We start from the raw sequence: 55,948 nt of genomic DNA on the forward strand, positions 1-55,948 counted from the left end.
AGCCCGCTCCGGCCCCCATGCCCGCGCCGGTCCCGGCTCCGGTGCCGGCCGATCCCCGCTCCACCTCGCCGGAGGCGGCCCTGGCCTCCGTGGCGGAGCCGCCCAGGGTGACCACGGGCCAGCTGGACCCCGAGCGCTTGCTGGCCGAAGGCTGCACTCTCTACGACATGGGCCAGCTCCAGGACGCCCTGAAGAAGTGGGAGCAGGTTCTGGCGCTGGACCCGAACCACGGCCTCGCCCGGGGCTACGCCAATGGGGCCCGCCGCGAGCTGGGCCTGGGGCCCCTCCACGCCGAGCCCGCCCCGGCCGCCGTGTCCGTGGCGGCCCACCACGCCGACGAGGACATCGATAAGCTGCTGCGGGAGGCCGTCCAGCTCTACGACATGGGGCTGACCGAAGAGGCCATCACCAAGTGGGAGCGGATCCTCGCCCTGGAGCCCGAGCGGCACGAAATCGAGGGCTACCTGCGGGAAGCCCGCAAGGAAGTGGGCCAGGCCACCGCGGCCGCCGCCACGCCCGCCCCAGCCCCCCCCGCCGCGGAACCCGAGAGCCTGGACCTGAAGCTCAGGCAGGCCGAGCACCTGCTCACCCTCCAGCGCCATGAGGAGGCCGCCTTCACATTCCAGCAGGCCCTGCGCCTGGATCCCGGCAATGCCCGGGCCCTGAACGGCCTGGAGCGCTGCCGGAAGCCCGCCGGCCGGCCCGCCGCTCCGGAACCGCGCCCCGCGGCTCCGGTCATGACTCTGGACGCCCAGGGCCGCATCGCCATGGCCGACGAGGAGCAGACAGTCTTCAGCGAGCCCCAGGGCGTCGAGCCCCCGGCCGCCCTGCAGCTGGCCACGCCCGCACCACGCGTGGGCCCCAGCCTGCCCGAACGCCTGCGCGGCGCCACCGAGCTGCTGCCCTGGCTGAGGGAACCCAAAATCATGGTCGCCATCGGCGGCGGGCTGGTGGCCCTGATCGTGGTGCTGGCTCTCATCCACAGCTACCGCAAGGACCAGGCCCTGAAGGAGGAGGTCCGCCGCGCGCGGGCCGCCGCCGTGGCCCCCGTGGCCCAACAGGCCCAGGCCCCAGACCTGACCGAGTCCCCCGCCGCCCTGCGGCAGGAGGCCGAGACCGCCCTGGGCACGGACCCCCTGCGCGCCTACCTCAGGGCCGAGGCCCTGGTGAAGGCCAACCCCGGCGACGCCGCTGGCCCCCAGCTGCTGGAGAAGGCCCGGGCCGGCCTCTCGGGCGGCGTCAGCGGGGCCAGCCTGCCCGAGTTCCAGAAGCACCTGCAGAACGGCGACCTCGAGGCTGCCCGCAAAGTGATGGATGCCTTGCTGCGGGCCCAGCCGGACAGCGCGGACCTGCGCGGCCGGGCCGGGCGTCTGCACCTCACCCTCTGCTTCGCCCATGCCAGCCAGGCCAAGTGGGACGAGGCCGAGGAGGACCTGCTGCGGGGCCGGGCCCTCTTTCCCGGCGACAAGAGCTGGCAGGTGCGCCTGAAGCTGCTGGAGAAGGTGAAGGCCCTGCCCAAGGAGCAACGGCCCGCCTGGATCGCCCTGTTGGGCTGAGGATCAGTTAACCCACACTTCCGGCGGCACAGGATGGCTCAGGAAGTGGGTCATGCCTTCGTTCCGGCCGTAGGCGCCGGTGCTGCCGAAGACCAGCAGGTCCCCCGCGGCCAGCTCCGGTAGCCGCACATCCCCCAGGCGATCCAGGCTGGTGCAGAGGGGCCCGGCCAGCGTATACGGCAGCGTGCCCTCACCCTTGCCCACGGCCTTCACAGGGAAGGGCTCGCCCGTGAGCAGGGGGCGGAGCAGGTGGTTGATGCCACCTTCGAGGATGGCGAAGCGCGTGCCGCGGCTCTCCTTGATCCGCACCACCCGGGCCAGGTAGGTGCCGCAGGGCCCCGCCAAGAAGCGGCCGGGCTCCAGGATCAGCTCCCCCGTGAACCAGGGGTGCCGCGCCAGCAGCTCGGCGTGGCCCCGGCCCAGGGCCGCGAGGTCCAGCGGGGTCTGGTCCGGCGCGTAGGGGATGCCGATACCGCCACCCAGGTCGATCTGCTCGAAGGCGAGGCTGTGCGTTTCCGACAGACGCTGCGCCAGGGTCAGCACCGCGCCGTGGATGGCCAGCAGCTTCGCCGCGTCGCGCTGGTTGCTGGCGGCGAACACGTGCAGGCCGCGGATGCGGACATGGCGCAGGTTCGCGGCCTTCTGGAGCAGGGCGGGCACGTCCTCCTCGTCCACGCCGAAGGCCGAGGGCCCGCTGCCGCCGATGATGCGGTTGCCCTCGTCGATGGCGAAGGCCGGGTGCACCCGCAGGTTCACGGCCGTCTCCCGGTCCACCAGGGCGTCAAGGCGCGCCAGGTCCTCGAAGCCCTCTGCCTGCACCCGCACGCCCTGGGCCAGGGCCTTGCGCAGCTCCGCCTCCCGCTTGCCCGGCCCCGCGAAGAAGGTGCGGCCGGGTGGCAGCCGCAAGGCTTCGACCCGCTCCAGCTCCCCGATGGACGCGCAGTCGAAGCTGGCTCCCAGGGACGCGAAGCATCCAAGCAGGTCCGGGTGCGGGTTCGCCTTCACCGCGTAGGCCACGCGCACCCGTGGGGGCAGCACCTGACGAAGGGAGGTGAACTGCGCCGCGGCGGCTGCGCCGGAATAGGCGAAGCAAGGCGTGCCATGGGCCTCCGCCAGGTGGTGGCAGGTGGCGTCGCCGAGAGGAAAGAGGCCCGTCATCATGCTTTCCAATACGGCGCCAACCGCCGCACACCTTCTTTCAACTGCTCCGGCGTCGCGGCGAAGCTGAGACGGGCGTGGCCGCGGCCGCCTTCGCCGAAGGCGAGGCCGGGGATGAGCACCACCTTGGCTTCGTCGCGCAGCTTCAGGCAGAAGGCCAGGGGATCGGCGTGGGCCGCGGGGGGCAGGGGCATGAAGTGGTAAAAGGTGCCGTCGGGCGGGATCACGACGTGGCCCAACTCCTCGCGCAGGGCTTCGGCCAGGGCCTGCCAGCGCTGTTGCACAGCGCCGCGAGCCTCGGCCAGCACGGTATCGGAATTCTCGATCAAGGCCAGCGCGGCCCACTGGGCCGGAGTGGCGGTACCGGTGACGGCGTAGCCGTGCACGGTGCGGGCGGGCAGCAGCCATGCGGGGTCGCCCACGGCCCAGCCCACGCGGAGGCCCGGCGCGCCCCAGCCCTTGCTCACGGAGCTGGTCACCACCCCGCGGTCGGTGACATCCCGCAGGCTGGGGGCACGGATGCCGAAGTGCAGGTCGCGGTAGACCTCGTCCGAAATCAGCAGCACGCCCCGGGCCGCGCAGGCGTCGGCCACGCGCTTCAGGGCCGTGAGGTCGCCGCCGCCGCCCGTGGGATTGGAGGGCAGGTTGAGAATCACGGCGGAGGCGTCGGGCGTGGCGTCCAGCACGCGGATCAGCTCGTCGGCGTCCAGGCGGAAGCGGTCTTCGGAGAGCCGGTAGGTCACGGGCTCGGCACCGGACATGCGGGCCAGGGCGGGGTAGGCCACAAAGCCCGGGTCGGGCATCAGCACCTTCGTCCCAGGCTCCACCCAGGCCTGGAACAGGGAGAACAGCGCCCCCTGCGAGCCGGTGGTGATGAGCACCTCGTCCACCTGGGCGCCGTGGAAGACGGCCACGGCCTTGCGCAATTCCAGCAGGCCCACGTGGGGCACGTAGGCGCAGGGTCCCGGCGCGCGGAGCAGGGCCAGCCGCGCCACCTCCGGCAGGTCCCAGGTGGGCTCGCCCAGGCCCAGGGGGATGGCCCCAGGCGGCGTACCGTCCGTGATGGCGCGGATGGGCGAGGGCTTCAGCAGGGACAGGCGGGAGGCAGGCTTCATGGCATCTCTCGGTGGGGCCTGGGCGGGGCTACCTCAGCGCCTGCTCCAGGGCGGTGGCCGCGTCGGTCTTGTCATCGCGGTACTTCACGATACAAGGCGCGGCGAGCTGCAGGCCGTGAGCCCTGGCAAAGTCGCCCGAGGCGGGCCGGGAGCCCGGCACCACCACGGCGCCCTCGGGCACCTCCTGGCGCAGCTCCCGGCCGTTCACCAGGTCGTAGATGATGCTGCTCCCCGTGATCACCACGCCCGAAGCAAGCACGGCGCGCTTGCGCACCACGATGCCCTCGAAGAGGCCCACGAGACCGCCCACGAAGGCGTCATCCTCCACGATCACGGGCCGGGCCCCGGCGGGCTCCAGCACGCCGCCGATCTGGGCCGCGGCGGACAGGTGCACGCGCTTGCCGATCTGGGCGCAGCTGCCCACCAGGGCGTGGCTGTCCACCATGGTGCCCTCATCCACGAAGGCCCCCACGTTCACGTAGGCCGGGGGCATGAGCACCACGCTGCGGGCGATGTGGGCCCCGCGCCGCACAGCGGAGCCGCCCGGGACGAGGCGCACGGCATCCTCCAGCCCAAAGTGGCGGGGCGGATAGGCGGTCTTATCGAACATGGGGAAGCCCGGTCCTGGCATCTCCATCAGGTTGGTGCGGCGGAACCCGCAGAGGATGGCCTGCTTCACCCAGGCGTTGGCTTGCCAGGTGCCGTCCTCCTGACGCTCGGCGGCGCGGATGAGCCCCTTCTCGAGGGCTGCCACCAGCAGCTGGTGCATGGCGGGGGCCTTGGAATCGGTCAGCAGGCACTCGGGCGACTGGCTGAAGAAACTTCGAATGGAATCCACATCGACGACCATCACTTGACTCCAGGAATCGTGCCGTCGGGGGCAAGGCAGAGCGCCTCGGCCACGAGCGTGCGGGTGGCCGCCGAGGCGGGCATGAGGGGCAGGCGCACGACGTCCTCGCCGATGCCCAGCAGTTTGAGCGCCGCCTTCAATGGAATGGGATTGCTCTCCACGAACAGCGCGTCCATCAGGGGCAGCAGCTGCTGGTGCAGGCGCAGAGCCTCCAGGGTGTTGCCCCGCCGGGCCGCGGCGATCATGGCGGCGGTCTCGCGTGGCAGGACGTTGCCCAGCACCGACACCAGACCCGAGGCCCCTACGGCCATGGCCGCCAGGGCCAGGTTGTCGTCGCCGGAGAGCAGGGTCTTGCCCGGGGGTAAGGTGCGGGCCACCTCGGCGATCTGGGCGAGGCTGCCACTGCTCTCCTTCACGGCCACCACCTGGGGGTTCTGCCATAGGCGAGCCAGCACGGCGGGTGTCACGTTCAGGCCCGTGCGGCCCGGCACGTTGTAGGCGATGAGGGGGAAGCCCGGCGCAGCCTCGGCGATGGCGGCGTAGTGGGCCACCAGCCCGTCGGGGTTCGGCTTGTTGTAGTAGGGCGTCACCACCAGGGCCCCCGCGGCGCCCAGGGCCTGGGCTCGCTTCGTCATGGCCGCGGCCGAGCGGGTGGCATTGTGGCCCGTGCCCACGATGACGCGGCGGCCGCTGCTCTCCTCCAGACAGGCGGCGATGATGGCATCCCGCTCCGCGTCCAGCAGGGTCGAGGCCTCGCCCGTGGTCCCCAGGGGCACCAGGGTGTCCACGCCGCCGGCCACCACGTGGCGCACCAGCTTGCGGAATGCGGGAAGGTCCACCTCGCCCGCGGGCGTGAAGGGCGTGGCCAGGGCGACGGCGAGACCGGACAGATCGAGGGTCATGGCTTGCCTCCAAACACAAACAGGGGATCGAGCAGGTCGGCGGCCAGGTCATCCATGGTGAACAATCCCTTGCGCCCGTGCAGCCACCGGGCCGCCGCCAGGGCGCCCTGGGCGAAGGGGGCGCGGGACCGCGCTGTGTGGGTGAGCTCGAGCACCTCGGCCGGGGCGTCCAGGCCCACGGTGTGGGTGCCGAACTCTGCCCCTGCCCGCACCACCCCGATGTTCAGCTGGTGGAGGGCCGGCGTGCTCAGGGTCCACTCGGTCTTGCGCGGACAGCCCGCCATGAGGGCCGCGGCCAGGGTCTTGGCGGTGCCCGAGGGGGCGTCAGCCTTCAGCCGATGGTGGTGCTCCACCAGGTAGGGATCCCGGGCCGGATCCCGTTCGGCGAAGCGGCCCATGACCGTGGCGAGGCGGGCCATGAAGGCCACCGTGAGAGAGAAGTTCGAGGAGGTCAGCACGCCGATGCGGCCGGCCACGCGGGCCTCCAGGTCCGGCAGATTCCAGCCGGTGGCCCCGATCACCAGGTCCGTACCGGTGTCCAGGGCCCAGTCCAGGTGCGAGGCCACGGCCTCGGCAACGCTGGCGTCGATGGCCACGTCCACGGGGCCCGTGGGGGAGTCACCCTGGTCCACCTGCCAAGCGAGACCGTCAGGCGCCTCGTTGGCAATGGCCGAGCCCAGGCGGCCCCGCCCGAAGAGGCCGATACGGAGGGCGCTCATGGCGCCCCCACCAGCACGCGATGCAGGCGGCGCAATGCCTCGGCGGTGCTCTCCTCTTTGACGACGAGGCTGAGGTTGATCTCGTTGGCGCCCATGCTTATCATCTCGACGTTGATGTCGCCCAGGGCCGTGAGCAGCTTCGCGCCTAGGCCCGGCGTGGACTTCAGCCGCTCGCCCACGGCCGCGATGATGGCGCGGCGCTCGTGAATCTCCACGGTGGCGAAGGCAGCGAGATCCTCGAGCAGGGCCTTGAGGGGCTCGTCCGCCTCGACGGTGAGGGAGACGCTGACTTCGGCGGTGGCCACCAGGTCGACGCTCACGCCACGGCGGCCGAACACCTCGAAGAGCCGCGCCAGAAAGCCGCTCTGCGCCAGCATCCGTGTGCTGCTCACGGTGAGCACCGTCACGGGGCCCCGGCTGGCCAGGGCCGTGATGGGCCGCCCCGAGCGGACCTCGGCCGAGATGGTGGTGAAGCGGCCCTCGGGCTTCTGTGTGTGCCGCACGGTGACTGGGATGCGGGCTTCCACGGCGGGCTGGATGGTGGCGGGGTGGAGCACTTTGGCGCCGAAGGCCGCCAGCTCCGCGGCCTCGGCGAAGCTGAGGTCGGGGATGGGCAGGGCCTCGGGGACGATGCGGGGGTCGCAGGTGAGCACGCCCTCCACGTCGGTCCAGATCTGCACTTCCTCCGCGGCCAGGGCCGCGCCGAAGAGGGCCGCGGAATAGTCACTGCCGCCGCGTCCAAGCGTGGTGGTGAGGCCATCGGCCGTGGCGCCGATGTAGCCCTGGGTGACCACGGCCCGGCCTGCGCCCAGCAGGGGCTTCATGTGCTCCGCCGCCAGGGCGCGGATGGCGGCCTGCTGGGGCACGGCCTCGCCGAACACCTCGTCCGTGCGCAGCACTGTGCGGGCATCCACCCAGGCGCCGCCCACAAAGGCCGCGAAGATCCGCGTGGAGAGCCGCTCGCCCAGCGAGGCGATGGCATCCATGCTGCGGGGGCTCAGCTCGCGGAGCAGGGCCACGCCGCGCAGCAGCAGCTCCAGCTCCCCGAAGAGATCCGTCAGCGCGACATCGAGGGTCTCGGGCGCGGCGCCCGCGAAGAGCTCCGTAGCGGTCTGGCGGTGGGCGGCCATGAGGGCCCGCTGGCGCTCCATGGCCCCGGCCAGGTCGCCGGCCTCCGCGGCCTTGGCGGCAGCGAAGAGGCCATTCGTGGTCTTGCCCATGGCGGAAAGCACCACCAGCGGCGCCTTGGGCAGCGCCGCAGCCACCAGCCCCGCCACCTGCCGCATGCAGGCGGCATCTGCCACGCTGCTGCCACCGAACTTGAGGACGATCATCGGAGATACCCCTTCGCATGAGCCAGCTCGGCGTTGAGGATGCTGCCGCCGGCCGCCCCGCGCTCAGTGTTGTGGCCCAGCAGCGCGAACTTGATGCCCAGGATGGGACAGACCCGGATGCGACCGACATGGACGCTCATGCCCTCATCCCTTTCCACGTCGCGGCGCACCTGGGGTCGGTCCTCCAGGTCGTGGACGTGGATGGGCACGGCGGGCGCCGAAAAGAGGCCCAGCCTCTGTGGTTCCGGGTTCCAGGCCAGGAAGGCCGCGCGCACGGCTTCGATGGACGGGCTACCCTTCAGCCGCACGCTCACGGCCTCAGTGTGGCCCTCGATGACGGGGACGCGGTGGCAGAGGGCGCTCACGGTCATGGGGGCCAGCTCCACACCCTGGCCCGTGAAGCGGCCCAGCATCTTGGGGGTCTCCTCCTCGACCTTGGGCTCCTCGTTGCGGATGAAGGGGATCACGTTGCCCAGGATGTCCAGGCTGGCCACGCCGGGATAGCCGGCGCCGCTGATGGCCTGCATGGAAGTCATCATCACGGCCTCCACGCCGAAGGCCTCGTGCAGGGGGGCCAGCGCCATGACCAGCACGGTGGCCGTGCAGTTGGCGTTGGTGACGATGCCGCCCTTCCAACCGTGGTGGTGCCGCTGCAGGTCCAGCAGGCCCAGGTGGGCCGCGTTCACCTCGGGCACCAGCAGCGGCACCTCGGGCGACATGCGGAAGGCCGCGGCGTTGGAGAAGACCATGGCGCCGGCCTTGGCGAACTCGGGCTCCAGCTCCTTGGCGGGCCCCGTGTCCAGGGCGCTGAACACCACCGGCGACAGCGCGAACTCCGGCGTGCCGTCCACCATGACCTGGTCGCCCAGGCCTCCGTAGGCCTCGCCATCCAGGCGCCAGGCGCAGGCATCGCGGTAGCGCTTTCCGGAGCTGCGCTCGCTGGCGGCGAGGTGCTCCACGCGGAAGAGCGGGTGGTTGGCCAGGCGGCGCACGAAGCGCTGGCCGACGACACCGGTGGCGCCCAGAACGGTGACGGGGATATTCGTGGTCATGGTTCAGTCTCCCAGGAAATGCAGGGCCAGGCGGCGGTTCAGGTCCACCCCGGCCTTGAGGTCGGCCAGGCTGAGGTGCTCGTCGAGGGTGTGCGCCACGGTGATGCTGCCGGGCCCCGCCAGCACGACGGTACGATCCGGCACCAGGGCGCGCAGCGCAGGTGCGTCCGAGCCGAACGGCATGGGCGCCTGCTCGAAGCCCGGTACGGTCGGATAGAGGTCGGCGGGTTCGTCGAGACGCAGGTCCACGGAGCCCTCGGGTGGGGCCAGGCGCCGGACCTCGGCGAGGAAGGTGCTGCCGGGCACCACGCGGGCCATGAGGTGCGCCTCGGCCTGAGCGGGCACCGAGTTCAGCGCCACGCCCGCCTGGATCAGGCCCAGGTTCCAAAGCTCGGGCCCCAGCTGCGGGTCCACGGGCCGCTCCTGCTCCCGCAGGCGCTGCAGCCAGTCCAGCAGGGGCCAGGTCGCGTTGTGGCCCAGCTGGGGGCTGCCGCTGTGGGCGGCCCTGCCGCGGCAGTGGAGGCACACGTGCTGCACGCCCCGCTGTCCCGTGGCCAGCTTCAGCTCCGTGGGCTCGCCGTTGATGAGCACGCGCAGATCCCCCAATCGATCCGCCAGACCCAGGGCCGCTGCAGCACCGGCGCTGTCCGTCTCTTCCCCCACCACGCCCAGCCAGGCAAGGCCCTCGCGGCCTTCGGCCAGCAGGGTCTTCACGGCTGCAAGCTGGGCCACAATCTGGCCCTTGGCATCGCAGGTGCCGCGACCGAACAGCACGTCCCCTTCCAGGCGCGGAGGCAGGAAGGGCGGCACCGTATCCAGGTGGGTGGAGAAGAGCACCTTCGGCCGACCCCACAAGGCCAGCACATTGGTGCGCCCTTCGGCCACCGGCTGCTCCACCACCTGGGCGCCCAGCTCGCGCAACAGAGTCAGCAGATCGCCTAGGCCGGCATCCTCGGCACCCGAGGTCGTGTTCGATGCGCAGAGGGTCATGAGCCTGGCGATGAGCCAGCTTTGGAGGTCTGCGGGGGCTGCGTTCATGGTCTACCTCGGCGTGCCGACGGTGCCCTCAGGAACGCGATGGGAGGACTCCCGCCGCTGCGCCTCAGGCCCTCCGCGCCGGGTGACCGGCACGACAGCCGCCGGGGTTTCCCCTCGTCGTCCAGGGGGCGCGTCGATGAGCCGCGTTCCCTTCGGCGATCCGCCCCTTTCCCGTCGGGTCATCGGGTTCATCGCCCTCGTCGCCGGTACTGATGGGAACCGCTCCTCCATCGGAAGCTCCACCTTCCCACGGGCGGGGAGGCTAGCGCAACTCCGCCGGCACCAGGGCATCCGCCAGGCGCCGCACGTAGCCGCTCAGGTCGGTCACGGCCGCCACCGCCTCCGGCGTGGTGCGGAGCAGCTGGAAGTAGCCCGCGTAGGCGGCATAGGCCAGCAGGGCGCGCTCCTTCGCCTCCTCCTCCGTCAGCCCCAGGGCCTGGAAGGCCACCACCCCGAAGGCGAGCCGCCGCTCCGAGGCCCGGCGCAGGTAGGGCTGCACCCGCGGATCCTCGCTGGACACCGCCAGCGCCGCGAAGAAACGGCCGTTCTCCACGTCCTCGAAGGCCGCGAAGAGCAACACCCGCAGGCGCCGCCGGGGGTCCTCGATGCCGCCGTAGCGGGCCACCACGTCGGCGCTCTGGTCCTGCTCCCAGGCCTCCAGCGCGGCGTGGATGAGCTCGTCCCGGTTTCGGAAATGCCAGTAGAAACTGCCCTTGGTGACGCCCAGGGCCAGGGCCAGAGGCTCCACGGCCACGGCCTGCACGCCCTCCTGGGCGATGAGGTTCGTGGCGGCCTTCACCCAGGCGTCCCGGGAGAGGGGGGGGGCGGGTCGGACCTTCTTCTTGGCTGGGGGCATGGTGGCCTTGACAGGGGACTTCGTCAGCCTACCATACCATACCGTATGGCAACCATACGCCTGCGTATTGACATGGAGTCTCCATGCGTCCACTCCTCCTCCCCTTCCTGACCGCCCTCCTGATCCTGATGGGCTGCGCCACGCCCGAGACCGTGCAGCGCCGCAGCAGCCTCGCCACCTACCTCGGCGCCAAGGCCCAGCCACCTGCGGAACAGCCCGCTGGGCCAGCCCGGCTTCAGCTGCCCCTGCGGCTGGGCATTGCCTTCGTCCCAGCGGATGCCGGGCAGCGGAGCGGGTCCCTGAATGGAACCGCTCCCGCCAACCTCATGAACGCGGCCCAGGAGCAGGAGTTGCACAGGCAGGTCTCCGACCTGTTCGGCCAGAAGCCCTGGACGCTCAGCTTCAAGGTCATCCCGGCCCTCTACCTGGCCAGGGGCGGCGGCTTCGAGGACCTGGACCAGGTGGCCCGCAGCTTCGGCGTGGACGTGGTGGCCCTGGTCAGCGTGGACCAGGTGCAGTTCAGCAGCCCGCGCTGGTACGCCTGGACCTACTGGACCCTGGTGGGCGCCTACATGGTGAAGGGCGACAAGAATGACACCACCACCCTGGTGGATGCGGCGGTCTACCACGTGCCCTCGCGCACCTTCCTGTTCCGCGCCGGTGGCGTGGGTAGCGCCAAGGGCAGTTCGACCTGGTCCAACCGGGAGGATGCCTTCCGCCAGCAGTCCCGGGAGAGCCTCGCCCTCGCCATGGCCGACCTGTCGAAGTCCCTGGATCAGGGGGTGGCGGCCTTCAAGCAGGACCTGCTCAAGGGCGCCAGGAAGGATGTCCAGCTCGTGGACAAGGATGGGAACCCCCTGGGCAGCGCCAGCTACGATCCCACCAAGCGCTGATGCCATTCGAGCGTGGGCTCGACCTTGCCACCTGTCAGTCTGTTGAGTTGCACTGCATCTGCGATGAGACTTGTGCCTAAGTCCTCACCCCCACGCGCCACCGTGCTCGGCCAACTGTGGCCCGCAAGACGGGAGGCATCATGAAGGCCGTCCTCTGTTCCTTGCTGATCTTCTCGGGTGGGCTTGGTTGTGCCCGTGTTTACCGCCCCCTGATCCTAGAGCGACCGCCCGTGGTCATCCACGCGGACGGGCTCTCTGGCGAAGCGGCGCTCCAGCCCTGGGGGGACAACTCCAGGTACGAGTTTTGGGCAAGAGAATCGAATCTTCGGATCTTCACCGTCACCCTGGAGAATCACACTACTTCGGAGCTAGACGTCCTCCGGCTGGAACTTCCAGAGGGCAGCCATCTGCTATCACCCGAAGAAGCCATCAGAACCATCAAGCAACAACCACTCAAATATTTTTTGCTCCCGTTGACTCCGTTCCTTCCAAGCGTTGCAACCTCGGGTGGTGGTGCCATTGGACCCGTGGTCCTCGGCGTCGCCGCCCTCGTCTTCGGTGCACCCAATGCGGCGGTCGCCTTTAGAAGCAACCAGCGCCTCGAGACCTTCTTCCGGGACAATGCCTGGCAGAAGGGGATCCTCAAACCAGGTCAACAGCAGCGGGGGGTGCTCATCATCCAAAGCCGGGAGACCACCCAGCCCCTGACACTCTGGATCTCCTACCGGGGTGCCGTGGGCGACCGGCGGCTCGAACTGACCGGTCCCGGCCATCCACCACAGAGCAAGCCACAGGTGGTCCGCCAGGGCTAGACTGGTGCTCGGAGCGCCCCATGTCCCTCATCATCGCTGGCAAGACCTTCGACAACCGCCTGGTCCTGGGCACGGGCAAATACAAGGACTTTGCCACCATGCAGGCCTGCTACCGGGCCGCGCGGGTGGAAATGGTGACGCTGGCCGTGCGCCGCTTCGACCTGGGCGCCAAGGGCGAGGAGAACATCCTGAACTGGATCCCCAAGGACATTGCCCTGCTGCCCAACACCGCCGGCTGCTACACCCGCGAGGACGCCCTGCGCGTGGCGCGCCTGGCCCGGGAGGCGCTCGGCACGAATTGGGTGAAGCTGGAGGTCATCGGCGATGCGAAGTCCCTCTACCCCGACAACGAGGAGACTCTGGAAGCCGCCAAGGTCCTCGTCAAGGAGGGCTTCGTCGTCCTGCCCTACGTGAACGCCGATCCCATCCTGGCCAAGAAGCTGTGCGACATCGGCTGCGCCGCCGTCATGCCCCTGGGCAGCGCCATCGGCTCGGGCCTCGGTATCCAGAATCCCATGACGCTGCTGCTCATCAAGGAAGTGGTCGGGGCCTACAAGCTGCCCATGATCGTGGACGCCGGCGTGGGCACGGCCTCCGACGCGGCCCTGGCCATGGAGCTGGGCGCCGACGGCGTGCTGCTCAACACCGCCGTGGCCGAAGCCGGCGAGCCCACCAAGATGGCCCAGGCCATGGACCACGCGGTGATCGCCGGGCGCCTTGCCTTCGAGAGCGGACGCATGGCGAAGCGGCTCTACGCCAGCGCCAGCAGCCCCATGGCGGGCATCGTCGGCAGGTAGCCCCTTTCCCGGTTCACCATCAGCCAGCCTGGAGTCCGCCATGCCCAAGGTCTTCGTGGCACAGCATCACGCCGAGGCGCACCTCGTGATGGGGCTGCTCCAGGCCAACGGAATTGCCGCGGAAGTGCGTGGCGAGGCCCTGTTCACCACCGTGGAAGCGCCGACCATCATCCCCGGCGTGGCGCCTGAAGTGTGGGTGGCGAAATCCGCCCACCTCCCGCTGGCCCTTGATCTGGTCAGGCGCTTTTCAAGGGGAGAGGCCCTGCCGGGTTCAGCGGGGCCCACTTGGCAGTGCCCGAAGTGTTCCGAAATCCTCGAGGCGCAGTTCGCCGAGTGCTGGAGCTGCAGCACGGCCAAGCCAGGCCCAGTGGTCTAGCCGGTCGTGCCAAACGACGAAGCGCCCGGCAACCGCCGGGCGCTTCCGCTTCGTGGCTTGGTTTGTCAGCGGGCCTGGACCGCTTCGGGAAGGCCCACTTCGGCCAACGCGGAGGCCAGGTGCGCCACGGTGCGGTCCACATTGTGGAGCTTCTCCAGGCCGAAGAGTCCGATGCGGAAGGTCATGAAATCCGTGGGCTCGTCGCACTGCAGGGGCACACCTGCGGCCACCTGCAGGCCCGCGGCCAGGAATTTCTTCCCCGTCTGGATGTCCGGGTCCGTGGTGTAGCTCACCACCACGCCGGGAGCCTTGAAGCCTTCGGCGGCCACGCTGGGCAGACCGCAGCTTTCCAGCAGCAGCCGGGCTTTGGCGCCCAGTTCCGCCTGCTCGGCCCGCAGCTTCTCGAAACCGTAGGCCTCCATTTCCTGCATGACCGCGCAGTCCTTGGCCAAGGCATCCGTGGGCATGGTCGCGTGATACGCATGGCCGCCCTTCAGATAGGCGTCCATGATCGCGGACCACTTCTTCAGGTCGCAGGCGAAGCTGGTGCTGGTGGTGCCTTCCATTACGCCCTTGGCCCTTTCGGAGAGCATGACCATGGCCGCGCAGGGGCTGCCGCTCCAGCCCTTTTGGGGGGCGCTCACGAGCACATCGACGCCGATGGCCTCCATGTCCACCCACATGCAGCCCGAAGCGATGCAGTCCAGCACGAAGAGGCCGCCCACGGCGTGGGTGGCCTGGGCCACCGCCTTCATGTAGTCGTCTGGGAGGATGATGCCGGAGGCGGTCTCCACATGGGGGGCAATCACCAGCTGTGGCTTTTCGGTGGCGATGGCGGCCACCACCTCGGCGATGGGTGTCGGGATCCAGGGCGACTGGCGATCCGTGCCGGTACGGCGGGCCTTGAGCACGGTGTGGGAGGCGGGGATCCCGCCCATGTCGAAGATCTGGGACCAGCGGAAGCTGAAGAAGCCGTCGCGGATCACCAGGGCCTTCCTGCCCGTGGCGAACTGGCGGGCCACGGCCTCCATGCCGTAGGTGCCGCCGCCTGGAACGATCACGGCCGCCTGGGCGTGGTAGACGGTCGTGAGGATGCGGTTCATGTCCCGCATCACGTTCTGGAAGCGCTTGGACATGTGGTTCAGGGCGCGGTCGGTGTAGACCACAGAGAATTCAAGCAAGCCATCGGGGTCGATGTTGGGAAGCAGGGCGGTCATGGCAAGTCCTCCTCGGGATCTACTTGAGCCAGTTGATGTCGGTGCCGGCGGGAAGATGCGGTGTGAAGATCGACAGGTACTGGAGGTTCTCCTCCAAGGCCCGGGTGTCGTGGATGATGCCCCGGGGGCAGACGTGCACGTCGCCAAGCTTCACCGGCGTCCACTCGCCGTTCACCATGATCTCGCCCTTGCCGCCCACCACGACCACATACTCGTCACAGACGGTGTGGAAGTGGGTGCCCACCGTGGTGCCCTTCACCGCTGTGCGGATCATCATCTGGGTGCGCGGGCACTCGTAGACCACCTCGCTGTCCACGCCCTTCCCGGGCAGGATGCGCTGGGCGTAGTACTCGTTCAAGTGGACAAGGAGCGCCACGTTGGGCGTGGAGTCAATGAGGCCCTTCGGGGTTTCCAGTTCACAGGTCGTCATGTCGTGTCTCCTTTAAGGAATGGGATGAATGGCGGGTCTCCGCTCAGCTGACGGCGGGCGCTGTCGGGAGGATCCATGGGATGACGAAGGCCTGCAGGAGCACCACCACGATCACGATCCCCAGCAGGATCATGGAATACTTCAGCGTCTTCCGGAAAATGTCGGTCTCATGCCCCACAAGGCCCACGGCGGCGCAGGCCACGGCGATGGACTGGGGGGAGATCAGCTTGCCCATGACGCCGCCAAACAGGTTGGCCGAGGTGGTGAGGACGGGATTCAGGCCCAGCTGGATGGCGGTGACCTGCTGGAGCTTGCCGAACAGGGCGGCGGAGGAGGTGACCGAGCCGGTGAGGAAGACGCCCAGCAGGCCGATGACCGGGGAGAAGATGGGGAAGGCCATGCCTGTGAGGGCCGCGAAGGTCAGGCCCAGGGTGAAGGACATGCCGGAATAGTTGGCCAGGAAGCCCAGTCCGATCACCGCGGACAGCGTGACAAGGGCGAAGCGGAGCTGCAGGAACGTCTTCAGGAGGACCTTGGCGCCGGTCGCGGGGCGGATGCCCAGCACGACCATGGAGATCAGGGAGGACAGGAACATGGCCGTGCCTGGGGCCGTGAGCCACTGCCACTTGTAGCTGGCGGCATAGGCGACGGGCTTGGCGACGATGGGCGCGGCCTTGAAGACGACGCCATCCAGCCCGGGCCACTTGGGGACGGCCAGGAACCAGTGGTGGGTCTTCTCCGCGTAGGTCTTGAAGGCGGGGGTGCCCCAGATACCCATGACCACCATGAGGATGAGGAAAGGCGACCAGGCCTTGAAGATCTGGCCCGCGGTGTAATTCGTGCCGGTGACCGGGCTCGCGGCCTTGTCCTCCTCAAAGGTCCAGGTGGTCTTTGGCTGCCAGAAGCGGATGAAGACCACCAGGCAGAGCAGCGACACCACGGAGGCCGTGATGGCGGGCAGCTCGGGCCCGAAATAGGTGGAGATCACCAGCGAAGTTGCGCCGTAGCTGATGCCGGCCACCAAGGCCGCGGGCCACACTTCCCTGGCCCGCTTGAAGCCCACCATCACCACGAGCATGAAGAAGGGGATGATCAGGGCCATGAGGGCCATGTCGATTCCGATGGCGCGGGCCATGGTGGTGGCGGGAATCCCCGTCACCGTGGCCATCATCATGGTGGGCACGCCCACGGGGCCGAAGGGCACAGGCGGGGTGTTGGCCACGAGGCATATGACGGCTGCGGGCAGGGGCGGAAAGCCCAGGCCGATGAGCATGGCCGCGGCCACCGCCACAGGCGCGCCCTGTCCGGCCACGCCTTCCATGAAGGCGGAGAAGGAGAAGGCGATGAGCAGGGCCTGGATGCGGCGATCCGGGGAGAGTGAGGAGATGGAGCTCTTGATGACCTCGAACTGGCCCGATTCCACCGTGAGGTTGAAGAGGAACACCGCCGTGAGGATGATCCAGCCAATGGGGAACAGGCCGGTCACCATGCCCAGGGCCGAGGCGGACAGCGCGGCGCTGATCGGCATCCGGTAGACCAGCACGCTGATGATGATGGTGAGGAGCAGGGTGATGAGCCCCGCCACGTGGCCCTTCATGCGCTTCACGGCCAGGGCCCAGAAGAGGAAGAAGATGGGGATGGCCACCACCAGGGCTGTCAAGAGCAGGCTGCCGTTCAGCGCGGCGTAGTTCTGATTCCAGGGCATGGGGTTGATCCTTTCCACAAAGCGGGTTGGCAGACAGACATCACAAGCTGGCGCTCACTTCCTGGCGGGTGACGGCGCGACAGGTCCAGAGGCAACCCTGCCGAGCCGAACCTTCTTGGGCGGCCTTGGTTGAGGCGCTCCGTCGTTCAACGGCAGGGCTGGGACGATCCGGGGTTTGGCTCATGGGGATGGAAGCCACTATGCTCCCGGTGCCTCGTTTGACGATGTGATTATCGTCAACATTTCTATTGAATCTAAAAGAAGTTAAACAACCTGGTTCACTGTTCAGACCGCCTTTGATAGGGCCTTCTTTTTCATATCAACGCGTGCACCGCGGGCGCGGTCCACGGCGCGTTTTGGTTCACCTACCCCGGGGCATGCCTCTGGCCACTTCCGCCATGAACTCCATCGGCTCGGCCTTGGGCCGTTCGCTACCCCAGGGCCCTCATGCCCAAAGAAAAGCGGGCCGGCTGGCCCGCTTTTCTTTGGGTGGAGCGGCGCTACTTCGCGGAGACGGCCGGCGCCGCGCCCTTGGCGTCGATGGCCTGGTTGAGCAGGTCCACGCCGTCCTTGGCGGCTTTGATGGCGCCAGTCAGGGTCTCGCGGGCCAGCTCGGGGTTGTGGAAGCCGTCGCTGTTCTCGGCGGTCCAGAACTCCCACAGCACGTGGGCCTCCTCGTGCTTCTCGCGGGCCTTGGCGAGCACATCCTCACCCACCCCGGCGCGCCTGGCGACGACATAGGTGTCGATCAGCCGGCCGATCCAGTACTCGGATTTCCGCATCTTGCCCTTCACGTAGTTGCGGATGGTCTCGATCTCGTACTTCTTCGCATCCACCCCATCCTTCGGGTGGCAGCCCAGGCAGGAGGCCTTCACCTCCGCCAGGGGGCGGATGACGCCGTGCGTGGAGAAGATCTTTCCGTCCTTGCCCTTCTGCTTGGGCATGTGGCACTGGTGGCACTGCACGCCGGCCCTGTCATGGGCACTGCCCGCGAAGGCCTCGGCCTCCGGATGCTGCATCTTGATGAGGCGCGCGCCGGTGACGGCGTGCTTGAAGTCGTAGAAGTCCAGCTTCTTGTAGTGCGCGAGGAGTTGCTTGGCGTTCTTGAGGGGGAAGTGGTTGGTGCGCGGATCGTCGTAGCCCACCTTCTTGCCGTCGGACCACTGACTGCCCGTGTTGCAGTTGTATTCCACGTGGCACTGGGCGCACATCATTCGGGAGTCGGTCTTCTGCATGACGCCGATCTTCCGGAAGCCTTCGCGGAAGTCCACCACCTTCAGGTCGGTCTTGCCGTCCTTGGCGAAGATGTTCTTGTCGCCCTCGCGGCCGATGGCCTGGATGAGGGCATCCCGAACGATTCGGGGGTTGGTACCGTGCGGGTCGTGGCACTGGATGCAGCCCACGGGGTAATGCGTGTCCTTGGCCACTTCAACCGGACTGGAAGTCCGGTCCCAGCGGGCCTTGGCGTCCTTCTCCCCCAGGAACTTCCACTTAAGGATGTGGTCCGACGTCTTGCACTGCATGCAGGTGGGGTTCGCAGCCATGGCCGTCTCCGGCAGCTTGAACTGGGGACCCTTGTCCTCCAGCACGTCCCAGGTCTTGCCGACCTCGGTCACGCCCTTCCAGCCGTGCCTGAACTGGAAGCGGCCGCCCTGGAACCGATCCACGGCGAACTGGTCGATGACCATGAACGCGTGGCCCCGGGGCTCGTTGTGCTCGAAGGTGAAGCCGTGACCCGCCAGGAGCTTGTCCTGCATGGGCGAGCGGCCGGCGGGGATGCCCTTCTCCTTGCGGGCGCCGCCTTCGAAGTTCACCTTGAAGAAGCTCTGGTACTGGTCCTTGTGGCAGCTGCCACAGATGGCGGGATCCATCTTCGTGACAGGCTTCACCTCGCCAGAGCTGTCCACGTGCTTGGCCAGGCCGTCATGGCAGACCGTGCAGGCCAGCCGGGCGTGCTTCGAGCCCTCCTTCATGGTCTGGATCTGGTCGTGGCACTGGTAGCAGGTCTCCTTGCCGAGGCTTGCAGCCTTGGGCTTGGCGGGCTGGAACCCGAGGGCCAATACCAGGCTGAGGGAACCGGCCGCACTCCAGAGGGCTCGACGCGGGGCGAATGGGTTGGACATCGAAGGCTCCTGTGGGGCGCGGTGGCTGCCGCGAAGGTGGAAGCGGGGCGACATCAAAAGAGGTTCGCCGCGTTTAAGAGTTGAAAGTCCTCTTTCAAGAGATGGGTTAAGGATACGGCGGTCCGAATAAAAAACCAGGGGGTTCGAAGTCACAGCTTGGGGTGGTGGATAATGCCCCATGCCCGACTTCGACCTCAGCCCCTTGGAGTGCCGCGTGCTTGGCTGCCTGCTGGAGAAGCAGTTGAGCACACCTGATGTGTATCCCTTGTCCATGAACAGCTTGCTGAACGCCTGCAACCAGTCCAGCAACCGCGAGCCCGTCCTGGCCTTGGTGGAGGCCGATGTCCAGGAGACCGTGCAGTCCCTCATCGCCAGGGGTCTCGCGGAACACTGGCCCGGCCGCGTGCTGAAGGTGGCCCACACCGCCAAGCCCACCTGGAACCTGTCGGTGCAGGAGGGGGCCCTCCTCGCGGAGCTGCTCCTGCGCGGCCCCCAGACCCCCGGAGAGCTCCGCACCAACACCCGCCGCATGTACAACTTCCTCGACCTCGAGGAGGTGGAGGGCTGCCTGGCGGTCCTGATGGAGGCCGACCCACCCCTGGTGGTCCGCCTGACCCGAGCCCCCGGCGCCCGTGAGGCGCGGGTGGCCCACCTCCTCTCAGGCGAGGTCGTCACGAGCGCCCCCCAGGGCTCCGAGCCCCCTGCCCCTCGCGCGGGACGCCTGGAGCACCTGGAGGCCGAGGTGGCCTCCCTGCGGGAGGAGCTCGCGGAACTGCGCTCGGCCTTCGAGGTCTTTAGGGCTCAGTTCTGATGGGCCAGGCGGCCGTGGTGGATCGGTTCTATGAGGCCTTCGCCCAGCGGGATGCCGCGGCCATGGCCGCCTGCTACCACCCCGACGCCACCTTCGAGGATCCGGCCTTCGGCCCCCTCGACCGTCAGGCCGCCTGCGCCATGTGGGCCATGCTCCTGGGCCGCGCCACCGATCTTGCGGTCTCGCACCAGGTGCTTCGGGAAATCGGCGCCGAGACCACAGCCCGGTGGGAGGCGCGCTATACCTTCATCCGTACGGGCCGCCCTGTGGTCAACCGCATCAAAGCCACCTTCACCCTGGAAGATGGCCTCATCCGCACCCATCGCGATCACTTCAGCTTCTGGGCCTGGGCTCGCCAGGCTTTTGGCCCAGCAGGATTCCTGCTGGGCTGGACGCCCTGGTTCCAGGCCAGGGTGCGGGCCGAGGCCCTGCGCGGTCTGGCCGCCTATAGAGTCAAGGCGGGACGCTAATCCAGGCCGATGGCCCGAAGTCCTGCGGCCAGGGTGTCGTAGTGCTCCGGATCTGCCTGGAACACCACCCGAAGCGGGAATGGGGCTAGGTCCGCCTTGGCGTCACGGAGCACGGCCAGCAGTGTCCCGAGCGAATCGGGCGATGCCTCCTGCAGCAGTTGATCGGCATCCAGGACGAGGAAGGTGCCGCCTTCAGGCAGGTCGGCCAGGGCATCCCGCAGCGCATCCCAGGTGCCGCCGAAGTGGGGCGGGAACTGTGCGGCGGCGGCCCACTCGTCCATGAGTCCCTGCCTGGTGCGCATGCGGGAGCCCCGCAGCCACCACAGGGTCGACTGCCCCGCGGCCGCAGCCACCAGCTCCCCGGCCGTCCCCCGCCAGGGCTGGATCAGGGCAGACCCCAGGAAGGGCAGGGCCATCACTTCACTTCGAGGAAGGTGCGGTAGTGATCGGCCGTATACCAGGCCCGTCCGTCATTCCCGGTCACCAGCCGCTCACTGCCGCGGTTCTTGCCCTCGGCCCGCAGCCGCACGTCCCACTCGCGGTAATCGATGCGCTTCCGCTTGGCGTTGTAGCGGGGCAGTTGTCCCTCGTAGTTCCCGAAGACCCGCCCCCCCACGTAGCCCGGCGGGGCATAGCCGTGCTGGCGAACATAGGCCAGGGTCTCCCGGGCGTGGGCCGGAATCGGATCCTGTACGGCGACCTGGGCCTGGACCGGCGGGGGGACCGGGGCCTGAGGCCCACAGCCCGGGGGCAGGAGGAGGGCGGCCGCGCACACCAGGCCCGCGGCCAGGGATGCGAGGGTGCTTCTCCAGCGGGTCATGACAGCTCCGGGCGTTGTCGGAAAGTGTAGCGCCTCAGGTGGGCTGGTTAGCGGTGGTGATGGTCTCGAGCCCCTTGGCATCCGGACCGGTCTCCGCACGACGCAGCAGATACGCGAAGAGGAATCCGAAGAAACCGAGGCTGCTGAAGATCCACATGCCCAGCCGGTAGCCGTTCGGATTGGCCGCGCTGGCCCCGGCATGATCGTTGGCCCAGCCGATGAGGAAGTTGAAGCCCGCCAGGCCCACGTTCTGGATGAGGGTCATGAGGCCATAGGCCGTGCCCAGCTTCGCCTCGGGCACCAGGTAGGCCACGGAGGGCCACATGACGGCGGGAATGAGGCTGAACGCGATCCCCATCATCGCCATGGGCACGTAGAGGCTGACGTGGGTGTAGGCCATGAGCAGGTAGACGGGGATCAGCAGCAGGCTGCCCAGCATCATGAAGAGGGCCCGCTTGCCGACCCGATCCACCAGGAGGCCGAAGAGCGGTGTGCCGATCATGGCGAAGAGGGTGAGCATGGAGGACAGGAAGCCGCCGAGCTCGCGCGTGGCCCCATGGGCATCCTGGAAGAACTTCACCGCAAAGGTCTGGAAGGGGAAGATGCCGCTGTAGAACGTGATGCACAGGGCCACCACGTACCAGTAGGTGGGGCTGAACTTCAACAGGTCGCCCCAGACCACCTTGTCGGTGCCGCCTTGCGAGCCCAGGGTGTACTTCCGCGCCGCGCTGTTCTCCATGAGCCAGTAGATGCCCGCGGCGATGACGCACATGGCGCCGAAGACCGTGGCGATGAGCAGGGGCGTGCGCCAGGAGCCGAAGGCCCCGCGGGCCCAGGTGGGACTGTTCAGGGCCGCGAAGGAGCCCAGGCGGGCGATGAGGAGGTTGATGCCGAAGGCGAAGCTCAACTCCTTGCCGCGGAACCACTGGGCCACCGCCGCCGTGACCGCCACGATGAGGCTTTCGGCGCCCAGCCCGAATATCAGCCGGCCCGAGGCCATCACCCAGAGCTTGGGACTCATGGCCGTGACGAGCGAACCAAGGAAGCAGAGCACGCCGAAGATGAAGGTGGCCTTCTTGACGCCGATGCGGTCGATGAGGATGCCGCCCAGCAGCACCATCACGATGTTCGGGACGCTGTAGATGCCCTGCAGGAGGCCGATGTTGCCATCCGTGAAGCCGAGCTGCTTCTGCAAGACATCCGCCAGGGGGCTGATGGCGTCGTAGACGTAGTAGTTGCCGAACATGGCCAGGCTGATGACGACCAGCACCAGCCAGCGGAACGCCGGGGGTGGCGCGGGGCGGTCAAGGACGTGGGTGGCTGGCGTCATGGAACTCCCGGACGGGCTAATCCTCCATCCTGCCATCACGGGGGCGGCACCATGCCGGGAAACAACTTTGGGTAAATTCACCCCTGGTTTTATGGGGGATCGCGCATAGAATCTTTTTCATATCTCTTTCAATCCACCCTTTCCCGACCCGGAGCCAACCCGCTCCCCGGGAGGACTGTATGCCATCCAACCTCGCACTGCGCCTCGCTGCGGCCACGATGCTCGTGGTCCCCGCCTTCGCCGCCCGCCCTGCGGACGCCCCCATCGCCAGCGAAGCCGCCCGGCACCTCGACGCCCGCATCTATGAGCTCGGCCTCGACAGGAACCACACGTTCGCCACGAAGAACGTGGTCGAGGAGGCCACCGGCGAAGCCCATGTGCGCATGAACCAGGTCTACAAGGGTGTCCGCGTGTTCGAGGGCGAGACCATCGTCCATCTGCGCGGCGGCCTGGTGACCGAACGCACCGATGCCATCGTGCGAGGTCTCAACCTCAACGTCACTCCCAGCCTGGCGGCCTCGGAGGCCCTGGCCATGGCCCACCAGACCCTGGCCCCGAAGGGCGCCTACGCCCATGTCCCCACCTCCGAGCTGGTGGTCGCCACCGTCACCCGAGAGCTCGACACCCCCCGCGGCACCCGCACCCTGTCCCGGCCCGCCCTCGCCTACCACATCCACACCGAGCTGGAGAACGGTGCCGAAGAAACCCGGCACACCGACTTCCTGGTGGACGCACACAGCGGGGCCATCCTTGAGCAGTGGAGCACCCTGCATACCACCGCGGCCAGTGGGAGCGGGAAAAGCCAGTATTCCGGCACAGTCACCCTGCAGACCAACAGCACCGCAAGCGGCTACGAGATGCGCGACATGACCCGCGGTACCACGGGCAACTACACCACGAACCTGAACCACGCCACCAGCGGTGTGGGCACCATTTATACAGATGCCGACAACACCTGGGGCGATGGGACGAACTATGTGGAGGGCTCCTCCACCACCGCCGCCAACGGTCAGACCGCTGCGGTGGACGCCCACTTTGGTGTCCAGACCACCTGGGACATGTACAAGAACGTCTTTGGCCGCAACGGCATCGATAACGCCGGCACCGCGGCCTACAGCCGCGTCCACTACAGCAACAGCTATGACAATGCCTTTTGGTCCGACACCTGCTTCTGCATGACCTACGGCGATGGCAGCAGCTTCCTCACCCTCACAGCGCTGGATGTGGCCGGCCACGAGATGACCCACGGCGTGACCAGTCGCACGGCCAACCTCACCTACCGCGCCGAGAGTGGCGGCCTCAATGAGTCCATGTCCGACATCTTCGGCACGATGGCCGAGTTCTATCGTGGCAGCACCGGCGCCGCCATCCCCACCACAGGCGGCAACTGGACCATCGGTGAGCAACTCCAGACGCCCAGCTTCCCTAAGCCCCTGCGCTACATGTACAAGCCCAGCCTGGACGGTGCCTCCAAGGATGCCTGGAGCAGCACCCTGAAGCGTCTGGACGTGCACTACTCCAGCGGCCCCATGAACCGCTGCTTCTACTTCCTGAGCCAGGGCACGGGCACCGGTAACTACGCATCCACGTACCTGCCTGGCGGCATGACGGGCATTGGCAATGACAAGGCCGCCCGCATCGTCTACAAGGCCCTCACCGCCTACATGACCTCCAGCACCAATTACGCCGGTGCAAAAACCGCCTGCCTCAGCGCCGCCACCAGCCTTTATGGCTCCACCAGCGTCGAGTATGCCGCAGTGGTGAACGCCTTCAAGGCCATCAACGTGAACTGAGTCCCATCAGGACTCGCAGGGAGGGGCCCGGGGACTCCGGGCCCCTCCCATATCGCATCGCCGATACCGCTTGTTACAACTTCTCTTGCCCGGCGATAGTTGGGGCATGTCTTCACCCTCCCGGCGCACCTGCCCCAGCTGCCACACCCGCCTCTCGCCCCTCGCGGCAGAGTGCCCGGAGTGCGGCTTGGCCCTGGCCCCGCCCCGCCAGGGCCGGCCCCTGCTCTTCCAGGCCTCGGCCCTGGCCCAGGCGTCGTATGAGCCCCCGCCCCGGACGCTGACGGCCCCCGCGCTCGGCCGCGTGGCGCCAGTGGCGGTAGAAGTGAGCCTCGACGAGCTTCAGCGCCCCATGGAGCTCGCGCCCTTAACCCCAGCCCCCTCCTTGCCCGCCCTGGACAGCCAAGAGCCTGCCGCCAGCTTCTGGCCCCTGGTCAAAGTGGAACTCACCGAGGCCCTGCTCCTGACCATGGTGCAGGGCCTGGCCCTGGCCCTGCCGGCCTGGGCCCTGGGCATCCCGCCCGCCCGCCTGCTGCAGGGTGCTTGGCTGCTGGTCGTGCCCTACCTGCTGGCGACCTCCTGGGTCTTTTTCATGGCGCCGCTGGTCCTCGCGGGGCAGTCCCCGATGATGGGGTTCTTCGGCGTCACCCTGCCGGAGAACACCGCCGAGCGGCGCATGACCTTCTCCCTGGTCCACCTGCTGTCCGTGGTGTGCTTCCCGCTCAGCTTCTTCTGCATGATCCTGAGCCCGCGCCACCAGACCCTGGCCGAGCTGCTCAGCGGCCAGGAGCTGCTGTCCCGGCCCACCTCGCGGCTCCGCTGATCACTCGATGATGGGCTCCAGGTGGTAGGGGATGGAGATCACCACCGTCTTGGGCTTCATCAACAGGGTGCCCTTGATGCGCCAGGCCGTCTGGTTGTGGAGCAGGTTGGCCCACCAGTGCCCCGTGACGAACTCCGGCAGGATCACCGTGATGGTGTACTCGGGCTCCACCCAGCGCATGCGGTCAAGCTCCTCCACGATGGGTTCCACGATCTTGCGGTAGGGGCTCCGGATGGCGCGGAGGGGAATGCCCTCGCAGTACCGGGGCCAGTCTGAGCGCAGGCGCTCCAGGGAGGCACTCTCCCGGCCGTTCTCATCCGGGAAGTCCACGGTGATGGCCTCCACCTCGCCGTGGTCGGCGATCACCTTGGCGTAGTTCAGCGCCTGGACGACGCCGGAGTGGATCCCCGAGACCAGCACCACCACCCGGTTCCGGCGGTGGGGCAGGAACTCTGCCCGGCTGGCGGCGAGGATGGACTTCACCCGGATGTAGTGCCGGTGGATCTGCAGGAACAGCCAGACCATCATCGGGATCAGCACCACCACCAGCCAGGCGCCGTGCGCGAACTTGGTGATGGCGATGTCCACCATGACGATGCCCGAGGCGGCCATGCCTACGCCGTTGATGAGGGCCTTGCTGAGCCAGCGGGGCTCGCTCGCCTTGAGCTTCAGCCAGTGGACGACCATGCCCGCCTGGGAGATGGTGAAGCCCGTGAAGACGCCCAGGGCATACAGGGGCAGCAACAGGTCGGTGTTGGCGTGGAGGATCCACACCAGGAAGCAGCTGACGGCGGTGAGAATCAGGATGCCGTTGGAGAAGACGAGTCGATCGCCCTGGCTGGCGAACTGCCGGGGCAGGTAGTTGTCCCGCCCCATGAGCGCCGCGAGGCGCGGGAAGTCCGCGTAGGCAGTGTTGGCTGCCACCACCAGGATCGCGAAGGTGAAGGTCTGGGTCAGGTAGTACATCAGCTTGGGCAGGCCGTGGGTGACGTCGCCATAGATGGCCTTGGCCAGTTTTGAGAGGAGGGTCTCTGCCACGACGCTGGGGTCGGTGCTGTGCTGGTAGGTGATGCCGAAGCGCTGGGAGAGCAGGGTGATGCCCAGGAACATGACGCCCAGGAGGAGGACCATGTAGACCAGGGTCTTCGAGGCGTTGTGCTCGGCGGGATCCTTGAAGGCCTGCACGCCATTGGAGACAGCTTCCACCCCGGTCAGCGCGGTGCAACCGGCGGAATAGGCCCGCATGAAGATCCAGACCATGGCCAGGCCGCCGAAACGCTGGGTGTGCTCCAGGGCCTGCTGCGCCTGAACCGGCGTGGGTCCGCCGCCGACCATCGTGCGGATCGTCCCCACGGCCAGCATGATGAGCATGAGGGCCACGAAGCCGTAGGTAGGAATGGCGAAGAGGGCGCCGCTCTCCTTCACCCCGCGGAGGTTGGCCAGGGCGATGAACACGATGGCGAACACCGTGAGCGAGACGTTGTGGCCATTCAGCACGGGGAAGGCCGCCGTGATGGCCGCCACGCCGGAGGAGACGGACACCGAGACCGTCAGGATGTAGTCGAGCAGCAGGCTCGAGCCGGCCACCAGGGCCGCCAGCTCGCCCAGGTTGGACTTGGCCACGATGTAGGCCCCGCCGCCGGTGGGATAGGCGAGGATGGTCTGCCGGTAGCTGATGCCGAGAATGGCGAGGAGACCCACGATGCCGAGGGCCACCGGCACCGAGAGGCCGTAGAGCGGATGCACTGCCGCCACGGTCACGGCCGCCGCCACCCCGTGTAGGTTGCTGGACAGGCTCGCCATGATCTCCTGGGTGGCGTAGGCCACCGAGGAGAGGGCGTCCGAGCTGAACACGGACAGGCCGATGACGTTGCTGACCTTGGTATGGGAGGAATCGCCGCTGGCGAGGCGCTGACCCAGGAGGAATCTACGGAGAGAGGCCATCGTTCAGGGTTCCTGGTTCATCGGGCCATCAGCCACAGGCCGGAAAGGGTGGCCGCGAGGCCCACCAGCTTGGAGGGCTGGAGCTGTTCGCGGAAGAGGAAGAAGGCCAGCAGGGCCACCAGCGCAAAATTGGCGTTCATGATGCCCACGGCCAGGGCGGCCTTGGCCCCGCGGGAGAAGCTCTCGTTCAGGAGGATCAGGGCCAGGGCCGTGCAGAGGCCGGCGGCGAGACCCCAGGCCACGCCGCCGCCGGGCCCCGCGGGCCGCCCCCGCCAGAACCAGTAGGCCAGGGCCACCGGGATCTCACCCAGCACCACCCAGAGCAGGACGGAGGCCGGCTCCAGCCCGCGCAGGCCGGCCGCCTTCATCCCCAGGTTGGCGAATCCCATGAAGCCCATCGCCACCAACGCCCAGCCTACCCACGCCATACCCGACACGCTCCAAGGCGACCATTATGGCTGTTACGGCAGCTTGTGGGGACAAGGGTTGACGGACACCACAGCCTCTTCACTCCGGACGCCGCGCCGCGATGGCTTCAACCAGGTGCCGCTGTCCCACGCCCACGGGCCAGAGCCAGCGCTCCCGGCTGAGAGTCTCGTATCCGTTCGAGGCCAGCAGTGTGGGCAGCTCTAGGCCGGCCAGCGCGTCACTGGCTTCGATGGGCGCCCCTTCTGAGATCAGCTGCCCGCTCCAGGCCTCGGCCCAGGGACCCAGCGCCAGCGCCCCGCCGCTGAAAACCACGGCCCGGTCGTGCACCAGCCACAGGTCTGCCCCGCTTTCAGCCAACACCCCCAGGAAGGCCCGGAGGGCCCGGCCCGTCCAGGCTTCCAGGGCCGTGGCCAGGGGATCGGGGCGCTCCGGATCCACCTCCAAGGGCGGCAGGGCGAAGGCGCCCTCCACCAGGCGTTCGGCCACCACTCCGAATTGCCCCATGACGTTGGCCACCAGGATGGTGCCCGGGCGGTGTGCATCGAGCCAGGCCCTCAGGGGCGCCGGATCCGGCTGGAGAGAAGGCAGAAGCCCCGCCAGACGCAGGGCCGCGACCTCGGGATCCCGGCGCCGGCCCGTCCAGGACTCCCGGGCCGCCCGGCGGGCCGTGGCCTCCAGCGCCGCCAGACCACCCGTCAGATCCGCGAAGACCCATGGCGCCCAGCGGCGGTGGCGCAGGGCCGTCCAGGCCCGGCTCCAGGGATCCCCATCCCAGCCCGTGGTGTCCCGGGGGGCCAGGGCCCAGGGAATCTCCAGTCCGGAACCCGCCCCCAGAATGAGCACCGGCCGAGTGGGATCCGCCGCCTGGAGGCCTTCGCCCAGGAAGGCGCGCACCCGCGCCAGGTGCTCGCCCCAGGCGGAGCGATCCCGGGCCAGGAAGGCCCATTGCTCCCGGCGCAGCAACCTGGACAGCGGCTTGGACATTCCTGAATGCTACGGGAAACTGGAACTTCGCAAGGAGGCCAGATGGCCCGTTTCTCAAAGCGCGTGGGCCGCGAAGTGCTGGAAGGCCACCCCCGCCTGCCCGAGTGGATCACCCGGGAACGCGTGAGCCTCGCCGACCTGCACGGCATGAAACGCGACCTACGGGACTCGCACCTGCACACGGTCTGCGAAGAGGCCCGCTGCCCCAACCGCACCCACTGCTTCACGAACGGCACCGCCACCTTCCTCCTCATGGGCGACGTCTGCACCCGGGCCTGCGGCTTCTGTAGCATCCAGAACGGCAAGCCGCGGGGCCTGGATCCCGACGAGCCCCGTGAGACGGCCGAGCGCGTGGCCGCGCTCGGATTGCGCTTCGCGGTGCTGACTTCGGTGAACCGGGATGATTTGCCCGATGGCGGCGCCGCCCACTTCGCCGAGACCGTCCTGGCCATCAAGCGCCGCAATCCCAGCGTGGGCGTGGAGGTGCTGGTGCCCGACTTCCTAGGCGACCTCGACGCCGTGGCCCGGGTGGTGGCCGCCGGTCCCGCCGTGTTCAACCACAACACCGAGACCGTGCCCAGCCTCTACACGGAGGTGCGGCCCGCGGGAAGGTTCGAGCGCAGCCTGTCCGTCCTGCGCCACGCCAAGGAGCTGGGCAGCTCGCTCTATGGTCCGGCCTTCAAGACCAAGAGCGGTCTCATGCTCGGGTTGGGCGAAACAGAGGCTGAGCTGCTGACCGTCTTCGAAGCCCTCGCCAAGCACGGCGTGGACATCCTCACCCTGGGCCAGTATCTGCGCCCAACCCGCCACCAGCTGCCCGTGAAGCGCTACGTGCACCCGGACGAGTTCGCCGCCCTGGGCCAGCAGGCCAAGGCCTTCGGCTTCACCACCGTCTACGCCGGGCCCTTGGTCCGCTCCAGCTTCAACGCCCACGAGGTGGCCGAGATGGACGGGGTCAGCATCGCCTAGGGTTAACCAGCCCTGTCCGGATGGCCTCGCCATGGGTGGTGTTCGGTAGGGCGATGGCGTCGTCGTGTGGGTAGCTGGCCAGGGAGGCGCTTGGCCAAGCCGAGAACACTCGGTCCACCGCCAGGGTGGCGCCCAGGGGCCTGGGGCGTCACCCTGGCCTCTCCAGTCGACCCAGACTGCCGGCGCATCGGCTGCTCGCCGAACCCGGCCAGGTCAGCGGCTCAGAGAACGAACCTGTTGGACAATTAGGGCTCGACTCGGGAGGCAAGACTTTGTTCGACTATGAAGGTTCACCGAGTCCCCCGGATACCTGTCCGTAGGCTGTTTCCGCTTCCCAGAACTCGATCGAGATCCTGTTTGGCGCTTTCACACACACGAAGGGGCTGCGCGTTGGCAAGGGATTCCTTCACAGGCAGAATGGCGGAGGCCGATGCGCTTGCCCGCGCCAACCGCTGGCCAGAGGCCCTTGAGGCCTACACCGAGGTGGCCGCCTCAGGTCGTTCCGGTTTCTCCTTCCATTTGCATTACGGAACGGCGCTGCTCTACTGCGAACGCCACCTCGAGGGACGGGACCAGCTCCTGCAAGCCCTGAGGCTTCGTCCTGATTCGGTCGATGCACTCAATAACCTGGTCTGCGCCCACTTTCAACTTGGAGCGCACGTCGCAGCCGAGGAGGCGTGCCGCCGCATCCTCCTCCACCAGCCTTTGCACGACTTGGCCTGGAGCAACCTCGGGTTGGCGCTGGCCTCACAAGGGCGGAGCCCCGAGGGAATTGAGGCGCTGCAGCGGGCGATTGACCTGAATCCTGGCAACCGTGTCTCCAGGGACAATTTCCTCCAGGTGCTCAACAACATCGCCACAGATGGTGCGGGGCTGGCCGAGGCTCACCGGGCTCTCTGCTACGACTACCCTGGCGTCCCCGAGAAGGCCCTGCCTTGGACCGAAGGCAGGCGCATCCGGATTGGCTATGTTTCCGGAGACTTCCGTCAGCACTCGGTCGCTTATTTCCTCGCAGGGATCTTCAACAACCACGACCGGGATGCCTTCGAAATCTTCTGCTATTCGGCCAACAGCCGGGTTGACTGGATGACCAGCTTTTTCAAGGAGCAGTCTGACCATTTCCAGGACATCACGGGTATCGCCGATGCCGATGTGGCCCATCGGATCGAGTCCGATGGAATCGACATCCTTGTTGATCTGAGCGGACACATGCTTGATAACCGCCTGAGTCTATTCAGCCTCCGTCCGGCCCCGGTCCAAGTGACCTATCTGGGCTACCCGGCCACCACGGGTTGTCCCTTTATGGATTTCCGCCTGGTGGATTCTTTCACCGATCCAGAGGGGGCTGACGCCTTTGCCACGGAGCGGCTGGTCCGTCTTCCCGTTCCTTTTCTCTGCTATGCCCCCTTTCCGAATGCGCCAGAACCCGCAGCCCTTCCGGCCCTGTCCAATGGGTATGTCACCTTCGGCTCGTTCAACAATGCGACGAAACTCTCCGATGACACGCTCGACCTCTGGTGCCGCGCCCTCGACAGCACCGCTGGTTCAAGAATGTTCGTCAAGGCCGCTTGTTTTTCAGACGCTTTGGCTTGTGAGCAGCTGCGGAAAAGATTTGCCTTGCGTCGAATCGATCCAGGACGAATCGAGTGCTCCGGGATGATCACCGGCATGCGCGATCACCTCAACGCCTACGGGAAGGTGGACATTGCCCTGGACACCTTCCCCTACAACGGCACGACGACCACCTGTGAGGCCCTCTGGATGGGTGTCCCGGTAATTACGCAGGTAGGGAATCTGCATGCAGCCAGGGTGGGGCTCTCCCTCCTGACCGCGGTGGGACTGGGCGGGCTCGCCACAACCTGCGCCGAGGACTTCGCCGCCCTGGCATCGGCATTCTCAGAGGATGTGCACCAGCTTGCGAACCTGCGCAGCCGCCTGAGGACGGTCGTGGCCCATTCCCCGCTATGCGATCAGAGACGGTTCACCCAGGCCCTCGAGGAAGCCTTTCGGCATATGCTGCGGCCTGGTCCATGACCCGCGTCCGCCCCATCTCGGCGTGATCGCTGCCGAACTGCAAACCACCGTCAATGCACCGGTCAACGCCAGCCTGGACACCCTCACCCTGGGCGAGTACCTGCGACCCACGCGCCACCACCTTCCCGTGCAGCGGTTCGTGCACCCGGACGAGTTCGCCGCCCTGGGCTAGAAGGCCAAGGCCTTCGGCTTCACCAGCGTCTACGCCGGGCCCCTGGTGCGCTCCAGCTTCAAGGCCCAAGAAGCGGCGGACTTCGAAGGCATCAGCATCGCCTGACCGAGGCTCACACTCCCTGGGTTGGCCCACACCACCCGGGCGGCCTTTCCTTTATCCGGAGCACCTAAGATGGGGTCATGTCCGATCTCACACTCGCCTTCGGTCTTACCCTGTTCGCCGGCCTCTCCACCGGCATCGGCAGCGCCATTGCCTTCTTCGCTCGCCACACCAGCACCCGCTTCCTTTCGGTGAGCCTGGGATTCTCCGCCGGCGTCATGCTCTACGTCAGTTTCATGGAGATCCTGCCAAAGGCCCAGGGCTCCCTTTCTGTGCTCTATGGACCGCGGGGCGGGGCCTGGGTGACCACACTGGCTTTCTTCGCGGGCATTGCCCTGATCGCCCTCATTGACCAACTCGTGCCCAGGGCCGGGAATCCCCATGAAGCGCATCGGATCGAAGAGCTGCACGAAGATCCCGCCGGCCGGCCGGCCCTTGCCCGAACGGGCCTGTTCATGGCTGTGGCCATCGCCATCCACAATTTCCCTGAGGGAATCGCGACCTTCATGGCCACCATGCAGGAGCCCAGGCTCGGTCTACCCATCGCGGCCGCCATCGCCATCCACAACATCCCGGAAGGCATCGCCGTCAGCGTGCCGAACTACTATGCCACCGGAAGCCGGAGGAAGGCCCTCGGTTACTCCTTCCTCTCAGGGCTGGCTGAGCCTGCGGGCGCTGTGCTCGGCTATTTTCTGTTGCACAGCTTAGTCAGCGATGCCCTGTTCGGCCTGGTCTTCGCAGGGGTGGCTGGAATCATGGTGTTCATCAGTTTGGACGAGCTGCTGCCCACGGCCGAAAAGTACGGCAAGCACCACCATTGCATTGGCGGCCTGGTGGCCGGCATGGCGGTGATGGCGCTGAGCCTGCTGCTTCTCCTCTAGCGTGGCTCTACTCAAGGCCGCGATCACGTCTTTGGCTTGGCTCCCCTGCCGGATCAATGGCCGATCAGCGTCCGAACCACCGGAGGCCAGGAGGGGTGGTGGAAGATCACCGACATCACCAGGTGCGCAGCCATCATGGCGGGCAGGCCGATGAGATAGACCGGATGGACGCGTCGGCGGGTCCAGAGGTCGTAAAGCATGGCCAGAACGATCAGCGCATAGCCCCCGGCGAATAGGGCCAGCGGAAAGCCGATCAGGCCACTGCCGAACTGCTTCATCAGGACGCGCCCAAGGGATCTGCCAAAGCCGGCACCCAGCAGCTCGACCGTCGCGAGGACCATCAGCCGCTTATGCGCGGAGGGGTTCCTGCGGAGGAACAGGGCCAGGGTCACGCAGGTGCCGAAAATGACCATGCCCATGATCTGCACGATCAGGAACGAGATGCGCTCGCCATGCCCGGCCTCAAACCGCTCGCGATGCACCGCCAAGGCCGTGGCAATGCCCAGGTAGACCATGGCCACAGCCAGGGCGGCTCCGATGGTGCCCAGCTTCTTGTGCACGTCCGTCCGATGCGCCCGGATCAGGAGGGTCTGGGTGGTGAACAGAGCCAGCCATCCGGTAAACGCCGCGGCATGGGCATGCAGGATGAGGGGCGGCGGCGGCAGCCGGCCTTGTAGCCGATCCACCAGACCCGGGCCGAAGCCGATGATGACCACAGCCCAGGCGACCACGGCGAAGCCGAGGTAGAACAGTCGGTCAAATCGGTGCTGGACGGCAAATGCCGAAGGCTGGTTCCATGACAGCATGAATCCCTCGGCAGGATGACGGTATCTGTTTGAACAGCGTGATGACCGACTCTAGCAAGGTCCTGGCGGCACCTCAATGACACCTCGAGTGGTCGCCTGGTTGCGGGTCATCCGCGTCGTGGCTCCACCACAATGGCCGTGGGCTCCGCCGGGCACGCAAACACGCAGAGCCCGCAGCCGGTGCAGACATCGGCCTCCACCAAGGGGTGGCCCTGGGTCTCGCCTTCGGCGGGGGGCGCGATGCGGATGGCCTCCTCGGGGTATGGGCAGCGGTCCACGCAGATGCGGCAGGCGCGGGCCTCACGCTCCAGGGTGCCCCAGGTGACACACTGGCCGGGCTTCACGCGGGCGGTGCCCATGCGGACGGCCCTCGGGCCCTCGAGCCCGCTGCCACCGGCCATCTTGAGGGTCGGCCAGACCAGGGCGCCGTCGTCGCAGGCGGGGATGCAGGGCAGCGTGGTGCAGAGGAAGCAGGGGACGCTGCGGGGATCGATGTAGGGGGTCTTCAGGGCCAGCCCCGCCGAGGGCGCCGCCAGCAGGATGGCGTTCTCGGGGCAGGCACGCATGCAGCGGTCGCAGCGGGTGCACTTGGTCAGGAACTCGAACTCGTCCAGGGCCCCGGGCGGCCGCAGCAGCTTGGGTCCCAGGCCTGTCACCGCATCCTCCACACGGTTGGCCACGAAGCCGGCGAACAGGGTGCCCAGGGACTTGAAGAAGTCCCCTCGCTCCTGGGGTTCGTCCAGCTTCTTGGCCACGGGGCGTCCTACATCAAACCCAGCACGCGCATGGTGGGCCGCAGCACCCCCCAGAGCACGGGATCGAAGCCTAGGGTGAGGACTGCGGCCTTCCCGTCGCTCGTCAGGTCCATGTGGGCCAGGAGCTCGGGGCTGATCGCCACATCGCGGGAGCTGGGCGCGGCATCCACCCACTTCACGCCAGCGGGGGCCTCCTTCTTGGCCAGGGACTGTCCGTCCAAGGCACGCACCTGCAGGACCAGCAGGTCGCCGTGGAAGGAGGGCACCCGGATCTCGATGAGCCGCCCCTTTCCCACGGTGGGCGTCACAGGCACCACCTCGAAGGCCTGGCGGTAGCCCAGCTTCTTCAGGTCGGGGTCCTCGCCGTTGAGCACGGCCAGAGTCTGTTCCACGAGGCCCTCCAGGCCCCGGTCCCCCATCCAGGCCACGGAGCGCAGGTGGGTGCCGCCCACCTCGCCCAAGCCTTCGAGCAGGCTGGGCAGGAGGGCCAGGACCTGCTCAAGGGCTGGGCGGCCGCGCAGGGACTTGGCGCCCTGGGGCCAGGGCCCGGCCAGGGGCATCGGATCGAGGCGCGCCTCGGGCTCGGCCCGCAGGTCCAGGATGCGGCCCGGGAAGCCTTCAAGGAGTTCGAAGTCGGGCGTGTCCGCCAGGAGGACGGCGTCGAGCCCCTCCAGGAGCAGCTTGCTGGGGGCGAAGACCACCAGGTCCCCGATCTCCTCCTCCACCGTGAGGGCGCCGATGGAGAGGGGCACCACGGAGGCCTCGCGGGCCTCGAGGGCGTTGACGAGCTCGCGCCCCAGGAGCGTCTGGGCGCCGATGACGGCAAGTTTCAGCATGGAATACCTTTCGGGCTCAGACGCGGACGGCGGCTTCTTCGGCTGGGACGTGGTCCTGCAGGGCCGCGGCCACGGGGCCGGCCAGGAACTGGCGCACCTGGTCGCCGGCGCGGCCCGTAAACCGGGCGGCATCCAGGAGGGCGGCCAGCTCGGCCTCGTTCATGGCCCAGGCGGGATCCGCCGCCAGCAGGGAGAGCAGCTCGTTGGGACGCCCCTCCTGCTTGATGCGGCGACCGGCCTCCAGGGAGGCCACACGGAAGGCCTCGTGGAGGTCCTGCCGGTCCCCGCCGCGCTTCACGCCCTCCATGAGCATCACCTCGGCGGCCATGAAGGGCAGCTCGCTCATGAGTCGGGCCTCGATCATCCGGGGGTTCACCACCAGGCCCGAGGCCACGTTCTTGAGCAGCACCAGGATGGCGTCAACCGCCAGCAGGCCCTGGCTGATGGTGAGGCGGCGGTGGGCCGAGTCATCCAGCGTGCGCTCCATCCACTGGGTGGCCGTGGTTTGGTAGCTGCTGGGCATGAGGCCCAGGACGAAGCGGGCCAGGCTGTTGATGCGCTCGCTGCGCATGGGGTTGCGCTTGTAGGGCATGGCCGACGAGCCGATCTGCTTGGTCTCGAAGGGCTCCTCGACTTCCTTCAGATGCTGGAGCAGCCTCAGGTCGCAGGCGAACTTGGAGGCCGAGGCCGCGATGCCGCAGAGCACCTGCCCGACGCGGTCCTCCAGCTTGCGTGTGGCGGTCTGGCCGCAGACGGGGATGGCGGGAAAGCCCACCTTGGCGCAGAAGCGCCGCTCGAGCTCCTCCACCTTGGCGCCATCGCCGTTGAACAACTCCAGGAAGGTGGCCTGGGTGCCGGTCACGCCCTTCACGCCGCGGACCGGCGTGGTGCCGATGACGTGGTCTAGGTCCTCCAGGTCGAGGAGCAGGTCTTGCAGCCACAGGCAGGCGCGCTTGCCCACGGTGGTGGGCTGGGCCGGCTGGAAGTGGGTGAAGCCCAGGGTGGGCTGATCCTGCCACTGGGCCGCGAAGGCCGCCAGGGCGGCGATGACGTCTTGCAGGCGGCGGCGCAGCAGCTGCAGCGCCTCCTGGGAGATCAGCAGGTCGCCGTTGTCCGTGACGAAGCAGCTGGTGGCCCCCAGGTGGATGATGGGCCGCGCACCCGGCGCCTGCTCGCCCCAGGCGTGGATGGCGGCCATCACATCGTGGCGCAGGGCGGCCTCGTGGCGTGCGATGGCGTCGAAGTCCACATCGTCCTGGCTGGCCTTCAGCTCGGCGATCTGCGCGGCCGTCACGGGCAGGCCCAGCTCGGATTCGGACTCCGCCAGCGCAATCCAGAGCCGGCGCCACACCCGCTGACGGTACAGCGGCGACAACAGGCGCACCATGGCCTTGCTGGCGTAGCGGCTGGCCAGGGGATGCTCGAAACGCTCCAGTTCGGGACCATCGTGGGGCGGCAGGAAGGGCATGAGAACTCCGGCCCTCCAGTGTCTCACACGCCGCCGACCTGTGATCCCGCTCACGAACAGCGCGCCCCGCGAAGCCGCCCAGCCGCTAGGATAGGGGCATCACCCGGGAGCCCCCGCCATGTATGAAGTGATCCGAACCTCTGACCCCGCTGTGTTCCAGGCCCTGGAGCTGGAAGTCCAGCGCCAGCGGCACCACCTGGAACTCATCGCCTCGGAGAACTACGCCTCCCGCGCGGTCATGCAGACCATGGGCTCCCATTTCACCAACAAGTACGCCGAAGGCTATCCCGGCAAGCGCTACTACGGCGGCTGCAGCCAGGTGGACATCATCGAGAACCTGGCCCGGGATCGCGCCAAGCAGATCTTCGGCGCCGAGCATGCCAACGTGCAACCCCACAGCGGCGCTCAGGCCAACATGGCCGTCTACCTGGCGGCCCTGAAACCCGGCGACACGGTCATGGGCCTCGACCTGGCCCACGGGGGCCACCTCACTCACGGCCACCCCCTGAACAGTTCCGGCATCCTCTACAACTTCGTTCCCTACCACGTGCGCCAGGAGGACGAGCGGGTGGACATGGCCGAAGTCCGTGCCCTGGCCCTGCAGCACCGCCCCAAGATGATCGTGGTGGGCGCCTCCGCGTACAGCCGGACCTGGGACTTCAAGGGCTTCCGTGAGGTCTGCGATGAGGTGGGCGCCCTGCTCATGGTGGACATGGCCCACATTGCGGGACTGGTGGCCACCGGGCACCACCCGAACCCCGTGCCGCACGCTGATTATGTAACTACGACCACCCACAAGACCATGCGCGGCCCCCGCGGTGGCTTGATTCTCTGCAAGTCCCAATATGCCAAGGACATCGACCGGGCCGTCTTCCCTGGCGTCCAGGGTGGTCCCCTCATGCACATCATCGCCGCCAAGGCGGTGGCCTTCCACGAGATGCAGCAGCCCGAGTTCAAGGCCTATAGCGGCCAGGTGATCCGCAATGCCCACGCCCTGGCCAAGGGCCTCCAGGAGCGCGGCTGGCGCATCGTCAGCGGCGGCACGGACAACCACCTCTTCCTGGTGGACCTGCGTGACCACGGCCTGCTTGGCAACGAAGCTGAGGACTGCCTCCACCGCGCTGGCATGACCACGAACAAGAATGGCATCCCCTTCGACCCGAACCCCCCCCTCAAGCCCTCGGGCATCCGCCTCGGCAGTCCCGCCCTCACCACCCGCGGCATGAAGGAGGAGGAGATGGACCAGATCGCCCGCTTCTTCGACCTGACCCTGCGCCACCGTGCGGATGACAGCACCTTCGCGCGAGTCCGCCAGGAGGTCTTCCACCTGACCGACCAGTTCCCGATCCCCGAATAACCCGTTTCGACCTCATCCCGCCGCCAAAACGCTTCGCGTTTTGGCGGTATGTTTTTCGGGGAGGGCATGATGGTCGAGGCCGACGGGCTGTTCGTCTACGGGACGCTGCGCGAGGGCGGCTCGAACCATGCTTGGCTGCAGCGCACCCACCCGGAGGGCCTCACCGGGGCCTGGGTGGCAGGGCGGTTGTTTCACCTGTCGGCGGGCTACCCGGCCCTGGTACCCGTGACGGATCCCGATGTACCACCCCCTGGCCCCGGCTGGGTTCGAGGCGACTTCGTGGGGTACGAGGACGGGGCCGACCTAGACTTCGCCCTGGCGGACCTGGACCCCCTGGAGGGCGTGGAGGAGGGACTCTTCACCCGGGAGGTCCGGCCCGTGGTCTTGGAGGGCGGCCTCCGGTACCACGCATGGGTCTACCTGTTCCATGTGGAACGCCTGCCCCGGCTGGAGCGGGAAGCCCTGGAAATCCTGGACGGCGACTGGGCGCCCTACCTCTAACGCTAAAACGGCGCGGACAAGTCCGCACCGTTTTGTGCATGACGAAAGAATCGTCGGCTACAACAACTTGGGCTGCTCCCCACCCTCGTCGGGGCCCGGGTGGGCCAGCTCGGCCTCGGTCAGGTCGTCCTCTTCGTCCAGGGCCATGGCGCTGGCGTCGATCTTGGCCAGGCCGACCACGCGGTCTTCGGCGCTGGCCAGCTTGAGGAGGCCGACGCCCTGGGCATTGCGCCCTGTCTTGCGGACCTCGTCGATGAGGAAGCGGATGACCATGCCTTCCTGGCTGATGAGGAGGCACCCTTCCCCGGGCTTGACCAGCTTGAAGCCCACCACGTGGCCGTTGCGGACGCCCGCGCGGATGTTGATGACGCCCGTGCCACCCCGGCCCTGGAGCCGGTAGTCCTGGAGCAGGCTGCGCTTGCCGTAGCCCTTTTCGCAGACAGTCAGCAGCATGCCGTGGTCTTCGGTGCTCTCGTCGGGCTCCACGCCTTCCGGCAGGTCCGGCAGGGGATCTGCCACTTCCATGTCCACGATGTGGTCCTTGGCCGCCAGCTTCATGCCGCGGACGCCGGTGGTGGCGCGCCCCGTGGCGCGGACATCCTCTTCGGGGAAGCGGATGGCCTTGCCCTGGGCTGTGGCCAGGACGATCTGCTGGGCGCCAGTGGACCGGCGCACCGTCACCAGGCGGTTGTCGTCATCGATGTTCAGGGCGATGAGGCCGTTGGCGCGGATGTTGGCGTAGGCGGCCAGGCTGGACTTCTTCACCGTGCCGTCGCTGGTGGCGAAGACCAGGTATTCGCCCTCGGGGAAGTCCCGGAGGGCCATGAGGGTCACGACATTCTCCCCGTCCTTCAGGGAGATGAGGTTGCGGATGTGCTTGCCCCGAGTGGAGGCGGCGGCCTCGGGCAGGTCGTAGACCTTGAGGGCATAGACAATGCCCTTATCGGTGAAGGCCATGAGGGTGTCGTGGGCCTTGGTCATGAAGAGCTGCTCGACGAAGTCCTCGTCCTTGGTCTTCATGCCCACCTTGCCCCTGCCCCCCCGCCGCTGGCGGCGGTAGGCGTTGAGGTCGGTGCGCTTGATGTAGCCCGCCTTGGACATGGTGACCACCATGGGGTCATCGGGGACCACGTCCTCCATGCGGATTTCTCCGGAATACCCGGTGATTTCGGTGCGGCGGTCGTTGCCGAACTGCTCCGCCACCTGCTGGAGCTCCTCCTTGATCACCTTCAGGAGCAGGCCCTCGTCGGCCAGGATGGCCTTGAGCTTGGCGATGGTCTTCTCGAGCTCAGCCAGCTCGTCGAGGATCTTTTCCCGCTCCAGGCCGGTCAGGCGCTGGAGCCGCATGTCCAGGATGGCCTGGGCCTGTACGGCCGACAGGCAGAGGGTGGGGTCCTTCTTCAGGGCCGCGGCGGTGGCGAAGGCGCCCGCCATGAGGCCGGCCTTGGCTTCTTCGGGGCTCTTGGCGGCGCGGATGAGCTTGATGACCGCGTCCAGGTGATCCAGGGCTATCTTGAGGCCCATGAGGACGTGGTGGCGCTCCTCGGCCTTCCGCAGCTGGAACAGGGTTCTGCGGGTGACCACCTCGCGGCGGAAGCCGATGAACTCCTGCAGGATCTCGCGCAGGGTGCAGACGCGGGGCTGGCCATTCACGATGGCCAGCATGGTGATGGGGAAGCTGTTCTGGAGCTGTGTCTGCTGGTAGAGCTGGTTCAGGACGATGTCGCTGGGCTCGTTCTTCTTCAGCTCGACGACCAGGCGGATGCCTTCCCGATCAGACTCGTCGCGCAGGTCGCTGATGCCATCGATCTTCTTGTCCCGGACCAGCTCGGCGATCTTCTCGATGAGGGTGGACTTGTTCACCTGGTAGGGCAGCTCGGTGAACACAAGCTGCTCCCGGTCTCCCGCCCGCCGGATCTGCTCCACGTGGGACTTGGCCCGGACGACGCAGCGCCCGCGGCCGGTTCGGTAGGCATCCAGCACGCCCTCCGTCCCCAGCATCATGCCGCCGCCCGGGAAGTCGGGCCCCTTGATGTGGGCCATCAACCCGTCCATGCCCAGGGCCGGGTTGTCGATGAGGTCCACCAGGGCGTTGCAGCACTCCCGCAGGTTGTGGGGGGGGATGCTGGTGGCCATGCCCACGGCGATGCCCTGGGATCCGTTCACCAGGAGGTTGGGGAACCGGGAGGGCAGGACGAGGGGCTCCTCCATGCTGCCGTCGTAGTTGGGCCCGAAATCCACCGTGTCCTGGTCGATGTCGCCCATCAGCTCCGCCGCGAGGCGGGAGAGGCGGGCCTCGGTGTAGCGCATGGCCGCTGCAGAATCGCCGTCGATGGAGCCGAAGTTGCCCTGGCCGTCCACCAGCACGTGGCGCATAGAGAAGGGCTGGGCCATGCGGACGAGGGTGTCGTAGATGGCCGAGTCGCCGTGGGGATGGTACTTACCCATCACGTCGCCGACGGTGCGGGCGGACTTCTTGTAGGCCCGATTCCAGTCGTTGCCGGCCTCCTTCATGGCGAAGAGCACGCGCCGGTGCACGGGCTTCAGGCCGTCGCGGACATCGGGCAGGGCCCGGCCCACGATGACGCTCATGGCGTAGTCCAGGTAGGACTTCCGCATTTCCTTTTCGATTTCCAACGGCTCGATTCGGTTCTGGTTCATGTGTCCTTCGGTGTTCTACGTGGAACGCTGCTCGACATGCCTGAAAAACAACGGCTTAGATGTCGATGTTCTCCGCCAGGAGGGCGTTGGTCTCGATGAAGCGGCGCCGGGGTTCCACGGCATCGCCCATGAGGATGGTGAAGATCTCATCCGCCTCGACGGCGTCGTCCACCCGGACCTGCAGCAGGGTGCGGCGCTCCGGATCCATGGTGGTCTCCCAGAGCTGCTCGGGGTTCATCTCGCCAAGGCCCTTGTAGCGCTGGATGCCCAGGCCGCGCTTGCCCTCCTCTAGGACCATGGCCAGCATGGCCTCCGGGTCCAAGAAGACCTGCTCCTTGCCCAACTTGGTGGTGCCCTCCTCGGCTTCGTCCTCCTTCTCCTTGGCGGGCTCCTTGATGTCCTTCAGGCGGCGCAGCCGGAGCTCGCCCCCGTGGAAGGCGGCCAGCTCGACTTGGAGGGCGGCCAGGCGCCGGAACTCGCCCCAGTGGGCCACCTGGTCATCGATCCAGAGGGTGATGGGGCGGCTCAGGTGCATGCGCACCACCCGGAGGCGGTAGCTGGTGGGGATGGTGATGGCGGGATCCTCGCCCTCGGCCGGCAGCTCGACGGCCTCCGTGGTCTCGATCTCGCAGGTGCCGAGCTTCTGTTTGGTGATGGCGGCGGAGAGCTGCTCAAGGGCCTCCCGGTTGGCGAACCGGTCCACGTCCAGCAGGCCCTCGGCCAGGAGGGCGTCCACGATGGGGCGCGCATAGCCGCGGCGGTTGAGCTTGCCGTAGAGCTGCTGGACCTCGCCCCACTTCTTCATCTCGCGGACCAGGACGGCGCCCTTGTGCTCACTGCCATCCGGCAGGGTGAGGCTCCAGCCGTCCAGGGCCTTCTGGAACAGGAATTCCTCGAGGGCCCGCTCGTCCTTGAGGTACTTCTCCGTCTTGCCCTTCTTGACCTTGTAGAGCGGCGGCTGGGCGATGTAGAGGTGGCCCCGCTCCACCAGCTCCGGCATCTGGCGATAGAAGAAGGTGAGCAGCAGGGTGCGGATGTGGGAGCCGTCCACATCGGCGTCGGTCATGAGCACGACCTTGTGGTAACGGAGGTTCTCGACCTTGAACTCCTCCTTGCCGATGCCCGTACCCAGCGCCTGGATCAGGACCCGAAGCTCGTTGTGGCCCAGGATCTTGTCGAAACGGGCCTTCTCCACGTTCAGGACCTTGCCCTTGAGGGGCAGGATGGCCTGGGTGGCCCGGTGGCGGCCCTGCTTGGCGCTGCCGCCGGCGGAGTCACCCTCCACAAGGAAGATCTCGCTGAGGGCCGGGTCCTTCTCCTGGCAGTCCGCCAGCTTGCCAGGCAGGCCGCCTCCATCCAGGGCGCCCTTGCGGCGGGTCAGCTCGCGGGCCTTGCGGGCCGCCTCGCGGGCCCGGGCGGCCTCAATGGCCTTCTCCAGGATGGCCTTCGCCTCCCGGGGGTTCTCCTCGAAGAAGCTGGAGAGCTTCTCGTAGACGATGGTCTGGACGATGCCCTTGACCTCGCTGGAGACCAGGCGATCCTTGGTCTGGCTGGAAAACTTGGGGTCAGGGACTTTGGCGCTGACAACCGCCGTGAGGCCCTCGCGCACATCCTCGCCCGAGAGGCTCACCTTGGCGCTCTTCAGCAGGTTGTTCTTCTCCGCGTAGGCGTTGATGACCCGGGTCATGGCGGCCCGGAAGCCCTCCAGGTGGGCGCCGCCGTCCCGGTTGCGGATGTTGTTCGTGAAGCAGTACAGCGTCTCCTGGTAGGAGTCGTTCCACTGGAGGGCCACCTCCACGGTGGTGTCCTGCTTCTCGTCCTTGATGAAGATCGGGGGCTTGTGGAGGACCACCTTGTTCCGGTTCAGGTGCTCCACGAAGGCGCTGATTCCGCCGGCATTGACGAAGTCGTGGGTGTCCCCGGTGCGCTCGTCGGTGATGCGGATGTGGACACCCTGGTTCAGGTAGCTCAGCTCGCGGAGGCGCTGGCTCAGGGTCTCGAAGCTGAACTCGAGGACGTTGTTGAACACCTCGGGATCGGGCTGGAACTTCACCCTGGTGCCCCGCCGGGCCGTGGGGCCGACCTTCCGCAGGGGGGCGTCCGCCTTGCCCTGGGAGAAGGTCATGGCGTATTCCTGGCCGTCCTTCCAGACCGTGAGCCAGAGCTTGGCGGAGAGGGCGTTCACGCAGGACACACCCACCCCGTGGAGGCCGCCGGAGACCTTGTAGGCGTTCTTCCCGTCGGTGCTCGTGTTGTCGAACTTCCCGCCGGCATGGAGCACGGTCATGATCACTTCGGCGGCGCTGCGGCCCTCTTCCTTGTGGATGTCCACAGGGATGCCGCGGCCGTCGTCCTCCACCGTGCAACAGCCATCGCCGTGCAGGATCACGTCCACGCGCTTGCAGAAGCCCGCCAGGGCTTCATCAACAGAGTTGTCCACGACCTCGTAGACCATGTGGTGCAGGCCGCTGCCGTCGTCGGTATCGCCGATGTACATGCCGGGCCGCTTGCGGACGGCCTCGAGGTCTCGCAGAACCGTGATGTTGTCGGCGGTGTAGCTGTCGGTTTCCAGGGGGGTGTGCACGCGTGCGCTAAGGACTTCTTCAGACATCAAGACTCACTTGGTTGGGTGCGGTGAAGTGCGGTGTTCCAGCGCGGCTCAGGCGGTGGCGCTGTTGGCAAAGCGGACGGGCATGAGGACGTAGCGGAAGCTGAAGTCCTCCAGGCTGGGGGACATGAAGACGCCCTGCCCGACCTCGTCCTTGAACTGGTAGACGACCTCTTCGCCCGGCAGCCGCTCCAGCAGCTCCGTGAGGTAGTCGATGTTGAAGGCCAGCTCGAAGGGATGCTCCTCGCCCGTGAAGGGCAGCGTGGCCTGGTTGACGCCCTCGTCCGGGTGCTGGAACACGGTGCGGAGGTTCGGGAATTCGTAGAACAGGCGCACGTTCTTGTTGTAGTCATCCTTCTTCAGGCCCACGAAGCGCAGGGTCCGGAGGAAGACCTCGCGGTCCATGATCACTCGCTTGGGCAGCTCCGCCGGCAGCACCTTCTCGTAAGCAGGGTAGTTCCCAGTGACAAGGCGGGTGCTGAACTTCAGCCCCGGCTGGTCGAGGAAGAGCGTGGTGCCATCCCAGCAGAGTTCGACCTCTCCCTCGTCGCCAAGAAGCGTGGGGATGAGGTCCAGGGCCCGTTTCGGCACGATGAGGCGGACCTCGTCCTTGAGTTTCGTGTCACAGGGCACCTCCGCCACCGCCAGACGGAACCCGTCGGTGGAGACCACCCGGACGTGGTGTTTCGAGAGGTGCACCAGCACGGCCGACAAGGTGGGTTTGGTGGCGTCTTTGCTGACGGCGATGGAGCCCAGTTGGATGGCCCGCTTGAAGCGGAGCACGGGGATCTTGACCACCGGCAGCTCCCGGCTCGGGGCGGGAAGCTCGGGGAAGCCTTCGCCGGGCTGGATGTTGTGCTCGGAGTTCATGCCCTTGGCGCGCAGCCAGAGGCGCCCGCCGGCATCGGGACACTCGAGGCTGAGGATGCCTTCCGGGAAGACCCGCACGGTCTCGATGAACTTCTTGCCCGGAACAGCCATGGTCCACTCGCCCTGGCCTTCGCCGGGCACGGTGGCCTCGAAGGCCAGTTCCATGTCGGTGGCCTTCAGGACGACCTCCTTGGGGCGCACATCCACGAGGATGTGCTGAAGGATCGGAAGGGTCACCCGGCGGTCGAGGGCGTGCTTCAGCAGACCCAGAGTTCGGTCCAGACGATCCTTGGAAACCTGTAATTGAAGATTCATGAATCACCCTTGATGATGCTGAGGACCGGGGCAACCTGTGGAAAGGCGAGTCAAAGTCCCATCTTACCGGAGTTTCACTGCCTGGGACAGGCTGTGGAAAGCCCGTGGAAGCCCGTGGAAGGACGGTCCTGACGGGCCCTGGAACCCTCCAGGAACGTCACTGTGGATCCCCGTGGGTCCAAGCTTGTGTAAAAATAAACAACAATAATCAAATCAGTGAATACTGTTAAGAAGTGCTTGTACCATCTTGTGGAAATCAGGATCACGCTTCATTCGGTCCCGGACGGAATCGATCGCGTTCATCACGGTTGAGTGATGCATGTTGAAGGCCCTTCCAATGTCCGCGAAGGGCAGGGAGGCAATCTCCCGCGCAAGATACATGGCCACTTGGCGCGGCAGGAGGATGGCCTGCTGGCGGGACCGCTTCTTCATCAGGTCCACGAAGGAGACATTGAAGGTCTCGGCGGTCATGCGGTAGATGCGATCGGGGTGCACCGGCGCCGTGGGCTCCTCCCCGCTCTGGCCCTGGAAGGCGGCATGGGCGACCTCCAAGGACGGAGGCACGCCGATGAGGCTCGCCTGGAAGATCACCCGGGTCAGGAAGCCCTCCAGGTCCCGGACACTGCCTTTTGCCTTGTGGGCGATGAAGGTGAGGACATCTTCCGGAATGGGCGGAACGTGGCGGAAATCCACGTCCTCCAGCTTCTTCTTCAGGATCGCGATCCTGGTCTCGAAGTCGGGGGGCTGGATGTCAGCCGTCAGCCCCCACTTGAACCGCGTGATCAGACGCTCGTGGCAGCCCTCGAGCCGCTGGGGAGGTTTGTCGGAGGTGATGACGATCTGCTTCCCGTGCTGCAGCAGGTGCTCAAGGATGTGGAAGATCTCCTCCTGGGTGCGCTCCATCTTTCCCAGGGTCTGCACGTCGTCCAGCAGCAGCACGTCGTTCTGCTGATATTTCTTGCGCATGGGCTCGGTGTTCTTGGCCCGGATGGCCACCGTGAGTTCGTTGAAGAAGTTGTCCACCTTGAGGTAGACCACGCGGAGCCTGGGATCGCGCTCCAGCAGGCCCTTGCCGATGCCGACCATGAGGTGCGTCTTGCCGAGCCCGGCGCCACCGTAGATGAACAGGGGATTCATGCTAAGCGGTGTGGCGGCCTTGCCGAAGCTGTCCACGACGGCGCGGGCCGCCGCGAAGGCCAACTGGCTGCCGGGTCCGACGACGAAGCGGTCCAGCGTGTAGCGGTTGAAGAGGTGGGGGAAGGAGATCGAAGTCTCAACGGGGCCCGAGGTGGCCGTGCTGGCGCTCTTCTTGGGAGCGACCTTCGGCTCCAGCGCCGGAGTGCCGTTGATGTGGAACTCGAGGCGCAGGTCCGCAAGGCCGCCCTGGGCCAGGGCGTCGTTGAACTCCTCGGGCAGCTGCTGCTCGATCCAGAGCTTGGCCGCCGCGCTGGGGACCTGGATCCACAGCGCGCCCTCCGAGACCTTCATGGGCTCGCAGGGCGCGATCCACTCCTTGAAGCTGGCCTCGGGCAACTGTTTGGACAAGCCCAGTCGGATGGTGTCCCAGAGGGCTGTGGGATCGGCGGAGCGCATGGTTTCACCAGCAGGGGTGGGGCGGAGCGCGGGCACACATCGTTGACGGAGGGCGCTGCGCACGCTCCGTCCACGCCAGGCTCGCGGGGGGGAACCCAATCTAGCACCCAACGGGGGTGGCGGTGGAGCGGAAATCCCCTTGAGACCGAAGGTCCTCGCTGGTAGGCTCAAAGGTTCGTTCTCCTCTCCGGGAGGGGACTCCCGAGGTGGAACCATGAAGCGCACCTTTCAGCCCAACAACCGCCGCCGCGCCAAGACCCACGGCTTCCTGAGCCGCATGAAGACCAAGAACGGCCGCCTCGTGCTCAAGCGCCGCCGCGCCAAGGGCCGCCACGTCCTGGCGCTCTAGCCCCCGTCCGTGATCTACAGAGGCCGCTTCCGCACGGTTCGGCACAAAGACCACGCGGTGCCCACACCGCTGCCCCGGCCCTTGCTGGGGCAAGCTTCGTGGCTGGATGTGCGGGCTTGGCCCCTTCCCGCAACCGACGGTCCGCTGCTGCTGGTGACCTCGCCCCGGAAGACGGGCTCCGCCGTGCAGCGCAACCGGTTCCGCCGCCAGGTGCGAATGGCCTTCCTCGGTGAGTCCGATGTCCTGCGGGGCCAACCCTGGGTGGTCTGGGTGCGCCCTGGCCGCTCTGCCCCGCCGCTCGACACCATCTGCCTCAAGGACATTGAAAGCCAGCTCCGGCTGGCCCTGCATCGACTTCCCGCCCCGGGTGCCCCATGAACAACCGCAATGTCCTCCTTTTCGTGGTCGGCAGCATGATCCTGCTGGGCGGCCAGTTCTGGCTCACCTCCCGATACGCCAAGTCCGCCCCCACTGCCGAGGTCCAGCAGGCGGCGCCAGCCAAGCCCAAGCCCGTCGAGCCCCCGGCCCCACCCACCGCAGCCCCGGCGGCTCTCCCGGCCACAGGCAACCCGAAGGCCGCAGATCCCGCAGCCACCCATACGCTGGTTTCCCAGGAGCTCACGCTCACCTGGCAGGTGGCGACCGGCGCCATCAAGCAGGTGGTCTGGAAGCAGGACGGTACGCGGTTCTTCCCGGAGAACTTCGCCGGCATCGGCGCCCTCAGGGGTGCCGGGTTCGAGACGGTGCGCCAGGAAACGGCGCCTGCGGGCACGGCCGTCATCTTCGAGAACGCCGCGGGGGAAAAGCTCAGCTACCTCGTACCCAACCAGGGCCACAGCCTGAAGGTGGAGGCGACTGCGCCCGGAAACGCCCTCCTGCACCTGATCGTGAACCCGACGACCGACGAGCCCGTCAAGCACCTCGGGCGGGTGTTCACCCTGAACGAAAAGAGCGTGGAGGCTGTGACCTGGGCCGAGATGCTGCACGACCCCTTCTTCAGCTTCCTGGGATCCAAGCGCAAGGTGCTGCCCCCCTCCTCGGATCGCCTGGGCCTCGACGCGGGTGTTGGGAAGGATGACAAACCGCAGCAAAATCACTATTTTGCCGCCCTCTGGAAGCTGCCGCGTCCGGCCAGCCGGGACGCCGCGGGCTACGAACTTCTGCCCAAGGATGGCCACCTGGAGGCCAGCCTTTATCTGGGCCCGAAGCAGGCCGAGCACCTGCTGGCCTTCGAAAAGCCCTTCACCCAGGTCATCGACTACGGCTTCTTCGGCGCCGTGTCCCACCTGCTCTTCTGGATCCTGAAGAAGGTGCACGCCCTGGTCGGGAACTGGGGCTGGGCCATCGTCCTCTTCACGGTGATCATCCGCCTGGCGACCTGGACCCTGAACACGAAACAGACCATTTCCATGCTGCGGATGAAGGACTTCGAGCCGCACCAGAAGGCCATCCAGGCCAAGTACGAGAAGTTCGGCAGCGACATGACCAAGAAGGCCGAGATGCAGAAAGAGCTCATGGCCCTCTACAAGAAGAACGGCCACAACCCCATGGGCGGCTGCCTGCCCATGCTGTTGCAGATGCCCATCTTCCTCGCCCTCTGGTCCATGCTAAACGCCGTGTTCGAGTTGCGGCATGCGCCGTTTGTCTTCTGGATCAAGGACCTGTCCCAGGCAGAGGTTCTCTTCCGCCTGCCGGGGCTTGGGATTCCCATTGGGCTGCTGCCCCTCCTGATGGGCGCCTCCATGTTCGTGCAGCAGTACATGACGCCCGCCGTGGGTGATCCCGCCCAGCGCAAGATGATGCTGGTGCTGATGCCCGCGATGATGACCTTCTTCTTCATGCAGAGCCCCGCGGGACTGGTGCTCTACTACCTTGTGTTCAACCTGATCGGCATTCTGCAGACCTGGTGGATCATGCGGTCCTATCAGCCCCAGCCAATCACCGTGTAGGAGTCCGCCATGCGGAAGAGCGGCGTCACCCTGGAGTCCGTTCCCGAGCTCATCACCCGTTGGGGCCAGCAGCTTGGCCTGACGCTGGAGGCCCGGTTCTCGCCCTCTGGCGACGAAGAGGCCTTCCCCAACCGAGTGGCGGTTTCCGGCCCGGACGCCTCCCACCTCGGAACGAACCGGGGCGTGGCCCTGGACGCCCTGCAGTTCCTGGTCCACGAGGCCCAGGGCGAGCGCGAGGACCAGAAGCTCGCCTACCTGGACGTGAAGGGCGCCCGCCTGTTCCGCATGCAGGAGGTGATGGCCATGGGCCAGTTCGCCGCCGCCAAGGCCCGGGAGCTGGGCAGCCACACCCTGGGCGCCCTGAGCGCCCGCGAGCGCCGCTGGGTGCACCTCGTGGTGAGCCGTGAGGCGGGCCTGGGCACGGAAAGCGAAGGCACGGGGACCTTCAAGCCGGTGAAGGTGTTCCGGAAGTAGACTGGCCCGGTGACTCCGGCCCCTGATCCCATCTGCGCGCCCGCGACGCCCCTGCTGCCCGCGGCGGTGGCGGTGGTGCGGGTCTCCGGGCCCGGCCTGCCCGCCCTGCTGGCGCCACTCGTGCAGTTGCCGCCTCCGCGGAGAGCCGCGGTGCGCACGCTGGCCTGGGATGGCTTTCAAGAGCGGGCCCTGGTGCTCTACTTCCCAGGACCGGACAGCTACACCGGCGAAGACATCGTGGAACTCCAGACCCACGGCAATCCCCTGCTGGTGCGGCGCCTGCTGGCCCACCTGGGCACCCTCGGCGTGCGGCTGGCCCAGCCGGGGGAGTTCACCCGCCGGGCCCTGCTGAACGGTAGGCAGGGCCTGCTGGAGGCCGAGGCCCTGCGGGACCTGGTGGGGGCCGAGACCGACACCCAGCTCCGCCTGGCCCAGGCCCGGGCCGGGGCCCTACCCGGCTGGATCATGGAGGCCCGGAGCCTGCTGGCCCCCTGGGTGGCCCGGGCCGAGGCGGCCGTGGACTACGGGGAAGAGGAAGGAATTTTATTGAATCAAAAGGACTTGACCGAGGCCCTGGCGCCACTGGCGGCCCGGTTCCACGTGGAACAGTCCAGGGCCCGGGCCTCCCGGCGCCTCCAGGATGGGCTCCGGCTGGCCCTGGTGGGGCGGCCCAACGCCGGCAAGAGCACCCTCTTCAATGCCCTGGCCGGGGAGGACCGGGCCATCGTCACGGAGATTCCGGGCACCACCCGCGATAGCCTCGAAATCCGCTGCGAATGGCGGGGCCTGCCCCTGCGGCTCTTCGACACGGCGGGACTCCGGGAATCCCCGGACCCGGTGGAGCGCCTGGGCATGGCCCGGGTGGCGCCCCTCCTTGAGAGCGCGGACCTGATCCTCCACCTGGTGCCCGCCGGCGAGGCGGCCTCGGCCCCAGTGGAAGCGGCCCTCCTCCCCTTCCAGGCCAAGGTGCTGGAGGTGCGCACCTTCGCGGACCTGGCGGAGGCCCAGGGTGTGGCCATCGCCGCCCAGAAGGGTGACCTGGATGCCCTCGAGGTGGCCCTCAAGGACCGACTGCTGGGCGGTCTCGCGCCCGATGCCTGCCTTGGAGCGCTGGCCACTGACCGGCAGGTGGCGCTGCTGGATGATCTGACGCGGCAGCTGGACCTGCTGCTGGGGCTGGACCCGGGCTGTCCGCCGGAGCTGCCGGCCTCCCTGCTGCAGGGCGCCTGGAGCCTGTTGGCCCGGCTCACGGGCGAGGACCGGGCCGAGAGTGCCCTGGACGCCCTCTTCCGTGGCTTCTGCCTCGGGAAGTAGGCCTGCCGAAGTAGACTGGGCCCGGGAGTCCGGCATGAATTCAGGGTATGAAGTGGTGATCGGCCTTGAGGTGCACGTCCAGCTGCGGACCCGGTCCAAGATGTTCTGCGCCTGCAGGAACCTGACCGGAGCCCCCCCCAACAGCCTCACCTGCCCAGTGTGCCTGGGCCTGCCCGGCGCCCTGCCGGCCCTGAACGCCGAGGCCGTGCACGTGGCGCTGGCCCTGGGCCTGGCCGTGGGGGCGGAGATCCGGCCCCGCAGCGCCTTCTACCGCAAGCAGTATTTCTATCCCGACCTGCCGAAGGGGTACCAGATCACCCAGGGACCCGTGGCCCTGGTGGAGGAAGGCCACCTGGACATCCCCGGCGATCCCCGGGTGCGCGGAGCGGAAGGTCCCGTTCGGATCCGGATCGAGAGGGCCCACCTGGAGGAGGATGCCGGGAAGAGCCACCACGACCTGGACGGGAACGCCAGCCATGTGGACCTGAACCGGGCCGGGGTGCCCCTGCTCGAGGTCGTTGGCGCGCCGGACCTCCGCAGCGCCGCCGAGGCCTCCGACTACCTCAAGGCCCTCCACCGGCTGGTGGTGGGCCTGGGCATCTGCGACGGGAACCTGGAGGAGGGTAGCTTCCGCTGCGACGCAAACGTCAGCGTGCGGCCGATCGGGTCGTCCACCTTCGGCACACGCGTCGAGGTGAAGAACCTGAACTCCTTCCGCTTCGTGCGGCAGGCCCTGGAACACGAGTTCCAGCGGCAGACGAGCCTGCTCGAAGCGGGCGTCTCTGTCCAGATGGAAACCCGGGGCTGGGATGCCGCGGCGGGCGAGACCCGGGCCCAGCGGACCAAGGAGGCGGCCATGGACTACCGCTACTTCCCGGAGCCCGACCTGCCCCTGCTGACCGTGGAGCCCGCCGAGATCGAGGCCGTCCGGGCCACCCTTCCCGAGCTTCCCGAGCAGCGCATCCGCCGCTGGCGCGAAGCCCACGGCCTGGGCCTGGACGAGGCCCAGACCCTGGCCCAGAGCCCGGCCTTCGCGGCCTACTTTGAGGCGGTGGCGAGCCTGAGCGGCTCGGGCCGCGGCGCCGCCGCCTGGATGCTGGGGGAGGTGAGCCGCACCCTCAACGAGCGCGGGCTCGGCATCGAGGTATTCCCGGTGACCCCGGAGACCCTGGCTGGTCTGGTCCGGCTGGTGGAGGCACGGACCCTGGGCTTCGGCGCCGCCAAGGACCTGGTCTTCCCCGCCCTGCTGAACGGCGAACGTTCCGCCGAGGCCATTGTGGCCGCGCGGGGCCTGGCCCAGGTGAGCGACCGAGGGGCCATCGAAGGCCTCGTGGTCAAGGTGCTGAAGGCGAACCCGGGCCCTGTCGAGCAGATCCGGGCCGGCAAGGAGAGCCTCAAGGGCTTCCTTGTGGGCCAGGTGCTCAAGGCGGGCCAGGGCCGGCTGGACGCGAAGCTCGTGAATGAAGTGTTGGCCGAGTTGCTGGCCAAACCTTGATCCCCGCCCCATGCTGGGCTCATGAGCCCCGAAAGTGGCGGCGCAGGAGCTTCCGAGTGAGCAACGAGATCCCCTCCGCCCTTGAGGCCTGCCATCCGGGCGTGGTGCATGTCTGCCAGGGCTGCGGCTGCTCCGTCGTGGACGCTGTGATCACGCCCGGCGAGCCCTTCCGCTGCGTGGATTGCCGGGGGCTGGTGCCGGCCCCCGAGGACGAGTTGACGCGGGCGGCCCTGGAGGACCGCGGCCCCTACGACCTGCCGGACGGGCGCCCCACCGTGTGGCGGCTCATCACGGTCCTCGCCTTCGCCGTGATCGCGCTGGCCATCGTGTTCTGGAAGCGCTGACCCTATCCTGGGGGCTGGAGTCGACGATGCCCAAGCCCTGGGGACCCACCACCACCGCCATCCACGCCGGGAAGCGCTTCAACACCACCCGGGCCGTGACCACGCCCATCTTCCAGACCTCAGTGTTCCAGCTGATGGAGAACAGCGAAGGCGCCGAGTTCTCCGCCAGCGTCGAACCGCCGACCTTCTACACACGGTGGGGCAACCCGAACACCAGCGAGGTCGAGGCCGTGCTGGCCGAGCTCGAGGGTGCGGAGCGGGCCCTGGCGACGGCCTCCGGCATGGCGGCCTTCGCGCTGGTATTCGAAGCCTTCCTGAAGCCCGGCGATCATCTGGTGGCCCCCGCGGCCATCTACCTGGGCACGGAACAGCTCATCCGCCGCTGGGAGGCCGAGCGCGGCCTGAAGGTGACCTGGGTACAGAGCACCCTGGACCTAGCCGAGTGGGAGGCCGCGCTCCGGCCGGAGACGAAGATGATCTGGGTGGAGACCCCCTCCAACCCGACCCTGGCCCTGACGGACCTGGCTGGCGTGGCGGCCCTCGGGAAGAAGTATGGCGTCCGCACGGTGGCCGACAACACGTTCCCCAGCCCCATCCACACCCGGCCCCTGGCCTTCGGCATCAACCTCAGCGTGGCCTCCGCCACCAAGTATCTGGGGGGGCACTCGGACCTGGTGGCCGGGGTGATCGCCGGGCCCGAGGCGGACATCGTGGCCTGCTGGCACCTGGCGAAGATCCTGGGTCCCACCCTGGATCCTATGGCCTCCTGGCTGTTGCATCGGGGCCTCAAGACCCTGGCCTTGCGGGTGCGCCGTGCCTCCGACAACGCCCAGGCGCTGGCCCAGTGGCTGCTCTGGCAACCCCACGTGGCCCGGGTGGACTACCCAGGTCTGCCCGGCCACCCCGGGCACGAGATCGCCGTCCGACAAATGGAAAAGGGCTATGGCGCCATGGTGGGCTTCGAGTTGCGGGCGGGCCTGTTGGCCGGACAGCGGTTCTGTGAGGCCCTGGAGGTCATCACCCGGGGCGTGAGCCTGGGCGGCGTGGAGAGCCTCATCCAGCACCCGGCCAGCATGAGCCACCTGAAGACGGCCCCCGAGGTGAAAGCGCGCCTGGGCATCACTGACGGGCTGCTGCGGTTCTCCGTGGGCATCGAGGACCAGCCGGACCTCATCGCGGACCTGGAAAAGGGCTTCCAGGCGGCGGCGGAGGCGCGGTGAAGCTGCACCTCAACGGTGAGCTCCGGGAGGCGCCGGACCTGGGCACCCTGGCGGACCTGGCCCGGTGGCTGGAGCTGCCGGCCTTCGGCAGCGCCATCGAGCTGAATGGCGAGGTCATCCGCCGGGCCGACCACCCCGCCACGCCCCTGAAGGAGGGGGACCGGCTGGAGGTGGTGCGGCTGGTGGGCGGTGGTTAATTAACGGAAAGATTATAGTTGATGGTTCCATTCGGGTAGGTCACGTAGGGATCCACCCGCACGCGGACCACGTAGGTGCCGGCCGGGAGGCTGGGCAGGCTGATCACGCCGTTGCCGGAGGAGGAGGCCGTCGTCAGGCGCACCAGGCCGACGCTGTCGAAGAGCTCCAGCACTAGGCCCGGTCCCGGGGTGCTCAGGGTCAGCGTGCGCACCCCGCCGATGTGGCTGAAGCGGAAGGCCTGGGCCTGGTTCCAGTCGAAGGACCACCCGGCGGCATAGGTGGGGAAGCTGCCCGAGTCCACGAAGGGGACCGCCGGTAGCCGCCAGAGGGTGGTGCCGTTCAGGTAGAGCCCAGAGGTGGGGTCGGTGCCGTTGCCCACGTTCTCCAGGGTGAGCTCATCCAGGATCGCGATGCCCGCCGCCGGTCCCGCCAGGCGGCGCAGGCCCGTCAGGTAGGTGGGATAGCAGGCGAGGGGCGTGTTGCCGTATTCGTAGCCCTGGAAGGCGGTGGTGGGGATGGTGGTGCTCCACAGCGTGCCGAGCCCTGCCTGGCTGCCATTGAAGATGGCCGCGTTCTTCCAGATGCCCCAGAGCGTGCGGGCCACGGAGCCTGCATAGAACTCGCCGCCGCCCGTGGGCGTGAAGCCCGTGTGCTGGTCCAGGCGGAAGACCGTGGGCAGGCCGCCCCCCGCGGGCATCTCGTAGCTGGAGGGATCGTTCCGGAAGGCCGCGGACAGGAAGCTGCTGAAGCCCCCCACAAAGGCGATGGCGGGTTCCGAGGCGTCCCCGGGGGCCACGAAGCCATTGTCGTTGTCCCGGCGGATGATCTGGCCGAAGGTGCCATTGGTGTAGGCGAAGCTGTCGTCTGCAAAGAGCAGCCGGGCGCAGGCCTCCAGGAGGACGCTGTCGTTGTAGGCATCGGCGCCCCGGTCCGCCGCGGCGGGGCCGGCGTAGCGGACCTCGTGCTGGAAGATGGCGCGCCCACCCAGGGCGGCGCCCTGCTTCAGGACCGCCGAGCCCCCGGTGGTCAGTGCCACGGCAGGATAGGTGGTGGCGGTCGTGCCGGAGTTCCAGAAGGTATACAGCTCGGGCAGCTGGAGGGTCGGTTCCAGGGACCGCATGCCCAGGGCGAAGGTGGTCAGCTGGTCGGCGATGGCGAAGGCGCCGGCCTCCCCCGTGGAGTCCAGGGCCCTCAAGGTGAGGCTGCCACTGCTGTTGGCGGCGCTGTCGGCGCTGGTGGCGTACCAGGTGGGGATGAGGTTGAAGGCCTCGGCACTGGCATAGGTCGAGGCGGGGAGGGCCTTCTTGACCCCGCCGTAGAAGTAGAAGCCACCTCCGGAACCACTGACGGGAACCTCCGTGCTGGCGTAGAGCGCCACGAAGAAGGTGATGCCCTTGGTTACGGCGAAGGTCCTCGTGCCATCGGCCCCCAGGGTTCCGGCGGCCTCCACCCGGCCCGAGGTGCTGTTCACCACCTGGGCGTAGGCGTAGCGGGTGGGGAGGGTGGTGAGGGCCGGGCTGAAGCCGGCGCCGGAGAGCACCCGCTTCTCATACTGGCCCTGGACGGTGACAGAGATGGTGCCGGGACCGTCACTGCTACCGCCACAGCCCACCAGGAACAGGAGGGTGGCAGCCAGGGATCCGAGGCCGAGAGTGGCATGCTTCACGAGAGACTCCACGGGAGGTTGGGGGACGGGACGTCTTTTCAAAGGTCATGCCATAGGTAAAGCCCGGGGTTGGCTAACGCCAAACTTCCCAGCGCCCCGTGGGCCATGTCCCGGTGGCGCGGCAGTGCCAGGACCGCGGCAGAGCCAACGGTACCGGGCTGCCGCCGGCAGGGGTAGCGCTCTGGAAGCGGTGGAACTCGTCCACCAAGCCCAGGTCCAGGAAGGCCCGGGCGAGGGTGCCACCCCCCTCTACCAGGACCCGGCCCACCCCGCGGGCGGCGAGTTCGTGCAACAGGTGCCGCAGACTGCATCCCCGGCCATCCGGGGGTAGGCGCAGATCCTCCACCCCCCGCAGGGGTGCGGGATCGCCCGTCACGGCGCGGAAGACCGGCTGGCCGGCCACGGGGGCCCACACCCTGGCCGTGGCGGGGAGCTGGCCATCCTCGTCCAGCACCACCCGGGCGAAGCTGCGATGGGGGGCCGTCATCGCGGGCCAGCGGTCCGTGAGCTGGGGATCGTCCACCCCGATGGTGTGGCGGCCGACCACGATGGCTTCCGAGGTGCGCCGCAGGGCGTGGGCCAGTCGCTGGACCTCGGGCGGGGTCACCGGGGTCGCTTGTCCCGCCGGGCCCAGGGCGCCATCGGAGCCCAGGGCCAGCTTGAGCGTCACCCAGGGC

53 protein-coding genes and 1 riboswitch (1 of these 54 cut by a window edge) are annotated in these 55,948 nt (G+C 67.7%); of the genes, 24 read left to right on the forward strand and 29 right to left on the reverse strand.

What is annotated here, in order from left to right; all coding sequences use genetic code 11:
• On the forward strand, positions 1–1,556 hold a 1,556-nt coding region (locus WAS25_RS15005), incomplete at its 5' end, for a tetratricopeptide repeat protein (protein WP_422313540.1).
• Positions 1,557–1,559: 3 nt separating this feature from the next.
• On the opposite strand, the gene WAS25_RS15010 is transcribed toward WAS25_RS15005, so the two are convergent.
• From WAS25_RS15010 to WAS25_RS15050, 9 genes are all read right to left on the reverse strand, one after another.
• A complete protein-coding gene (locus WAS25_RS15010; protein WP_422313542.1) occupies positions 1,560–2,714 on the reverse strand; it encodes a hypothetical protein in 1,155 nt (384 codons plus the stop codon).
• Positions 2,714–3,829, reverse strand: a complete 1,116-nt coding sequence (locus WAS25_RS15015) for a pyridoxal phosphate-dependent aminotransferase (protein WP_422313544.1) — start codon at positions 3,827–3,829, stop codon at positions 2,714–2,716. The genes WAS25_RS15010 and WAS25_RS15015 overlap by 1 nt, the downstream gene beginning before the upstream one ends.
• A gap of 28 nt (positions 3,830–3,857) precedes the next feature.
• Positions 3,858–4,679 carry a 2,3,4,5-tetrahydropyridine-2,6-dicarboxylate N-succinyltransferase gene (locus WAS25_RS15020; RefSeq protein WP_422313546.1) on the reverse strand — a complete coding sequence of 274 codons (822 nt, stop codon included), beginning with the start codon at positions 4,677–4,679 and terminating at the stop codon, positions 3,858–3,860.
• Positions 4,679–5,581 (reverse strand): 4-hydroxy-tetrahydrodipicolinate synthase, encoded by a 903-nt coding sequence (gene dapA, locus WAS25_RS15025; RefSeq protein ID WP_422313548.1) that lies wholly within the window; start codon positions 5,579–5,581, stop codon positions 4,679–4,681. Before dapA ends, WAS25_RS15020 begins: the two co-directional genes overlap by 1 nt.
• Complete coding sequence (locus tag WAS25_RS15030) at positions 5,578–6,300, reverse strand: 4-hydroxy-tetrahydrodipicolinate reductase (RefSeq protein WP_422313550.1); 723 nt, start codon at positions 6,298–6,300, stop codon at positions 5,578–5,580. The genes dapA and WAS25_RS15030 overlap by 4 nt, the downstream gene beginning before the upstream one ends.
• Entirely contained in the window at positions 6,297–7,634 is a 1,338-nt protein-coding gene (gene lysC / locus WAS25_RS15035; protein ID WP_422313552.1) for a lysine-sensitive aspartokinase 3, read from the reverse strand. Before lysC ends, WAS25_RS15030 begins: the two co-directional genes overlap by 4 nt.
• Positions 7,631–8,686 (reverse strand): aspartate-semialdehyde dehydrogenase, encoded by a 1,056-nt coding sequence (gene asd, locus WAS25_RS15040; protein ID WP_422313554.1) that lies wholly within the window; start codon positions 8,684–8,686, stop codon positions 7,631–7,633. The genes lysC and asd overlap by 4 nt, the downstream gene beginning before the upstream one ends.
• 3 nt (positions 8,687–8,689) lie before the next feature.
• The gene (locus WAS25_RS15045; protein WP_422313556.1) at positions 8,690–9,724 is read right to left on the reverse strand and encodes a M20/M25/M40 family metallo-hydrolase; all 1,035 of its coding nucleotides are present in this window, start codon (positions 9,722–9,724) and stop codon (positions 8,690–8,692) included.
• Between the two features lie 58 nt (positions 9,725–9,782).
• Positions 9,783–9,962: riboswitch (Lysine riboswitch) on the reverse strand.
• A 24-nt stretch (positions 9,963–9,986) separates the two neighbouring features.
• Positions 9,987–10,580: a TetR/AcrR family transcriptional regulator gene (locus WAS25_RS15050; RefSeq protein WP_422313558.1), complete on the reverse strand. Its 594-nt coding sequence runs from the start codon at positions 10,578–10,580 to the stop codon at positions 9,987–9,989.
• Between the two features lie 83 nt (positions 10,581–10,663).
• Between WAS25_RS15050 and rhlP the strand changes: the two genes are divergently transcribed.
• From rhlP to WAS25_RS15070, 4 genes are all read left to right on the forward strand, one after another.
• Positions 10,664–11,473 carry a rhombotarget lipoprotein gene (gene rhlP / locus WAS25_RS15055; RefSeq protein ID WP_422313560.1) on the forward strand — a complete coding sequence of 270 codons (810 nt, stop codon included), beginning with the start codon at positions 10,664–10,666 and terminating at the stop codon, positions 11,471–11,473.
• A 140-nt stretch (positions 11,474–11,613) separates the two neighbouring features.
• A complete protein-coding gene (locus WAS25_RS15060; RefSeq protein ID WP_422313562.1) occupies positions 11,614–12,285 on the forward strand; it encodes a hypothetical protein in 672 nt (223 codons plus the stop codon).
• A gap of 20 nt (positions 12,286–12,305) precedes the next feature.
• Positions 12,306–13,082, forward strand: a complete 777-nt coding sequence (locus WAS25_RS15065) for a thiazole synthase (RefSeq protein ID WP_422313564.1) — start codon at positions 12,306–12,308, stop codon at positions 13,080–13,082.
• Between the two features lie 40 nt (positions 13,083–13,122).
• On the forward strand, positions 13,123–13,458 hold the full coding sequence (locus tag WAS25_RS15070; RefSeq protein ID WP_422313566.1) for a putative signal transducing protein: 336 nt from the start codon (positions 13,123–13,125) through the stop codon (positions 13,456–13,458).
• Between the two features lie 65 nt (positions 13,459–13,523).
• Here WAS25_RS15070 and WAS25_RS15075 read toward each other — a convergent pair whose 3' ends face one another.
• From WAS25_RS15075 to WAS25_RS15090, 4 genes are all read right to left on the reverse strand, one after another.
• Complete coding sequence (locus WAS25_RS15075; protein WP_422313568.1) at positions 13,524–14,675, reverse strand: aminotransferase class V-fold PLP-dependent enzyme; 1,152 nt, start codon at positions 14,673–14,675, stop codon at positions 13,524–13,526.
• Between the two features lie 19 nt (positions 14,676–14,694).
• Complete coding sequence (locus WAS25_RS15080) at positions 14,695–15,105, reverse strand: cupin domain-containing protein (protein WP_422313570.1); 411 nt, start codon at positions 15,103–15,105, stop codon at positions 14,695–14,697.
• A 43-nt stretch (positions 15,106–15,148) separates the two neighbouring features.
• Positions 15,149–16,810, reverse strand: a complete 1,662-nt coding sequence (locus WAS25_RS15085) for an L-lactate permease (protein ID WP_422313572.1) — start codon at positions 16,808–16,810, stop codon at positions 15,149–15,151.
• A 500-nt stretch (positions 16,811–17,310) separates the two neighbouring features.
• On the reverse strand, positions 17,311–18,933 hold the full coding sequence (locus WAS25_RS15090) for an ammonia-forming cytochrome c nitrite reductase subunit c552 (protein WP_422313574.1): 1,623 nt from the start codon (positions 18,931–18,933) through the stop codon (positions 17,311–17,313).
• A gap of 178 nt (positions 18,934–19,111) precedes the next feature.
• On the opposite strand from WAS25_RS15090, the gene WAS25_RS15095 reads away from it, so the two are divergent.
• Both WAS25_RS15095 and WAS25_RS15100 read left to right on the forward strand, forming a co-directional pair.
• Positions 19,112–19,744 (forward strand): YceH family protein, encoded by a 633-nt coding sequence (locus WAS25_RS15095; protein WP_422313576.1) that lies wholly within the window; start codon positions 19,112–19,114, stop codon positions 19,742–19,744.
• A gap of 17 nt (positions 19,745–19,761) precedes the next feature.
• Complete coding sequence (locus tag WAS25_RS15100; protein ID WP_422313578.1) at positions 19,762–20,214, forward strand: nuclear transport factor 2 family protein; 453 nt, start codon at positions 19,762–19,764, stop codon at positions 20,212–20,214.
• Here WAS25_RS15100 and WAS25_RS15105 read toward each other — a convergent pair.
• From WAS25_RS15105 to WAS25_RS15115, 3 genes are read right to left on the reverse strand one after another with little or no spacing between them, the layout of a single operon-like run.
• Entirely contained in the window at positions 20,211–20,630 is a 420-nt protein-coding gene (locus WAS25_RS15105; protein WP_422313580.1) for a barstar family protein, read from the reverse strand. The genes WAS25_RS15100 and WAS25_RS15105 overlap by 4 nt on opposite strands.
• On the reverse strand, positions 20,630–21,034 hold the full coding sequence (locus tag WAS25_RS15110) for a ribonuclease domain-containing protein (protein WP_422313582.1): 405 nt from the start codon (positions 21,032–21,034) through the stop codon (positions 20,630–20,632). The genes WAS25_RS15105 and WAS25_RS15110 overlap by 1 nt, the downstream gene beginning before the upstream one ends.
• A gap of 34 nt (positions 21,035–21,068) precedes the next feature.
• Complete coding sequence (locus WAS25_RS15115) at positions 21,069–22,364, reverse strand: MFS transporter (protein ID WP_422313584.1); 1,296 nt, start codon at positions 22,362–22,364, stop codon at positions 21,069–21,071.
• Between the two features lie 179 nt (positions 22,365–22,543).
• On the opposite strand from WAS25_RS15115, the gene WAS25_RS15120 reads away from it, so the two are divergent.
• Together WAS25_RS15120 and WAS25_RS15125 are read left to right on the forward strand one after the other, a co-directional pair.
• Complete coding sequence (locus WAS25_RS15120) at positions 22,544–24,157, forward strand: M4 family metallopeptidase (protein ID WP_422313586.1); 1,614 nt, start codon at positions 22,544–22,546, stop codon at positions 24,155–24,157.
• Positions 24,158–24,263: 106 nt separating this feature from the next.
• On the forward strand, positions 24,264–24,977 hold the full coding sequence (locus WAS25_RS15125) for a hypothetical protein (RefSeq protein ID WP_422313588.1): 714 nt from the start codon (positions 24,264–24,266) through the stop codon (positions 24,975–24,977).
• Here WAS25_RS15125 and WAS25_RS15130 read toward each other — a convergent pair whose 3' ends face one another.
• From WAS25_RS15130 to WAS25_RS15140, 3 genes are all read right to left on the reverse strand, one after another.
• A complete protein-coding gene (locus WAS25_RS15130) occupies positions 24,978–26,921 on the reverse strand; it encodes an APC family permease (RefSeq protein ID WP_422313590.1) in 1,944 nt (647 codons plus the stop codon).
• Between the two features lie 17 nt (positions 26,922–26,938).
• Positions 26,939–27,349, reverse strand: coding sequence for an EamA family transporter (locus tag WAS25_RS15135; RefSeq protein WP_422313592.1), 411 nt, complete (start codon positions 27,347–27,349; stop codon positions 26,939–26,941).
• Positions 27,350–27,428: 79 nt separating this feature from the next.
• The gene (locus WAS25_RS15140) at positions 27,429–28,334 is read right to left on the reverse strand and encodes a hypothetical protein (protein WP_422313594.1); all 906 of its coding nucleotides are present in this window, start codon (positions 28,332–28,334) and stop codon (positions 27,429–27,431) included.
• Positions 28,335–28,376: 42 nt separating this feature from the next.
• Between WAS25_RS15140 and lipA the strand changes: the two genes are divergently transcribed.
• The 4 genes from lipA (at position 28,377) to zupT (ending at position 32,492) form a co-directional block, all read left to right on the forward strand.
• Positions 28,377–29,303, forward strand: coding sequence for a lipoyl synthase (lipA, locus tag WAS25_RS15145; RefSeq protein ID WP_422313596.1), 927 nt, complete (start codon positions 28,377–28,379; stop codon positions 29,301–29,303).
• Positions 29,304–29,720: 417 nt separating this feature from the next.
• Positions 29,721–31,337 carry a tetratricopeptide repeat protein gene (locus tag WAS25_RS15150; RefSeq protein WP_422313598.1) on the forward strand — a complete coding sequence of 539 codons (1,617 nt, stop codon included), beginning with the start codon at positions 29,721–29,723 and terminating at the stop codon, positions 31,335–31,337.
• Positions 31,338–31,359: 22 nt separating this feature from the next.
• The gene (locus WAS25_RS15155; protein ID WP_422313600.1) at positions 31,360–31,509 is read left to right on the forward strand and encodes a hypothetical protein; all 150 of its coding nucleotides are present in this window, start codon (positions 31,360–31,362) and stop codon (positions 31,507–31,509) included.
• Positions 31,510–31,691: 182 nt separating this feature from the next.
• Positions 31,692–32,492, forward strand: coding sequence for a zinc transporter ZupT (gene zupT, locus WAS25_RS15160; RefSeq protein ID WP_422313602.1), 801 nt, complete (start codon positions 31,692–31,694; stop codon positions 32,490–32,492).
• A 53-nt stretch (positions 32,493–32,545) separates the two neighbouring features.
• Here the strand turns inward: zupT and WAS25_RS15165 are convergent, their stop codons facing one another.
• From WAS25_RS15165 to purB, 4 genes are all read right to left on the reverse strand, one after another.
• Positions 32,546–33,298, reverse strand: a complete 753-nt coding sequence (locus tag WAS25_RS15165; protein WP_422313604.1) for a hypothetical protein — start codon at positions 33,296–33,298, stop codon at positions 32,546–32,548.
• A gap of 107 nt (positions 33,299–33,405) precedes the next feature.
• Positions 33,406–34,053, reverse strand: coding sequence for a 4Fe-4S dicluster domain-containing protein (locus tag WAS25_RS15170; RefSeq protein WP_422313606.1), 648 nt, complete (start codon positions 34,051–34,053; stop codon positions 33,406–33,408).
• An 8-nt stretch (positions 34,054–34,061) separates the two neighbouring features.
• On the reverse strand, positions 34,062–34,889 hold the full coding sequence (locus tag WAS25_RS15175) for a hypothetical protein (protein ID WP_422313608.1): 828 nt from the start codon (positions 34,887–34,889) through the stop codon (positions 34,062–34,064).
• 16 nt (positions 34,890–34,905) lie between these two features.
• Entirely contained in the window at positions 34,906–36,357 is a 1,452-nt protein-coding gene (purB, locus tag WAS25_RS15180) for an adenylosuccinate lyase (RefSeq protein WP_422313610.1), read from the reverse strand.
• Positions 36,358–36,475: 118 nt separating this feature from the next.
• Here purB and glyA point away from each other — a divergent pair, with 118 nt between their 5' ends.
• Both glyA and WAS25_RS15190 read left to right on the forward strand, forming a co-directional pair.
• Positions 36,476–37,714, forward strand: a complete 1,239-nt coding sequence (gene glyA, locus WAS25_RS15185) for a serine hydroxymethyltransferase (RefSeq protein WP_422313612.1) — start codon at positions 36,476–36,478, stop codon at positions 37,712–37,714.
• Positions 37,715–37,783: 69 nt separating this feature from the next.
• A complete protein-coding gene (locus WAS25_RS15190) occupies positions 37,784–38,215 on the forward strand; it encodes a gamma-glutamylcyclotransferase family protein (RefSeq protein WP_422313614.1) in 432 nt (143 codons plus the stop codon).
• 57 nt (positions 38,216–38,272) lie between these two features.
• Here the strand turns inward: WAS25_RS15190 and gyrA are convergent, their stop codons facing one another.
• From gyrA to dnaA, 4 genes are all read right to left on the reverse strand, one after another.
• Positions 38,273–40,876 (reverse strand): DNA gyrase subunit A, encoded by a 2,604-nt coding sequence (gene gyrA / locus WAS25_RS15195; RefSeq protein ID WP_422313616.1) that lies wholly within the window; start codon positions 40,874–40,876, stop codon positions 38,273–38,275.
• Between the two features lie 55 nt (positions 40,877–40,931).
• Positions 40,932–43,487: a DNA topoisomerase (ATP-hydrolyzing) subunit B gene (gene gyrB, locus WAS25_RS15200; RefSeq protein WP_422313618.1), complete on the reverse strand. Its 2,556-nt coding sequence runs from the start codon at positions 43,485–43,487 to the stop codon at positions 40,932–40,934.
• 48 nt (positions 43,488–43,535) lie between these two features.
• Positions 43,536–44,669 carry a DNA polymerase III subunit beta gene (dnaN, locus tag WAS25_RS15205; protein WP_422313620.1) on the reverse strand — a complete coding sequence of 378 codons (1,134 nt, stop codon included), beginning with the start codon at positions 44,667–44,669 and terminating at the stop codon, positions 43,536–43,538.
• 213 nt (positions 44,670–44,882) lie between these two features.
• Complete coding sequence (gene dnaA, locus WAS25_RS15210; protein ID WP_422313622.1) at positions 44,883–46,262, reverse strand: chromosomal replication initiator protein DnaA; 1,380 nt, start codon at positions 46,260–46,262, stop codon at positions 44,883–44,885.
• Between the two features lie 214 nt (positions 46,263–46,476).
• Here dnaA and rpmH point away from each other — a divergent pair, with 214 nt between their 5' ends.
• From rpmH to thiS, 9 genes are read left to right on the forward strand one after another with little or no spacing between them, the layout of a single operon-like run.
• Entirely contained in the window at positions 46,477–46,611 is a 135-nt protein-coding gene (gene rpmH, locus WAS25_RS15215; protein ID WP_005035876.1) for a 50S ribosomal protein L34, read from the forward strand.
• A 9-nt stretch (positions 46,612–46,620) separates the two neighbouring features.
• Positions 46,621–46,989, forward strand: a complete 369-nt coding sequence (locus tag WAS25_RS15220) for a ribonuclease P protein component (protein WP_422313627.1) — start codon at positions 46,621–46,623, stop codon at positions 46,987–46,989.
• Positions 46,986–48,560 (forward strand): membrane protein insertase YidC, encoded by a 1,575-nt coding sequence (gene yidC, locus WAS25_RS15225; protein WP_422313629.1) that lies wholly within the window; start codon positions 46,986–46,988, stop codon positions 48,558–48,560. The genes WAS25_RS15220 and yidC overlap by 4 nt, the downstream gene beginning before the upstream one ends.
• A gap of 9 nt (positions 48,561–48,569) precedes the next feature.
• Positions 48,570–49,034: a hypothetical protein gene (locus WAS25_RS15230; protein ID WP_422313631.1), complete on the forward strand. Its 465-nt coding sequence runs from the start codon at positions 48,570–48,572 to the stop codon at positions 49,032–49,034.
• A 9-nt stretch (positions 49,035–49,043) separates the two neighbouring features.
• Positions 49,044–50,348, forward strand: coding sequence for a tRNA modification GTPase (locus tag WAS25_RS15235; protein ID WP_422313633.1), 1,305 nt, complete (start codon positions 49,044–49,046; stop codon positions 50,346–50,348).
• A gap of 34 nt (positions 50,349–50,382) precedes the next feature.
• The gene (gene gatB, locus WAS25_RS15240) at positions 50,383–51,843 is read left to right on the forward strand and encodes an Asp-tRNA(Asn)/Glu-tRNA(Gln) amidotransferase subunit GatB (RefSeq protein ID WP_422313635.1); all 1,461 of its coding nucleotides are present in this window, start codon (positions 50,383–50,385) and stop codon (positions 51,841–51,843) included.
• A 56-nt stretch (positions 51,844–51,899) separates the two neighbouring features.
• Positions 51,900–52,187, forward strand: coding sequence for a hypothetical protein (locus WAS25_RS15245; RefSeq protein ID WP_422313637.1), 288 nt, complete (start codon positions 51,900–51,902; stop codon positions 52,185–52,187).
• A 26-nt stretch (positions 52,188–52,213) separates the two neighbouring features.
• Positions 52,214–53,407, forward strand: coding sequence for a trans-sulfuration enzyme family protein (locus WAS25_RS15250; protein WP_422313639.1), 1,194 nt, complete (start codon positions 52,214–52,216; stop codon positions 53,405–53,407).
• The gene (thiS, locus tag WAS25_RS15255; RefSeq protein WP_422313641.1) at positions 53,404–53,604 is read left to right on the forward strand and encodes a sulfur carrier protein ThiS; all 201 of its coding nucleotides are present in this window, start codon (positions 53,404–53,406) and stop codon (positions 53,602–53,604) included. Before WAS25_RS15250 ends, thiS begins: the two co-directional genes overlap by 4 nt.
• Here the strand turns inward: thiS and WAS25_RS15260 are convergent.
• The gene (locus tag WAS25_RS15260; protein ID WP_422313643.1) at positions 53,601–55,271 is read right to left on the reverse strand and encodes a hypothetical protein; all 1,671 of its coding nucleotides are present in this window, start codon (positions 55,269–55,271) and stop codon (positions 53,601–53,603) included. The two genes, thiS and WAS25_RS15260, sit on opposite strands and share 4 nt — an antisense overlap.
• A gap of 73 nt (positions 55,272–55,344) precedes the next feature.
• Positions 55,345–55,948: the 3' portion of a bifunctional diaminohydroxyphosphoribosylaminopyrimidine deaminase/5-amino-6-(5-phosphoribosylamino)uracil reductase RibD gene (gene ribD, locus WAS25_RS15265; protein WP_422313645.1), read on the reverse strand. The gene runs 524 nt beyond the window's last position; 604 of the gene's 1,128 nt are visible here — the last part of the coding sequence; the start codon falls outside the window, past its right edge — the gene reads right to left on this strand; it ends in the stop codon at positions 55,345–55,347.

Source organism: Geothrix sp., from assembly GCF_049292215.1.
Lineage (GTDB): Bacteria > Acidobacteriota > Holophagae > Holophagales > Holophagaceae > Geothrix.

Coding starts and splice junctions, on each gene's coding strand:
- WAS25_RS15190 (WP_422313614.1), top strand. CDS start 37,784: ATGGTCGAGGCCGACGGGCTGTTCGTCTACGGGACGCTGCGCGAGGGC.
- WAS25_RS15015 (WP_422313544.1), bottom strand. CDS start 3,829: ATGAAGCCTGCCTCCCGCCTGTCCCTGCTGAAGCCCTCGCCCATCCGC.
- dnaA (WP_422313622.1), bottom strand. CDS start 46,262: ATGCGCTCCGCCGATCCCACAGCCCTCTGGGACACCATCCGACTGGGC.
- rpmH (WP_005035876.1), top strand. CDS start 46,477: ATGAAGCGCACCTTTCAGCCCAACAACCGCCGCCGCGCCAAGACCCAC.
- WAS25_RS15135 (WP_422313592.1), bottom strand. CDS start 27,349: ATGGCGTGGGTAGGCTGGGCGTTGGTGGCGATGGGCTTCATGGGATTC.
- glyA (WP_422313612.1), top strand. CDS start 36,476: ATGTATGAAGTGATCCGAACCTCTGACCCCGCTGTGTTCCAGGCCCTG.
- rhlP (WP_422313560.1), top strand. CDS start 10,664: ATGCGTCCACTCCTCCTCCCCTTCCTGACCGCCCTCCTGATCCTGATG.
- gyrB (WP_422313618.1), bottom strand. CDS start 43,487: ATGTCTGAAGAAGTCCTTAGCGCACGCGTGCACACCCCCCTGGAAACC.
- gatB (WP_422313635.1), top strand. CDS start 50,383: ATGAATTCAGGGTATGAAGTGGTGATCGGCCTTGAGGTGCACGTCCAG.
- zupT (WP_422313602.1), top strand. CDS start 31,692: ATGTCCGATCTCACACTCGCCTTCGGTCTTACCCTGTTCGCCGGCCTC.
- dapA (WP_422313548.1), bottom strand. CDS start 5,581: ATGACCCTCGATCTGTCCGGTCTCGCCGTCGCCCTGGCCACGCCCTTC.
- WAS25_RS15065 (WP_422313564.1), top strand. CDS start 12,306: ATGTCCCTCATCATCGCTGGCAAGACCTTCGACAACCGCCTGGTCCTG.
- WAS25_RS15230 (WP_422313631.1), top strand. CDS start 48,570: ATGCGGAAGAGCGGCGTCACCCTGGAGTCCGTTCCCGAGCTCATCACC.
- WAS25_RS15060 (WP_422313562.1), top strand. CDS start 11,614: ATGAAGGCCGTCCTCTGTTCCTTGCTGATCTTCTCGGGTGGGCTTGGT.
- WAS25_RS15105 (WP_422313580.1), bottom strand. CDS start 20,630: ATGGCCCTGCCCTTCCTGGGGTCTGCCCTGATCCAGCCCTGGCGGGGG.
- WAS25_RS15020 (WP_422313546.1), bottom strand. CDS start 4,679: ATGGTCGTCGATGTGGATTCCATTCGAAGTTTCTTCAGCCAGTCGCCC.
- WAS25_RS15010 (WP_422313542.1), bottom strand. CDS start 2,714: ATGACGGGCCTCTTTCCTCTCGGCGACGCCACCTGCCACCACCTGGCG.
- WAS25_RS15125 (WP_422313588.1), top strand. CDS start 24,264: ATGTCTTCACCCTCCCGGCGCACCTGCCCCAGCTGCCACACCCGCCTC.
- WAS25_RS15070 (WP_422313566.1), top strand. CDS start 13,123: ATGCCCAAGGTCTTCGTGGCACAGCATCACGCCGAGGCGCACCTCGTG.
- WAS25_RS15090 (WP_422313574.1), bottom strand. CDS start 18,933: ATGTCCAACCCATTCGCCCCGCGTCGAGCCCTCTGGAGTGCGGCCGGT.
- asd (WP_422313554.1), bottom strand. CDS start 8,686: ATGACCACGAATATCCCCGTCACCGTTCTGGGCGCCACCGGTGTCGTC.
- WAS25_RS15110 (WP_422313582.1), bottom strand. CDS start 21,034: ATGACCCGCTGGAGAAGCACCCTCGCATCCCTGGCCGCGGGCCTGGTG.
- WAS25_RS15080 (WP_422313570.1), bottom strand. CDS start 15,105: ATGACGACCTGTGAACTGGAAACCCCGAAGGGCCTCATTGACTCCACG.
- WAS25_RS15075 (WP_422313568.1), bottom strand. CDS start 14,675: ATGACCGCCCTGCTTCCCAACATCGACCCCGATGGCTTGCTTGAATTC.
- WAS25_RS15050 (WP_422313558.1), bottom strand. CDS start 10,580: ATGCCCCCAGCCAAGAAGAAGGTCCGACCCGCCCCCCCCCTCTCCCGG.
- WAS25_RS15115 (WP_422313584.1), bottom strand. CDS start 22,364: ATGACGCCAGCCACCCACGTCCTTGACCGCCCCGCGCCACCCCCGGCG.
- WAS25_RS15095 (WP_422313576.1), top strand. CDS start 19,112: ATGCCCGACTTCGACCTCAGCCCCTTGGAGTGCCGCGTGCTTGGCTGC.
- WAS25_RS15165 (WP_422313604.1), bottom strand. CDS start 33,298: ATGCTGTCATGGAACCAGCCTTCGGCATTTGCCGTCCAGCACCGATTT.
- WAS25_RS15175 (WP_422313608.1), bottom strand. CDS start 34,889: ATGCTGAAACTTGCCGTCATCGGCGCCCAGACGCTCCTGGGGCGCGAG.
- WAS25_RS15150 (WP_422313598.1), top strand. CDS start 29,721: ATGGCGGAGGCCGATGCGCTTGCCCGCGCCAACCGCTGGCCAGAGGCC.
- WAS25_RS15030 (WP_422313550.1), bottom strand. CDS start 6,300: ATGAGCGCCCTCCGTATCGGCCTCTTCGGGCGGGGCCGCCTGGGCTCG.
- lipA (WP_422313596.1), top strand. CDS start 28,377: ATGGCCCGTTTCTCAAAGCGCGTGGGCCGCGAAGTGCTGGAAGGCCAC.
- dnaN (WP_422313620.1), bottom strand. CDS start 44,669: ATGAATCTTCAATTACAGGTTTCCAAGGATCGTCTGGACCGAACTCTG.
- WAS25_RS15130 (WP_422313590.1), bottom strand. CDS start 26,921: ATGGCCTCTCTCCGTAGATTCCTCCTGGGTCAGCGCCTCGCCAGCGGC.
- WAS25_RS15140 (WP_422313594.1), bottom strand. CDS start 28,334: ATGTCCAAGCCGCTGTCCAGGTTGCTGCGCCGGGAGCAATGGGCCTTC.
- yidC (WP_422313629.1), top strand. CDS start 46,986: ATGAACAACCGCAATGTCCTCCTTTTCGTGGTCGGCAGCATGATCCTG.
- WAS25_RS15085 (WP_422313572.1), bottom strand. CDS start 16,810: ATGCCCTGGAATCAGAACTACGCCGCGCTGAACGGCAGCCTGCTCTTG.
- gyrA (WP_422313616.1), bottom strand. CDS start 40,876: ATGAACCAGAACCGAATCGAGCCGTTGGAAATCGAAAAGGAAATGCGG.
- WAS25_RS15045 (WP_422313556.1), bottom strand. CDS start 9,724: ATGAACGCAGCCCCCGCAGACCTCCAAAGCTGGCTCATCGCCAGGCTC.
- lysC (WP_422313552.1), bottom strand. CDS start 7,634: ATGATCGTCCTCAAGTTCGGTGGCAGCAGCGTGGCAGATGCCGCCTGC.
- WAS25_RS15120 (WP_422313586.1), top strand. CDS start 22,544: ATGCCATCCAACCTCGCACTGCGCCTCGCTGCGGCCACGATGCTCGTG.
- purB (WP_422313610.1), bottom strand. CDS start 36,357: ATGCCCTTCCTGCCGCCCCACGATGGTCCCGAACTGGAGCGTTTCGAG.
- WAS25_RS15250 (WP_422313639.1), top strand. CDS start 52,214: ATGCCCAAGCCCTGGGGACCCACCACCACCGCCATCCACGCCGGGAAG.